Genomic DNA, 54,938 nt, shown 5'->3' with positions numbered 1-54,938 from the left:
GAAGGCAAAGGCGACGAACCGACTCTGGTCAGCGGCCACTTCCTGGCCCTCAGCGAACACCCGCGTGCCGAATGGAACGACCTGTGGCTGCTGCTGGAAATCGTCCATGAAGGCAAACAGCCGCAAGTGCTCGGCGAAAACATCACCAGCGACGTCACCGACAGCAAGGACGATTTCCACCAGGGCTACCGCAACCGCTTCCTCGCCACGCCGTGGGACGCGCATTACCGTCCCGCCCTGGAACACCCGAAACCGCAAGTGCTGGGCAGCCAGACCGCCATCGTCACCGGCCCGCCGGGGGAAGAGATCCACTGCGATGAATACGGCCGGGTCAAGGTGCAATTCTACTGGGACCGCGACGGTCAGGCAGACGACAAGACCAGCTGCTGGCTGCGCGTCGCCAGCGGCTGGGCCGGCAACGCCTACGGCGGCATCGCCATCCCGCGGGTTGGCATGGAAGTGCTCGTCACCTTCCTCGAAGGTGACCCCGACCAACCGCTAATCACCGGCTGCCTGTACCACAAGGAAAACGTCGTCCCCTACGACCTGCCGGCGAACAAGACCCGCAGCACCTTCAAAACCCTCAGCTCGCCGGGCGGCAAGGGCTACAACGAGTTTCGCATCGAAGACAAAAAAGGCGCGGAACAGATCTACCTGCACGCCCAGCGCGACTGGGATGAAAACATCGAGCACGACCAGAAGATTCGCGTCGGCAATGAACGGCATGACACGGTCGAAGCCAACGTGTTCAGCGAGTTCAAGGTGGAAGAGCATCGCCTCACCCATCTGGATCGCAAGACCGAAGCGCGGGCGGATGATCACCTGACCGTGGGCGTGACCCAGCATGTGAAGGTGGGCACGGCGCAGTTTGTCGAGGCGGGTCAGGAGATTCACTACCACGCCGGGGAAAAGGTGGTGGTCGAGGGTGGCATGGAGATCACGGCCAAGGCTGGCGGCAGCTTTGTGAAGATTGATGCGGGGGGTGTGACGATTAGTGGGGCTGAGGTGAAGGTGAATTCCGGTGGCGCTCCTGGTGCTGGTACGGGGATTCAGATTCTCGCCCCATTGATTCCTACACCTGCAAACAGCGATAAATCTGGCAGCCTTCTCGCCCGTAAAGAAATCCCAACGACAATTGAATACGACATGGATTTTCTTATTACTGACCAGAACAGCGGATTGCCTCTGACTAACTTCCCATATGTCATCAAAACTTCTTCAGGAAAGAATCTCATAGGTCGCACTGACGAACAGGGGCGAACCCGAAAAGTCAGTAGTTCCGAGGCTGAAACAGCGGTCATTGAAGTCTACGATGACGTCCCCCGGGATGCTTAACGTGCCGAAAAAAGAGCCGTTGGCCACCAGCCAGAAAACCTTAACACCAACATCGGATAAAACCTCAGCAGTGGTGGTCGTTGATGACAGCCAACGTTTGAAAGAAATTAGAAAGTTGGTAGAGGCTAATAATGAGTCGTCAATCGACACAGACATAATTATTTGTCACATTTACATGGAGTCCCGCTTTGATGCAAATGCAGCGGCATCTGGCAGCTCAGCCCGCGGATTAATGCAGCTACTTAAAGCACCTATACGAGAGTTATATCGAGTTGAGGACTTGCGTAAGCCCAAAGCACAGCGCACTGAGGAAGCGACGTTATACCGTGATGCCGATACGTTTCATGATAGTGCTGGATTTGTGGATGAAAGCACAAATATACGCACTGGCACCCGATACCTTGAAATACTCATACAACGACAAATTCGCAATGGCGCGGCGGAACCAATTGTTGAAGCTTACAAAAAATATCGTGGTCGGCAAGATGGCATTTATTACCGCAAGATCAAGGAATGCTCGACGAAGCTTCATGCTGCTCCCAATTCAATGCAAATATTGAGGGATATGGTCAAATGAAAAACCTTCTATTCAGCATTGGACTTGCAGCATTCAGCATTCAGGCATTTGCAACTCAATCGCAGTTAAACACAGCGATCAACTGCGAACTGGCCGGCCCCGAGCATACTATCTCACTGTTGCGCGGCTCACCCATTGAAGAATCTTACATCTATAAAATCCGCTACGACAAAAAAACGAGATTAATGTATGACAACTCGAACGAATCGCGGGGAAGCGAGGTGCAGTGGCAATGCGCTTCCGACGAGCAATATCTAAATGTACTCGTGATTTCTGGCGAGTTCTCTTCAAACTTTATACAAGGAGTTCTGTTCTATTTCGACTCAGGTGACGGGAAAATAGAACGAATCGATTTCGCTGAAAGGAATCGTCCTCGCTGGGTAAAAATATCTGCAAAGGGTGCTCAAGTCATTTTTGAGAACACAGGCAATGAAAGCTCAAGCAAATATTTGAGCTATGGAAAACATGGAGTCTATCTTGAACTATCCGAGCTTCCCGCGACCTCTGCTGAAGCTGGTGAAAAGCTGATTGACCTGAACAACGCCAAATAGTGAGGCACCCTGTTATTCCAGTTTAATCATTACCGTCGGACATCTAACTTCAAAGCCTACCCCACAGGAGGCAGGCTTGTTTTTGAATCTACGGCGTCAGACCGGCGCTTTCCAGCCCATCATCCGCTGCTGCGCAACTTGCAGCAGGTCATAACCATCCAGAAGCGCATGGGTAATGTGCGGAATGTCCTGCACGTCACCGTGCTTGAAGCATAGGCATTTGCAGCGACGCCAAACATTAAACGCTGGCAGCCGGCCGGCGAAAGACGACAAAGCATCCTCGCTTGTAGGAACGGGCCAAAGCTCCCTCAGTTTTTTTACCTACATGAAACTTCTGACAGAAACCTCCTCACGACAGGCGGCACTCACCCCGGTTAACCATCGCTTAACCCCACGGTCCAAAACTTTACTGGACCGCACTCCCTCAGCACCCTCTGACGCCCAGTGCGGCAGGTTCGACGCTCTTGTGTCGAACTGACTTCCCCTGTGCACTGGAGACCCATCATGAACATGCGAACACTGCTGATGACCACCGCCCTCGCCTGCACCGCGTTCGTCGGTTTCGCTCAGGCCAACGACACGTCGTCCTCCCAGGCCGTGCCTTATCACTACGGAATGCCGTTGCATGTGGGCAAGGTCATTTCCATGACCGAACCGTCGACGCTGGACTGCAAAGTGGTTACAGCGGACATGAAGTACATCGATAGCAGCTCGGGCAAGCCCGCGGAAATCACCTATAGAAAAATGTCTGACGCGTGCAGTTATCAGGGCTGACAGACGATTCTGATTCGGCACTTGGCGGTAGGCCTGCGGGGATTCTGACGCTATGCTTTGGCATCCCCTCTACCGCCGAAAGGATTCGCCATGCCGTTCTCGTTTCGCACGCTGTCGACGTTCACCGCCGCGCTTTGTTTTCTACTGGCACTGGTGTGGGGTTTGATGCCGCAATGGTTGCTGGCGATCTGGAGTATCGAGTATTCGTCCGCGGCGGGTTTTGTGGCCAGGCGCAGTGCAGTGCTGTTCGGTGCGCTGGGGGTGATGTTTTATCTCGTGCGGCAGGCACCGCCCTCGGCGGCGAGAAGTGCGATGTGCAGCGGATTTATCGTTGGCTGTTTCGGCTTGGCAACACTGGGCTTCGGCGAATGGCTCAATGGGCATGCCGGGCCGGGTATCTTGCTGGCGATCCTGGTTGAATCAGCGTTGGGTCTGGGGTTTATCCAGACCCGGCGCGTGTCGCTCGAACTGGGTGAAACGGTCGGCTAATGAGCTTTCGACTTTGGGCTGAGCAAGTGGCTATGGGTGCTGTGCTCAAGGTCGGTGCGTAACTCGGCGATCAGATGATTGATCTCCCGACACCCGTTGAGGCGATGGGCGTCTATGCCAGTGACGCACAGGTCGAGATGGTCAGTCTCGTTGTCCGAATACACCTTGACGGTCATCGACAGGTCCGGCGACAGCGTGCATTGGCAGCGTTTCGGGAGAAAACTGCTTTCAACGATATTGCGTAGTTCCAAGGCAGAAAGAAACATGGCCACCCTCTCGGTATTGTGAGATTGCCAATCAAGAGTCAATGTCGGTCGGAGCTCAGATCGCCCGTTCTTTTCTTCCTTGCGGGCTTCATCGTTCCAACGTCCGACCGTTTTTTTGTTTCAGCGCCGACTCAACGGGACCGTGGTCAGCTCAAGACAGCTTCAGCATAAAACATGCCCGGAATTTCGCCCTGCGGCTCGTCGGCAAATCAAGGGATTGGTGGAGATAGCAACACATCGCGCCATGCAAATTGCAAGAATGGCCTGTTTTCGATACTTGCATTTTGCAACCCATCTCTGATGGCGGGTTTGCATTGACCGAGGACGGCAGTGAGAATGCGGCCATCCGTTCAGTATCCGCTGACCCCACACACACGCAAGGAGGCATTATGGGTGCTTTGCCCTTTAACACGACCGTCGGGCTGATAGTTGCCGTTCTGTCGTCCGTAGCCCAGGCCGCGACACTCGAAGACGTCGCGCCGTATCCCAAGCCGGAGAGCGGTTTTACCCGCCAGGTCATTCATCTCGCCCCGCAAAAACAGGAAGACGCCTACCAGGTCGAAATTCTGGCCGGCAAGACCCTGACCGTCGACTGCAACCGTCAGCGTCTGGGCGGCATGCTTGAGGAAAAGAATCTCGAAGGCTGGGGCTACCCGTTTTACCGGCTGGAAAAAGTCACCGGCCCGATGAGCACCCTGATGGCCTGCCCCGACGGCAAGCGCAAACAGGACTTCGTGCCAGTGGTCGGTGACGGCTTCAGGCTGCGCTACAACAGCAAATTGCCGATCGTGCTCTACGTGCCCAAAGACGTCGAAGTGCGCTACCGGATCTGGTCGGCGTCGAGCCACGTAGAGAAAGCCGTTCAGGAATAACCGGTCCATCACGCCACAGGAGTACTCATCTTGATTACCTGTCATGTCAAATATGTGATCGACCCTTATCAACTGGCCGAATTCGAAGCCTATGCCAAAGCCTGGCTTGGTATCGTCGAACGTTTGGGCGGCACTCACCACGGGTACTTCCTGCCTTCCGAGGGGGCGAGCAATATCGCCTACTGCCTGTTCAGTTTTCCTTCACTGGCGGACTATGAAAGCTATCGGCATATTGCGATGACCGATCCAGAAAGCACGGAACTCGTGGCCTCGTTGCTCGAGAAGAAATTTATTGTCAGCTACGAGCGGACCTTTTTGCGTCCGCTGCTGGCCTGACACCTGACGTCTTAGCCTTCTTACGCCTGGGCGCCGCTCAACGCGGCGCGCTCGGCAACATGGCGCAAACTGTCGAAATTGATATTCGCACCGGAGTCGATGGCCACCAGGGTCTGCCCTCGGGCGCCGGTTTGCGCCACGTACTGTTTGATACCCGCCACGGCCAGGGCGCCGGAAGGTTCGGTGATCGAGCGGGTATCGTCGTAGATATTCTTGATCGCGGCGCAGAGTTCGTCGTTGCTGACGGTCAGCACTTCATCAACGCAAAACCGGCAGACCTCGAAACCATGCGCACCGATCTGAGCAACGGCCACACCATCGGCGAAGGTGCCGACGGTTGGCAGCACAACCCGTTCGCCGGCCTGTAAGGCCGCCCGCAAACAGGCTGAATGTTCCGACTCGACGCCGATGATGCGCACTTCCGGGCGCAGGTATTTGACGTACGCAGCAATACCGGCGATCAAGCCACCACCGCCCACCGGCACAAAGATCGCATCCAGCGCCCCTTGGTGCTGGCGAAGGATTTCCATGCCGACGGTGCCCTGCCCGGCGATCACATCCGGGTCGTCGAAGGGCGAGACAAAGGTACGGCCGGTTTGCTGTGCCAGGTCCAGTGCATAGGCCAGGGCAAACGGAAAACTCTCGCCGTGCAACACCGCATCGGCACCCCGGCTGCGCACACCCAGCACTTTCAATTCCGGCGTCGTGCAGGGCATGACGATGGTGGCGGTAATCCCCAATTCACGGGCCGCCAACGCTACGCCTTGGGCATGATTGCCTGCCGATGCGGTGATCACGCCCCGGGCCTTCTGTTCATCGCTCAGGTTCACCAGCTTGTTGTAAGCACCACGTATCTTGAAGGAAAAAGTCGGTTGCAAGTCTTCGCGTTTGAGCAGGATCCGATTATCCAACGCCTCGGACAAGGCCGGTGCCGCTTGCAACGGCGTGCGCACCGCAAGTTCGTAGACCGGCGCTGCGAGGATTTTTTTCACGTAGTGCTCAAGCAAGCCCTGCTGGGCGGTGGTGCTGCTCATGGTCGTCTCCTTTACGGTATCCGGGTTTACGCGGGCGCGTTGCGTACGCCCGGTAAGCTCAAAACCCAAGAGACAGAAAGTAAAAACCCGCCTCTAGGGCGGGTTGGGTGCTGCAGTCGTGAGCTAGCCCGCCAAATAAGGAATGGCGGTAATAATGCTTGGCTGGCAGCGCAATACGGTGGAAGTCATGGCTGGAAATTAGCCGGACGTTGATGGCAAGTCAATGGCCAAATTTCAACGAGCTCTGTAGGCTGGCGATTCTGCTCATCGTCCCAAGGAAGGAAACCATGAAGTCTGTCGCCCTGCCCCTCATTGCCCTGATCGCCTTCGCCGGCTACACCGTTTCCGTGATGCTGCAGGCCGAACAGTCGTTGCTCGACTTCGGTATCAGCCTGATGTCGCGGCCCGATACCGCGCAGGTGGTCATTGATTTGTACCTGTTGGCAACGCTTGCCGGTATCTGGATGTACCGGGATGCGCGCAAGCGCGGGCAGTCGGGGTTGTCGGTGGTTCCTTATTTGTTGGTGACAGCGATTTTCGTGTCTGTCGGGCCGTTGTTGTATCTGGTGGTGCGGGGGCTTCAGGAACGGAAAAACTCCGTCAGCGCGGCTCAAGAGGTCTGATCCTGGATTTGTGGGAAGACGCAGGACCTGTAGGAGCGAGGCTTGCCCGCGAAGAACGATGACGCTTAGTACCTGAAAAACCGCGGTGCATTCTTCGCGGGCAAGCCTCGCTCCTACAGGTTTTTTTGTTGTTCAAACATTACTTCAACCCAACCTTGTATAACGCGCCATCGTCCTCATCGGTCAGCACATACAGATAACCATCCGGCCCTTGCCGCACATCGCGAATCCGTTTGTTCAGCTCACCCAACAGCCGCTCTTCGTAAACAACCTTGTCGCCGTCGAACTGCAGGCGGATCAGCTCCTGGCCCACCAGCGCGCCGATAAACACGTTGTGCTGCCAGGCCTTGAAGCGATCGCCATCGTAGAACGCCATGCCGCTGAGGCCGGGGGATTTTTCCCAGACATGCTGTGGGCCCACGGTGCCTTCGACGATTTTGCCCTTGGCTTCCGGGATCGGCAGGCCGGAGTAGTTGATGCCGTGGGTTGCTATCGGCCAGCCGTAGTTTTTGCCACGCGCGATGATGTTGACTTCGTCACCGCCCTGGGGGCCGTGCTCGTTTTCCCAGAGTGTGCCGCTCCAGGGGTTGAGCGCCGCGCCTTGCGGGTTGCGATGACCGTAGGACCAGATTTCCGGGCGAACGCCTTTTTGCCCGACGAAGGGGTTGTCCTTCGGCACCTTGCCGTCCGGATAGATCCGCACGACCTTGCCTTGCAGCTTGTCGAGGTCCTGCGCCGTGGGTCGATCGTTGTTCTCGCCCAGAGTGATGAACAGATAACCGTCGCGGTCGAACACCAGACGCGAGCCGAAGTGATTGCCGACCGAAAGCTTGGGCTCCTGGCGGAAGATCACATTGAAATCCTTGAGGGCCGTCAGGTCTTCCGACAACCGTCCGCGACCGACCGCCGTACCCGCCTTGCCGCCCTCACCGCCGCCTTCGGCATAAGACAGATAAACCATGCGGTCTTGCTTGAAGTCGGGCGACAACACCACATCGAGCAACCCGCCCTGCCCCTTGGCCCAGACCTGAGGCACACCGCTGAGCGGACTCGAAAGTTTGCCATCGACACTGACCACCCGCAGGTTGCCCGGCCGTTCGGTCACCAGCATCCCTTGGCGACCGGGTAGAAACGCCAGTGCCCAGGGATGCTCCAGACCTTTAACGATCGGCGTGACCTCGAGGGTGCCATCCTCACTTTTCAGCTCTTGGGCGGGTGCGGCAAACACGGGCGCGGTGCTGATCATTACGCCGGCAAATAGCGTGGTCAGGAGGGTCTTACGCAACATGCACGATTCCTTTTGTCGTCAAAATGGCTGGCAAGACCTCTGTCCTGCCGTTCAACGGTTGCTGGTGTCTGCGTCCCGATGAGGTGGATTGGGTATGAATTTCGGTGGGCTGGCGGGAGCCTGGCGATCCTGCGGGTAACGGTTGCCGATACCGCCGTTCTCCAGGGTCGGTGGTTGCGGCACAGGCGCCGTACTCGGCCCGCGGATCACCGGGATGCCGGGGCGCGTGCCTTGCATGCTGTTGGGATTGGCCCGGCGGATCGGGTTGTTGTAAGGATCGTTATTGGTGCTGCCCGGCAGGTTCTGGGCCAGCAGCAAGGGCGAAGCTGGCGGCGCGGCGTCGGCCAGGGCCAGGCTGCTCAGCACGCCACTCAATGCCAGTGCGATGACGCCGAACACACATCGGTTCATGGAGACCTCTCTAAAAGCGCGTGCAACGCTTCATGGATGAATAGAGCCACGCTACGCCCAGGGTTTGGATTTGTTAACTAAAACCTCCTTCAGAAGATGTAACACCAGTTGACTGCACCGCCGATCGGCCCGCAAAACCGGGTCGCCGCCGACTGAAACTTTCCCCCAGGCAACAGGTCACCTGAACATCAATGGGCCGACGAGAACACGACGATGGCACGGGCAATCTGGAAAGGCGCAATCAGTTTCGGTCTGGTGCACATCCCCGTGGCGCTGATCTCGGCGACGTCTTCCCACGGGATCGATTTCAACTGGCTCGACAGTCGCAGCATGGAGCCGGTGGGCTATAAACGCGTCAATAAGGTCACCGGCAAGGAGGTCACCCAGGCGCACATCGTCAAAGGGGTCGAGTACGAAAAGGGTCGTTACGTGGTGCTCAGCGAAGAAGACATTCGCTCGGCCCATCCACTGTCGACCCAAACCATCGACATTTTTGCCTTTGTCGACAGCAAGCAAATCCCCCTGCAAAACATCGACACACCCTATTACTTGGCGCCGGACAAACGCGGTGGCAAGGTCTATGCGCTATTACGCGAAACCCTCAGCAAAACCGGCAAGGTCGCCCTCGCCCGCGTGGTGTTGCATACACGCCAGCACCTGGCGGCCCTCATGCCACTGGAGTCTGCCCTGGTTCTGGTGATGCTGCGCTGGCCGGCCGAAGTACACAGCCTGGATCAACTGGAGTTGGGCAGTGAAGTGACCAAGCCGGACCTGGCCAAGGGCGAACTGGAGATGGCGAAACGGCTGGTGGAGGACATGAGCGCCGACTGGACGCCCGAGGAGTACCGCGACAGCTTCGAAGACAAGATCATGGCGCTGGTTGAGCAGAAGGCGAATGAAGGCAAGATCGAAATCGTCGAAACCGCTACAGGTGAGGAGGAACGCAGGACCGCGGATGTGATCGATCTGACCGAACTGCTCAAGCGCAGTCTCGGTGCCAGGAGTGCCGGTAAAACGGCAGCAAAAGCCAAAACGAGCACAGATAAAAAAGCCACGAAGCATTCTCGTGGCTGATTGGTTATTGGAGTGCCCATAGGTTATGCGGTGAAAATACTGGCCTGCTCGCAATGACTAAATGCGCCGCAAAGCAAAACTCAGATCAGCACAAAAATCGCCAGCAACCCGCCAAAAATCGCCCACTTCTCCAGGTAATAGCGAGCGCGGTTACGCTTTTTGAGCGCTTTGCCGCGCAAGCGAACCTTGTAGATTTTGGCAAACAAACGGTTGATAGCACCGGTCTTGTCACCTGCATCGTTCGGTGCCCCCGCCGCCGCCATCACTGTGCGGCTGAACCAGCGGTTGAACGCCGCCGCCCAGCGATACTTCATCGGCCGTTCGACGTCGCAGAACAGGATGATGCGGTTCTGCTGGGTGGTGTTTTCAGCGTAATGAATGAACGTCTCATCGAACATCACCGCTTCGCCGTCACGCCAATGGTAGCTCTCACCGTCGACGTTGATATAGCAACCGGCATCGTTCGGCGTTTCCAGCCCCAGGTGATAACGGTACGAGCCGGCATACGGATCGCGGTGGCGGACCAGTTTGGAACCCGGTGGCAGTTCGGCAAACATCGCTGCCTTGATCGAGCCAATGCTTTGCACCAGTTCAGTAGTACGCGGGCAGAGCTTTGCGGCCGACGGGTGACTGTCGCCATACCACTTGAGATAGAAACGCTTCCAGCCACTTTTGAAAAACGAGTTGAAACCGACGTCGTCGTACTGATTCGAGCGTTTGATCTCCCCGGCCTTGAGCAGGTTCTGGCCTTCGGCGCGAATCTCTTCCCAATGAGCCTGCAAAGGGCTCAAGTCAGGAAAGTCCGCCGGATTGAGATAAGGCCGATTGGGGATTTTCGAGAACATATAAAGGAAGCAATTGATCGGCGCCAGAAACGTCGAGTGGTCGCTTAGTTGGCGGCCTGGTTTGTGGCGCACTTTACCGCGCAAGTGGACATACGCGATGGAGATGACATAGATAGCGGCAATAATGAGTTTCACGGAAATCGTCACACGTCTGAAATGAACAAAGTGCGTCCCGATGGCGCGTTCTTGAGCCATGCCGACAATCGACATGGGGGCGAAAGATGTCATTTTAGCCATACTTTGTAACCAATAGTTAACCTTCAACTGTGAAAATGTGTCTACTCATGCCGCCAAAACGCCACGCGGCTTTAACGCCCTATTAGTTCAAAGGATCGTCTAAGCTCAGATGTAAGCATGAGGGCTCAGCCATGTGCGGACGACTTTCGCAGTACCGGGGCATTCACGACTTCGTCAAGGCGCTGAGCATGCCCAACGCTTTGGTCAACAATGCCGGTGATCAGCCATTCGAGCTCTACAACGTCGCGCCGACGACTCAGCTCGCCCTCTTCCACCAGGAAGGCGACGTACTGCACGCCGACAAGGTTCGCTGGGGCTGGCGGCCGCATTGGTCCGAAGAACACCCTATGCCGATCAATGCCAGGGTCGAGAAAGTCAGCCACGGTCCATTCTTCAAAGCGATATGGCCGCACCGGGCGATCGTTGCCATCGATAACTGGTTTGAATGGGTTTACGAGGGCGGCCCGAAGAAGCAGCCCTACCTCATCCGCCGCAAGGATCGCGCACCGATCCTGTGCGCGGCGATCGGTCAATACCCAAGGTACGAACATCAGCCGGACGAACATGACGGCTTCGTGATCATCACCGCCGACAGCAAGGGCGGCATGGTGGATGTTCATGATCGCCAGCCGGTGACGCTGAATGCCGAACTGGCCCGGGAATGGCTGGACCCGGCCACGCCGAAAGAGCGAGCCGAGCAGATAGTACTGTCGCAGGGCGAGCCGGCCGAGACATTCGAGTGGTTCAAGGTTGATCAAGCCGTGAGCAATGTGCACAACGATGACCCTGGACTGATCGACCCCATCTAAAGTTTTTGTCACCAGCAATTACATTGCGCGACACCATTCGTCGCATGGAAAGCGTGGCGCGGAATACGCGTCAATGTCTGGCTTAGGGTTTGCACATGCCGGCGATAGCGGCCCCAGAACGACGTAATTCTGACGCGGCGGCATTCACATTAACGTTTAAGGACTCCAGCGATACGCTTGGTCAGTCACCGGGAGATGTAACGTGTCAACTCTCAACGAAATCGCAGCGAACCACGCGAGAATGGCTAAGGCAAAGGCAGAAGAGTCGACCGGGCTGAGTGAGCGACACCCTCAAATAGTGGGCAGTTTCGAAATCACATGCATTGATGAGCAACAGCACATTCCACTGCACCTGATCACTGGCGTACAGGACAACCACCATCATTACAACGGGCAGATAGCAACAACGTTATAACCACTGTCTGGAGAGGTGATCTGCACAGTCCAGCCTTGCGTAAAAGTCATCTCGTGAAACTCGACGATGGCGCTGATTTCCGGGCAAAGCTTTTTGGCTTCCTCTGGAGAACGGTCTACCGAGATATTGACCGTACGATCCTCGGCCGAGAATTCGGAGGCCTGGGTCAAGGCGTCATTGCCATCAAGGATTTTGCAGAGTAATGAGGCGTTTTCGGCGGACTCATCCGTGGCGCTGGAGTAAGCGTATTGAGCCGTCACAATCATCAGGAAACAGAACATGCCTGCCGCGAATTTGTTTCTCACTTCCATGTTCCTTGGGTGGGGGATGGAATACTAATTCAAGAGTCGATCAATCGTTATCGGTTTTGAGGGCCGGTGTTTTTCTTTACCCGCTCACGGCTTGCAAAGGTTATGTGATTGGGGCTAGATCGTTCTCAAACGCCAGTTCACCCGGGATCTATTTATGCCGCTGAGTTTTCACAAGATGCACGCCAATGGTGATGACTTCGTCATTGTGGACTCGCGAAACTCGGCCAATCCAGTGACAAGTAGTTTGGCTCGGCGAATGGGTGATCGGAGCCGAGGGGTCGGATTCAATCAACTCGCAGCGGTGCTTGATTGCGATGATGCCGACGCGCGCTTGATGTTTTGGAATGCAGATGGCTCCACGCTGGATGTTTGTGGCAGCGCAACGCGGGGTGCCGCGGACATGCTGATGCGCGAATCAAATATGACGTCGATAGCGCTGCGAACCAACCGTGGTCTACTCACTTGCGAACGAACTTCAGCCGGCGCAATTTCGGTCAACATGGGCGAGCCGCTTTTCGGCTGGTCGGATATTCCCTTGGCTCAGGAACTGGATACTGCTTTTTTGCCACTGGCTGGTGGCCCGGCAGCTTGCAGCATGGGCAATCCTCACTGCACCTATTTTGTGGATGATCTGACAGCCATTGATATAGCGACAATCGGACCGACCATTGAAACCAACCCACTGTTTCCCCTCAGGACGAACGTGCATTTCGTCCAGATCATTAACCGACAACGCATTCGGTTGCGCATTTGGGAGCGCTGGGGGGGTATTCCGCTTGGTTCAGGCTCTTGCTCTTGTGGCGCCGCTGTCAGCGGAATTCGTCGAGGTTTATTAGACAATTCCGTTGAGGTTGAATGTGATGGCGGCACCGTAACGGTTCAATGGGATGGCGTGGGCCCGGTCTTTCTCATCGGGCCGGTAGAGACTATTTTTTCGGGAACAATCACGGATAACTTATTACAGGTTTTGTAGCCGTCAGGCTCGTTTATTCCCCTTTGCCCAGCCGACCACCATCAAGCCCAGGCCGGGAATCCACAGGCCAGGCGCGGTGATAGCAAGACCGCAGATAGCCATCGGCAGCCCAGTCAAAAACATCGGGTTTCTAAACGCCTTATCCATGGCACCTTCTCCTTTAAGAATTTCCCGCATTAAACCATCAAGCCTGCCGGTGAACGGCAAAAAAGTCATTGGCACCACTGCGACTCACAGGGCACACCATCGTTGTCACCGTCCATTTTCATTCCCGGACAATTTTGCAGAAAGTTTTTGGCCTCTGCACACGATGTCATCTGCGAGCAATATTTGCGTCCGTCACATTTGAATGGCGCCGAAACAGGCTTCGGCACAGTTGTGACTGTAGGGAGTACTTTCGGATGCGGTAGCTTGGCCTCAACCCAGGGTTGTAACTCAGGGGAGAGCTTCCAGGCTAACAAACCCATGATAAGCACGACCAAAATCAGTTTCATTTGATTCATCCATGACTAGAGGACGCTTATATTCTAGTCGCTGAGAACGAATCATTTGGTGAGGGCAACCAATGCCTCGATGCTCTGGAGAGGGACTACCGCCACACGCGGCATATGAGAGACGAATCTGAATAGGTGCCCACCCTGACCAAGTGCTGGCCATTCAGCAATCCTTCTGAAACACACTTGGCCGGGCAAGCGCTGCCGACTTTACCCAGAGCAGCGCCCGGTGTCCCGAACACAACGCTGAACAAAAATAACATTGGCGTGTAATCAAGGATTTCCACTGCGTTTCGCCACCCACCAGGATGAACAATCCCCTCGGGCAGACCCAAGCAGCGGGGCCAACCTGAAGAAGCTCGCGACACGTTATCGTGCGCCGTACAACTGCCGTCACACTTATGCGACAATATGCAGAATGTCTGGCATGAATCCCGCCTTTATTGCCCAACAGCTTGGACAAGCGTCCAGATGCTGCTCTCGACTTATGCGCGCCGGTTGAAGTCTAGCGGTGACTGGGGAGAGATGGAGAAACTCCAAAACGCCCCAGGTATGGCCCAAGCGCCAAAATGCGCAGCTCGCAACCCATTGATAGGTAAAGTAATTGATCTCCACAGCTAACATCACGATGCAGTTCGGCGCCAAGCCGCTATTCGAAAACGTTTCGGTCAAATTCGGCGCGGGCAACCGCTACGGCCTGATCGGCGCCAACGGTTGCGGCAAGTCGACCTTCATGAAAATCCTCGGTGGCGACCTCGAGCCGTCCGGCGGCCAGGTCATGCTTGAGCCGAACGTGCGTCTGGGTAAATTGCGTCAAGACCAGTTCGCCTACGAAGAATTCACCGTGATCGACACCGTGATCATGGGTCACGAAGAGCTGTGGAAGGTCAAGGCCGAGCGCGATCGCATCTATTCGCTGCCGGAAATGACCGAAGAAGACGGCATGGCCGTGGCCGAGCTGGAAACCGAATTCGCCGAAATGGACGGCTACACCGCCGAGTCCCGTGCCGGCGAGCTGTTGCTGGGCCTGGGTATCGGCATCGAGCAGCACTTCGGCCCGATGAGTGAAGTGTCGCCGGGCTGGAAACTGCGCGTGTTGCTGGCGCAGGCGCTGTTCTCCGATCCGGAAGTGCTGTTGCTCGACGAACCGACCAACCACCTGGACATCAACACCATCCGCTGGCTGGAAAACGTGCTGACCCAGCGCTCCAGCCTGATGATCATCATCTCCCACGACCGTCACTTCCTGAACAGCGTGTGCACCCACATGGCTGACCTGGATTACGGCGAGCTGCGCCTGTTCCCGGGCAACTACGACGAGTACATGACCGTGGCGACCCAGTCCCGCGAGCAACTGCTGTCGGACAACGCCAAGAAGAAAGCGCAGATCTCGGAACTGCAATCGTTCGTCAGCCGCTTCTCGGCCAACGCCTCGAAAGCCAAGCAGGCAACTTCCCGCGCCAAGCAGATCGACAAGATCCAGCTGGCCGAAGTCAAACCTTCGAGCCGTGTCAGCCCGTTCATTCGTTTCGAGCAGACCAAAAAGCTGCACCGTCAGGCGGTCATCGTCGAGCGCATGGCCAAAGGCTTCGACGGCAAGACCCTGTTCAAGGACTTCAGCTTCACCGTTGAAGCCGGCGAGCGCGTGGCAATCATCGGCCCGAACGGTATCGGTAAAACCACCCTGCTGCGCACCCTGGTCAACGAACTGACCCCGGACGCCGGCACCGTGAAATGGACCGACGCTGCCGAGCTGGGCTACTACGCCCAGGACCACGCGCACGACTTCGAAGACGACTGCAACCTGTTCGACTGGATGGGCCAATGGACCCAGGGCGGCGAGCAACTGGTTCGCGGCACCCTCGGCCGCATGCTGTTCTCCAACGACGAGATCCTCAAGTCGGTCAAGGTCATCTCCGGTGGTGAGCAAGGTCGCATGCTGTTCGGCAAGCTGATCCTGCAAAAGCCGAACGTGCTGGTAATGGACGAGCCGACCAACCACTTGGACATGGAATCCATCGAGGCGCTGAACCTGGCGCTGGAGAACTACCCGGGCACGCTGATTTTCGTCAGCCACGACCGTGAGTTCGTATCGTCCCTGGCCACCCGCATCATCGAGTTGAGCGCCGATGGCGTGATCGACTTCAGCGGTACCTATGACGACTACCTGCGTAGTCAGGGTGTGTTGATGTAAGGCGGCTTCTGGCTGCAAGTGGAAAGCCCTGTCCTGGTGACGGGGCTTTTTGCATTTCAGGGCCGAATATTCTTCGGTGCTGAGGGCCTCTTCGCGGGCAAGCCTCGCTCCTACAAGGTATCAATGTCGTTTCGTGATCATGCGAACGACACAAATCCTGTAGGAGCGAGGCTTGCCCGCGAAGAGGCCCTGAAGCGCAACGAATATAGTTAGCCTGCTTCCTTTTATTTCCCGCCCGCGCCATGATGCAGTTCTCCTACCGCCGCCCGCGAACGAGCTCTCATGTCTGTGCAGCAACTGCCACCGCAAAGCTCCATGGCGATCACCCTGCAGATCGTTTCTATCGTTTTCTATACCTTTATTGCCTTCCTCTGCATCGGCCTGCCGATTGCTGTGTTGCCGGGGTATGTCCATGAACAGTTGGGGTTCAGCGCCATCGTTGCGGGGCTGACCATTGGTTCGCAATACCTGGCCACCCTGCTCAGCCGCCCGATGGCTGGGCGCTTGTCGGACAGCGTCGGCACCAAACGGGCGATTGTTTACGGGTTGTCGGGGATTGTGTTGAGCGGCGTGCTGACGCTGCTGTCGACCCTGCTGCAAAGTTTGCCGTTGTTGAGCCTGATCATCCTGATCGCTGGCCGGTTGCTGCTGGGGATTGCTCAAGGGTTGATCGGAGTGGGCACCATCAGTTGGTGCATGGGCCAGGTCGGTGTCGAGCACACGGCGCGTTCGATTTCCTGGAACGGGATCGCCTCATACGGCGCCATTGCCATTGGCGCGCCGCTGGGGGTGCTGATGGTGGCTGATTTGGGCTTCGCCAGCCTCGGGATTGTGCTGTCGTTACTGGCCCTGTTGGCACTGCTGTTGATCCGTAACAAACCCTCGGTGCCAGTGATTCGCGGTGAGCGCCTGCCGTTCTGGGCGGTGTTCGGGCGCATTGCCCCCTTCGGCGCGAGCCTGAGCCTGGCGTCCATCGGGTACGGCACGCTCACCACTTTTATTACCCTGTATTACGCCAGCCTTGGCTGGACCGGCGCAGCGTATTGCCTGACGGTGTTCGGGGTATGTTTCATTCTGTCGCGGCTGTTGTTCATTTCCAGCATCAGCCGTTTCGGCGGCTTCACCTCCGCCATCGCCTGCATGAGCATTGAAACCGTAGGGCTGGTCCTGTTGTGGCTGGCGCCCTCGACCGTTTACGCCTTGATCGGCGCAGGCTTGACCGGGTTCGGTCTGTCGCTGGTCTATCCGGCGCTGGGGGTGGAAGCGATCAAGCAGGTGCCCAACTCCAGTCGCGGGGCGGGTTTGAGTGCTTATGCGGTGTTTTTCGATCTGGCACTGGCGATTGCCGGGCCGCTGATGGGTGCGGTGGCATTGAACCTGGGGTATTCGTGGATTTTCTTTAGTGCGGCGTTGTTGTCCGTGACTGGACTCGGTTTGACCCTGTTACTGAAACACCGCGCCATCGGCCAGGATTGATTTATTGATCCGCGGTTTGCATGCCGGCCCGGCTTGGTTTGCCCAGGGCATGGGAGAAGAAACGTCCGGCTTCGGAGATCAGGTTGCGGTGGATGTCCTTGCGGTCGACGCCGTCGGCATCGGTGCACAGCGCCGGCATGGTGGCGATCTGTTCTTCGTTGCACGGTGCCAGGAACACGAAGTGCCCTGCCCCGGCCAGCAATTTGAAATCCGGAGCGGTCGGCAGTTTGCGCGCCAGGGCTGCGGCGTTTTTGTCGAACGCCACCAGTTTGTCGCCATCGCCGCTGTATAGCAGCACCGGCACATGCACGTCGGCCAGGGTATGACGGCCGAACTTCAGACTCAGCGGCGCCATCAGCAACAAGGCATGTACTCGCGGGTCTGGCACTGGCTGCAAGTCATCGCGGTCGACGATCAGCTCGCCTTGAGTGTTGCAGGCGTCGTGGTCGTCCGGGCGCTCCTGACAATAACGGCGCAGACGGTCCAGGTCCGGAGTGGCGCCGGACAGGATTAACGCGGTCTCGCCACCCGCCGAATAGCCGATTACCCCGACCTGATCGGCATTGACGAAGGGCGCGAGCATCCGGTCGCCCAAGGTTGCGGTAATGGCTTCGGAAATCTGGATTGGCCTGCCGTACAGATTGCTCAAGGTGCCGAGGCGGCTGTGGTCTTTGTAGTTGTCGCCGGGATGGAACACCGCCACCACCACAAACCCCTTGCGGGCCAGCGAGGTGGCCAGATCGTGCAGGGCCAGCGGGGTTCCGGTATTGCCGTGAGACAGCATCAACATCGGGAAGCGTCCGATGGCGACTTTGGTGTCTTCACCGGCTTCAACCGTGTAGCCCTCGAGCTTGCTGGAGTGCTCCCTCTCACTGGACGGATAAAAGGCGATGGCGCGCATCGGCTGCAAGTCCAGCGGGTCGAGGAATGTCATCTCATGGAAACCGACGCTCCAGTGAGGAAACAGCACAGGCGCGGCGTGCACTGAATTCAGGCTGCCGAACAGGCAAATCAGTAGCGTTGCACAAAGACGCACCATGGAATGCCCCCACCTTGTTACCTGACCGCAGATATTAACCCTCGACTGCATAACCTGGGCCAGAAACTGATCACCGGCAGAAATAAAAAAACTCTGTACCTGGCCATCATGATGACCAGAATACAGAGTTTCAGGGGTATTGCGTGCGCTGTTTGACGTCTTTACGCAAGCCTTACGCGGCGGCGAACAATTGCTCGCTGATTTGCGCCTGAGCGTCGCTCATGGCTTTGGTGCGCACTTCATCACCGTAGGCCAGGCCATGGGCGCGGACGAACTCGATGTCGGTGATGCCGAGGAAACCGAACAGAACCTTCAAGTAGTCTTCGTGCGCAGTGCCGGTCGGTTGACCAACGTGCAAACCGCCAGACGTCGAAACGATTACCACTTTCTTGCCGCCGCACAGGCCTTCAGGGCCGGCTTCGGTGTAGCGGAAAGTCTGGCCGGCCACGGCGATGCGGTCGATCCAGGCCTTGAGTTGGGTCGGGACGGTGAAGTTGTACATCGGCGCTGCAATCACGACGGCATCGGCGGCGATGAATTCGGCCAGGGCCTGCGCGCTCAAATCGGCTTCATGCTGTTGCGCGGCGTTGCGCAGCTCAGCGGCGGTGCCAGCGGCGACCAGCGTGGCGGCGGAGAAGTGGCTGATGGCGTCGGCGGCCAGGTCGCGGTAAGTCACCACAACGCCAGGCTCGGCGGCTTGCCAGGCTTTGACGACTTCGCCACTCAACTGACGGGAAGCCGAGTTGTCACCCAGAATGCTCGAATCGATATGCAGTAATTTCATGTGGGATCTCCAAGGTGAGGATCGCCACCCGGCGATCTGATGGAGACAATCCTACCGACGAAACCAATAGCTGATTAGCCGGCAATAATGCGATAGTTCGTCCCACTGATAGAACAGTCGGATTTAAATCATGCAAGACCTCAACGACCTCTACTATTTCGCCAAGGTGGTCGACGCCGGCGGCTTCGCGGCGGCCGGGCGTTTGCTGGGGATTCCCAAGTCCCGGTTGTCGCGACGCATCGCCGAACTGGAAGAACGCCTGGGCGCGCGCCTGCTGCAACGCACCACCCGCCAACTCAACCTGACCGCCGTGGGCGAGCGCTACTTGCGACACTGTCAGGCAATGCTGCTGGAAGCCGAGATGGCCGATGAAGCGGTGGCCAGCATGTCCAGCGAACCCCGCGGCCGACTGCGGGTTTCCTGCCCGGTGGGGTTGGCCCACGACATGTTCCCGTCGGTGATCAGCAGGTTCCTGGAGAAATTCCCGCAGGTTCAGCTGGAGATGCTGCTGCTCAACCGCCGGGTTGATCTAGTGACCGAAGGCGTCGATGTCGCCTTGAGAGTGCGGGAACTGGGTGATGAAGACCCACTGCTGGTCACCCGCCGCTTACGTCAGGCGCAGACTGTCATGGTCGCCAGCCCGGCGTTTCTTCGCGAGCGGCAGATCAAGACCCCGGACGACTTGAAAAACGTGCCGATATTGGGCGCACTGGAAGCCGATCGGCTGGTGCATCTGCGGATGCTCGACCAGCACGGCAAGGCCTGTGAAATGACATTTGAAGCCCGATTGGGCATCGACGATTTTCTCGTGCGCAAGGCGTGTACCCTGTCCGGGCTGGGTTTCACCGTGTTACCGATGATGTATTGCGAGCAGGAACTGGAAAACGGCTCACTGGTGCAGTTGCTGCCTGACTGGTCATTGCCGGGCGGTTGGCTGCAAGCGGTCTACCCTCATCGACGCGGGGTGATGCCGGCGGTGCGCGCCTGGATCGACCATTTGATCGAATCATTCAATGCCTGTGGGGACCGACTGTTATGAAGGCAAGACCAATGAGCGAAGAGGATGTCGCGCAATTCTGCCTGGCGCTGCCCGGCGCGCGGGAGGATTACAAGTGGGGTGGCGTGCGGGTGTTTTCGATTGCCGGGAGCAAGATGTTCGCCTTGCAGAACCTGCGAGGCCAGTCCCTGGCCTTCAAGGTCGACAAGGACCTGTTCCTGGGCCATTGCGACCGACCGGGCATTCACCCGGCGCCGTATCTGGCCCGGGCGCAGTGGATCATCATGGAAACGCCCTACCCGCTGGGCACCGAAGAGCTGCAAGGCTTGCTGCAACGTTCCCACCAACTGGTGGTGAGCAAGTTGCCCAAGCGCACGCAGGTCGGCTTGCTGCTTTAAACGGCTTTAAAACAGCGCGAACAGATGAGCACCCAGAAACAGCTGGTCGATCCAGAACACCTGATGCATCAGCACGATGAGCCAGAACACCAGTTGAAACGAAACCTTGCGGGTCTTGTGCCGAAACACTTGCTGGGCCAGCAAGGCCCCCGGCCAACCGCCCGCCAGTTCCACCGCGTGCAACACGTTCTCCGGCGTGCGCCAGCTGTCGGCGCGGGCCTTGTGCTTATCGCTCCAATACAGCAAAAACGCCAGCACGCTGACGATGCCGTAGGCGGCCAGGGGAATCAGCGACACCCCTCGCAGCCACAGCGACACCGAGCCAAACAACGGCACTGCGCACAGCGCCGCGAACACCAGCAATTTCAACCGCAGGTTCTGAATCGCTCCCCCGGACTTGCGCCCGGGGTTGTTGCGTGCGGCGGAATCGCTCATGGCTTGGCCGCGGTCCAGTCGACCCAACCGAACTGCCAGGTCGCCAGAATCACCAGGCCGAACACAATGCGATACCAGGCGAACGCTGCGTAGCTGTGGCTGGCGATGAACTTGAGCAGGCCCCGGACGGCGATCATTGCGAAGATGAACGCGGTGACGAAGCCGATGGCGAACACCGGGAAATCAGCCGGTACAAACAGATGGCGGTATTTATAGCCCGAGTACACCGCCGCACCGACCATGGTTGGCATGGCGAGGAAGAACGAGAATTCGGTGGCCGTCTTGCGCGACAACCCGAACAGCAAACCGCCAATAATCGTCGAACCGGAACGCGAGGTCCCCGGGATCATCGCCAGGCACTGGGCGAAACCGACTTTCAGGGCTTCTTTCCAGGTGATGTCATCGACGCTTTCGGCATGCACGACATGCTGCCGACGTTCAGCCCACAACATGATGATCCCACCCACGACCAATGCGCTGGCCACAGTGATCGGGTTGAACAGGTATTTGTGGATCAGGTCGGCGAAAATCACCCCCAATACCACGGCCGGCATGAAGGCGATCAACAGGTTCGCGGTAAAGCGTCGAGCGCTGGGCTGCGTCGGCAAACCGATGATCACGTCGAGGATCTTGCGACGAAACTCCCAGACCACCGCCAGAATCGCGCCGAGCTGAATGATGATGTTGAAGGCCATCGCCCGCTCGCCGCCGAAGTTGAGCAGGTCCGCCACAATGATCTGGTGCCCGGTACTGGAAATGGGCAAGAACTCGGTCAGCCCTTCTATAACGCCTAAAATCAATGCCTGAAAGGCTGTCCAAAGATCCATCATTCCCCCAAGAAGCCATGCCCCCAGGCATGCCCCGTTAATAATTTGTAGAGCGTTATTCGCGATCAGCGTCCGCTGAAACCCCGCGCGCACAAGATCCACACAAAACCGTAAAAATTCCGTGAAAAATCGACTTGGACTCAGGTTTTTCCGCGCGGGGCCGAAATCCTATCAGACAAGTCTCATTTACGCTGCCGCGTAATAAGACCTGAGTCGGATAGGCCCCGATCGGCAAAGTGTGGTTCGATGCTGGCGATCGTTTATGACAAGAACAAGAAAACGGAGTAACAGCGTTATGAACAGCTTACGCAGTGTGTCGATCAGCCGACGCTTGTGGCTTATCTTGATCGTGGCCGTGGTGATGCTGTTGACGTTGGGCGCGTTGATGCTCAAGCAGATTCACGACGATCTCTATCAGGCCAAGGCCCAGAAGACCCAGCATGTGGTGCAGACCGCCAGTGGCATCCTGACCTACTACCACGGCCTGGAAACCGCCGGCACCCTCACCCGCGCCGCCGCGCAACAGCAGGCACTGACCGCCGTGCGTGGTTTGCGCTACGACCAGAATGACTATTTCTGGATCAACGACCTGACGCCGGTCATGGTCATGCACCCGACCAATCCAAAACTTGAAGGCCAGAACCTCTCGACGATCCGCGACCCGGACGGTTTTGCGCTGTTCAACGAAATGGTCGCCATTGCCAAGGCCAAGGGCGCCGGCATGGTCGACTATCGCTGGCCGAAACCGGGCGCCAGTGCGCCGGTGGAAAAAACCTCCTACGTCAAACTGTTCGAGCCCTGGGGTTGGGTGATCGGCTCGGGCGTGTACATCGATGACATGCAGGCCGAGTTTAATGCGCAGGTCTGGAAGGCGTCTTTCGTCGGCCTGGTGATTGCCCTGATCATGGCGCTGCTGGTGATCATGATTGCCCGTAGCATCGTGCGCCCGCTGCAGGAAACCGTGAACGCCATGGCCAACATCGCCAGTGGTGAGAGCGACCTGACCCGCAGCCTCGATACCCACGGCCAGGACGAAGTCACGCAACTGGCCCGGCACTTCAACGCCTTTACCGCCAAACTGCGCCTGGTGATCAGTCAGCTGCAAGTGTCCGCCGGTGCGCTGGGCCAGTCTTCCAGCGAACTGGGCAACGACGCCGCGCAAGCCCAGCAACGTAGCCAGCAGCAGTCCCAGCAAATGGAACTGGTGGCGACCGCGATCAACGAAGTGACCTACGGCGTGCAGGACGTGGCGAAAAACGCCGAGCACGCGGCCAGTGAAATGCGCGATGCCGAATCTCAGGCGCAGCAGGGGCAGATCAATATCGATGGCAGCCTGCAGCAGATCGACAAGCTGTCGTCGACCATCGATCAAGCCGTCGAAGTGATTCGTACGCTGGCCGACGAAAGCACGCAAATCGGCAGTGTCCTGGAAGTGATCCGTTCCATCGCCGAGCAAACCAACCTGCTGGCCCTCAACGCTGCCATCGAAGCCGCCCGGGCCGGTGAGCAAGGTCGAGGGTTTGCGGTGGTCGCCGATGAAGTGCGCCTGCTGGCCCAGCGCACCCAGAAGTCGACGGCAGAAATCCAGTCGATGATCGAACGCCTGCAAAGCCATTCCGAGGCGGCGGTCAAGGTCATTGGCGACAGCAGCCGTGCCTCGCAACTGACCATCGAGCAGGCCGGTCTGGCCGGTGCCAGCCTGAATGCCATCGGCCAGGCCTTGCGCAACCTCAACGGTTTGAACGCCTCGATTGCCAGCGCAACCTTGCAGCAGGCGCATGTGGTGGAAGACATCAATCAGAACGTCACCCAGGCCGCCGGGTTGTCCCACAGCACGGCATTGGCGGCCGAGCAGTCGAGCGTGGCCAGCGTTCACCTCAAGGAATTGAGCGAACAGTTGAACGGGTTGCTCAAGCAGTTTCGGGTCTGATCACTTGTAGCAGCTGCCGAGCCTGCGAGGCTGCGTTCGGCAGCTGCTACACCGGACCGCGCAAGCCGGTTCTACTTGGCAGCGCCTGCCGCTACAATCCTCCCCCCCTTTTCGTCTTCCCCAAGGAACCTCCATGTCCGGGCTTGAACTGTTTGCCGCCGCCCTCGGTGTGATTGCCGTCTGGCTGACGGTCAAACAGAACCCCTGGTGCTGGCCGATCGGTCTGGTCATGGTGCTGCTGTATAGCTGGATCTTTTTCGAGGTGAAGCTGTATTCAGACATGCTGCTGCAAGTGATCTACGCCGCGTTGCAGCTTTACGGCTGGTGGCAGTGGACCCGCGCGGGCGCGACGCATGACGGGCGGCACGTCAGCCAGCTCGATGGCCAATCCGTCGCGCTGGGCTTGACCGTCGGCGCGCTCGGCAGTCTGCTGCTGGGGGCCGCCATGGCTCACTGGACCGATGCCGCCCAACCCTGGCTCGATGCCGCGTTGACCGGTTTCAGCCTGGTCGCGCAGTTATGGATGGCGCAAAAACGCCTGCAATGCTGGCCGCTGTGGATCGCGCTGGATGTGATCTTCGTCGGCCTGTTCATCTACAAAGAGCTGTACCTGACCGCCGCCCTCTATGGGGTTTTCGCCCTGCTGGCGGTGCAAGGCTGGCGGACGTGGCGCGCCGACCCGGCGTTGCGCACATGAAAGTGCTGGTGCTCACGGGGCCCGAATCGAGTGGCAAGAGTTGGCTGGCCGCCGAACTGCAACGGCAATTCGGCGGTGTTCTGGTGGGCGAATACGTGCGCTGGTTCATTGAACAGGAGGCACGGGACACCTGCCTGGCGGATATCCCCGAGATCGCCCGCGGCCAGTTGCAATGGGAAGATGATGCCCGCGCCCTTGCGCCACAATTGCTGATTCTCGACACGCACTTGCTGAGCAACATGCTTTGGAGCCAAACCCTGTTCAGCGATTGCCCGGCCTGGCTCGAACAAGCGCTGCTGGCCCGGCATTACGACTTACACTTGCTGTTGTCGCCTGAACTTGTCGACTGGACCGACGATGGCCAGCGGTGTCAGCCGCAGCTGGATCAACGCCGGGCTTTTTTCAACGCGACTCAGGCGTGGCTGGAGCAGCATCGGCAACCTGTTCAAGTGATCCAGGGTGACTGGGCAGAACGCCGAGCCCAAGCGTTGCAGGCCGTCACTCTGCTGCTTGGGCGCTGACCTGTATCCGGCCTTAGCATTTGTTGCGGTAATTTTGCAAATGCGTCCGCTTCTGAAACACACCTTTGCTCTCGAACCACCCGTTTAAGCGTCGTTCATCATCCTGTCATGCCATGTGTTAATGCGCTGATACATCACAGCGCAAACCATGGATCCAGAGCTCTATCCCGCTTTTTCCCCGTTGCAGCTCCAGATTTTGTCTCAGGCCTGAAACAGCTCAACCATCGATCCGTCTTCCTTGCTCGATAACCCGTTGAATCAAAACAGTTATCAAAAACCGGCACGGCTTTCGCTATCACCTTCACAACGCTGATTAGGGCCAGCGCACAACAGAAGGAATCGCCGTCGTGGGGACTTTTCATAAAGGCTTTACACGCTTGTTGCTATTCGGATGTGCCGCCGTCTCGGTACTCAGTTTTGACGTTCAGGCTGAAGGCAATGGCGTCATCGTGCTCACTCGCGATGTGCAACCTCACACCATCGGCAGACCGCCATTCCAGAAAGACCCCTACCCGATCACTGTCAACGCCAACCCTTCGGATCGTGTCAACACGACACTCAGCAACACCGAGTTGAGCGATGGTGAGTTCGCCAGCGTGGCCAGCGGTTCGTCCATCAGCAACAACATCAATCAGAACGGTGCCAGCGTACCCGGCAGCCTCAGTGTCATCACCAACCCCAACGGGATGCCTGGCATGAGCGCCGGTCACGGAGGCGGCAGCGGTGCCGCGATTTCGGGAACCATCAACCATGCCATGACTTCCGGCCTCGCTCCGTTGGGCAGACTGGCGGGAGGTCAATGATATGAGTCGCTCCCCGATCCTGCTCGCCCTGCTCGTCAGTGCCAGCGTCAGTGCAAGCGCCATGGCCGACTCCAGCGTTCCAGTGGTCAACACCGCCAGCATCCTGGATTCCGGCGCCCGGTACAAAGGCAACTTCAACGTCAATCAGGCATCCGGCGATCAACAGCAACAGACCAACACCCGCGCCATCGCCATCGGCACCGATGCCTCGGCGACCACCCGCGTCATCCAGAAACTCGACACGCCCGCCAACCCGTCGATGAACGCGACGGCCACCATTGGCGGCAACTCTTTCAGTCAAGGCAACGGTGCACTGGGTGTCAACCAGGGCGCCGGGGCCAACAACCAGATGGCCAACGCAATGCGCATCAGCATCAGTGCTGCGCCGCAAAGCGTCGACGATAGCGCCCTTTCTCAACAGAACGTGGCGTTGTTACCAAGCTCAGGGGCAACTGACGCTTCAAAAGGCAGTCGCCAGGTCGTGACAAGCGACCAGGCCTTCACCGGCAGCCGAGGAGTGATTCAGGTGAACCAGAGTGCCGGGGTGGGGAACCGAATGGCTAACACCCTGAGCATACGGGTCTCTGACTGACCCGAACGCAGTGCGATTAGAAAGTAACCAACACTTAACCAACTAATAAGCACGGAGAAACACCATGAAACCCACAATGGCTCTCAAACCTCTGGTCTTCGCCCTGGCATCCGTCATGGCGATGGCTGCACAGGCCAGCGACAACGATCGTGGTCACCACCATCATCACGGCCCCAAAGGTCCAACCTGGGAACAACAGCTGTCAATCGACTCCGCCGCCAACGCCTATGTAGGGGACACACAGGACAGCAGCGGCAACTCGGTACTCAACCAGGGCACCAAAAACACTGCCAATGCCGACGACTCACTCAACGGCTCCAATGGCAACATGGGCGCCAACGTGGCTGGCGGCGATGGCAACCAACAAGACAACGCTGCCGCGCTGGCGACCGCCGATGAAAGTTTCATCTTCGGTTCTGCCACTGCAACGTCCTACGCGAATCAGTACAACACCAACAACTACGTCAAAAACCGCTCTACCCAAAGTAACGCCACGCTCGACAACGCTGGCAACAACGGCTCCGGCAACATTGGCATCAACGTGACTGCCGGTAACTTCAACCAACAGAAAAACAACCTGGCGATTGCCGTGTCCGGCGGACGCGTAGCGACAGCTTCGGCTGACGCTTACCAATCCACCACCGGTCTGGATGTCGACAACAAAGCTGACCGGACCCGCGTCACCACCACCCTCACCGACACCACCACCTCTTCAGGCAGCTTCAAGGCCAAAGGTAGCGGTACGATTGAAGACGACAATGGCTGGGATCACAGACGCCACGACGACGACAAGTTCAAGTTCACCGCCGTGGGCACCTTCGATCTGTCTAGCGTCACCACCCATCAAGTGCTGACTCCAGACGGCTGGAAAAACCCTGTAGTGAACAACGCCAGCATGACCGGCTCGATGAACGGCTTCTCCGGCAACGGTGGCGCCAACGTATCGGCGGGTGTGGGCAACCAACAAAGCAACTCGCTGTCCATCGCTGCCGGCTGCAGAGCCTGCATGTAATCGCGATCGAAATGAAAGCCCCGGCAACGGGGCTTTCTTTCCACAGCTCCTCAAGGGCGTATCGATCATGCGTACGACAGCCTTTTTTGCACTGCTGTGCCTGTGTGGCCTGACTCAGGCAGCACAGATGCCAGTCGCCGCCTTGCCTGGCGGCATGCTGGTTTATAAGCAGGTACAAAGTGTGCGTGAGCGCAAGCTCAGCGACATCGTCGAACAAAAAACCGACTTCAGCTGCGGCGCTGCCGCACTGGCCACGGTGTTACGCCAGGCTTACTGGCTCGATGTCGATGAGGAACACATCATCAAAGGCATGCTGGTCAACGCTGACCAGAACCTTGTCCGTACTCAAGGTTTCTCCATGCTGGACATGAAGCGCTACATCGAAGCAATCGGCATGCGCGCGCGTGGCTACCGGATACCGCCCGAGAAACTCGAAGCGGTGACCATTCCGGTGGTGGTGCTGATGGAAATTCGCGGCTACAAGCATTTCGTGGTGATGCAGCGGGCGGACAAGAACTGGGTCTATATCGGCGACCCGGTGCTTGGGCACAAACGCTATTCCCATGATGACTTTGTCAAAGGCTGGAACGGCATTGTCTTCGCTATCGTAGGTCCCGGTTACGACAAAACCAATGCATTGCGCAGCCCTCCGGAACCGCTGACGGCCAAGAACAAACTGGACACTTTCAACCCGGTCAAAGATGCCGAACTGATGGACTTTGGCTTCATTCAGAGCGACTTCTTCTAATCGCCCACTGATGATAGAGAGGGCCGGATGCCCCGGGAGCAGCAAATGAAAACCTCATACTGGCTGGCCGCCGCTTGCCTGGCCGCAAGCGCATCAAGCTATGCCAATGCAGGATTCAAACCCATCGAACTCAAGGACCATGAGCTCGCCGAGCTACGCGGTCGTTACGTCATGCCGGGGCGGATCATCAGCTTCGGCATTGTCATGAGCAGTACCTGGCGCAATGCCAGTGGCGACCTGATTGGCGCGACGACGTTGATGCAGATCCAGGCCTCTACCGTAAAACCCACATTCTATGTGTCGACCATCAAGGAAACCGGTAACGGCAGTACGCCGCCATCGGGCACCGGGAATGTGATCGGTGGCGCAGGACTGACCACCGCCCAGGGTGTCACCCAAACTGTGCGCGCCGCCGGTGACGGCAATACCGCCTACAACAATGTCGCCCTCAACGTCCAGGAGGCCAACCAGGCGCCGGCGCCGAGTCCCGCCCAAGGGCAGGTGCTGACAAGCGGGCAAACCATTACCGACAGCAATGCCGCCGGAAGCGTCGCGGTGTCGGCCACCGGGGGTGGCGTGCAAATGGCTATCCAGGCCAGCAACAACCAAGGCACGGCCATGCAACAGGTGGCTCAGGGTGGTCTGGTGCAGAACACCCGGCTTCTGGGCAACAGCAACAGGGTCAATAACCTGACGCGCCTTAACGTGGTGCTGCACAACAATGGCCGAAATGCCGGAGCAGTCAACTGCAATCTGAATCAACTCAAGGCACTACGCAGCCTGGGATATTGAACTACGCTGATGTTCGATCATTGGGCTTCATGGGGGACGGCTTATCATGTATCGGTCAGTACCACTGCGCGCGATCGTTTGTCTGAGCACTTTGTTCCCGTCGGCGCTGCTGCAAGCAGCGCCCGATGCGGACGTGGCGGCTTTGAAACAGGAGCTCATGGAGCTCAAACAACGTTACGAAGTACAACAAAAGGCCCTGGCGGTACTCGAACAACGGGTCCGCCAGGTGGAGGACCAACCGGCGGCACCGCAGCCTAAACGCCTGGCCAAGTCGCCAGCTGACATGAAAGGCAACCAGCAAGTGGCCACCAGGACGGGAGCGGCCGCGGCTTCAGGAGGCGCCGCAGGCAGCGGCAGTTCCTATGGGCAATCGCTGGCCGATGACTCTCAACCGGCACAGAGTGTTTCCAACCTGTATGACGAGGCCAGCGGATTCTTCGGCGGCGGCAAGTTCAGCCTCGAAACCGGGCTGACCTATTCGCGTTACGACACCCGTCAGCTGATCCTCAACGGCTTCCTCGCACTGGATTCGATCTTTCTGGGCAACATCAACCTGGACCGGATCAAGGCCGACACCTGGACGCTGGACCTCACCGGTCGCTACAACTTCGACAATCGCTGGCAGTTCGACCTGAACGTGCCGGTGGTGTACCGCGAATCGACGTATCAGTCCGGCGGCGCCAACAACGGTGCCGCGGGTGTGACCAGTGAAGAAACCGTCACCCGGGATCCGACGCTGGGCGATGTCAACTTCGGGATCGCCTACAAATTCATGGACGAGTCGGTCAACACCCCGGACGCGGTGGTCACCTTGCGCGTCAAGGCACCGACCGGCAAGGATCCGTTCGGGATCAAACTGCGCCAGAGCGACGCCAATACCAACCTGTTCGTGCCTGACACCCTGCCAACCGGCAACGGCGTCTGGTCGATCAGCCCCGGTATCTCGCTGGTCAAGACCTACGATCCGGCGGTTCTGTTCGGTAGCCTGTCCTACACCCACAACTTCGAAGAGTCCTTCGACGACATCAGCGCCACCGTCAATCAGAAAGTCCCGGGCAAGGTGCGGATCGGCGACAGCTTCCAGATCGGCGCGGGCATTGCGTTCGCGCTGAACGAAAAGATGAGTATGTCGTTCTCGGTGTCTGACCTGGTGCAGCGCAAAAGCAAGCTCAAACAGGATGGCGGGGATTGGGAGTCGGTGGTGTCCAGCGACGCCAACGCCGGTTACTTCAACGTCGGCATGACCATCGCGGCCTCCGACAACCTGACCATCGTTCCCAACCTGTCCATCGGCATGACAGACGATGCCCCGGACTTTTCCTTCAGCCTGAAATTCCCGTACTACTTCTGATCGCTTCACCCCAATGGAAAAGGCCCGCTGCGATGGATGTCGCAGCGGGCCTTTTCGTTTACCCGCCCTAGCGGATCTGGTGCTTGTGCAGCAATCGGTAAAAAGTCGGCCGTGACACGCCCAGGACTCGGGCGGCAACACTCAGGTTGTCGCTGTGCCGGTTCAACACATCGCACAGCGCCTGGCGTTCGGCGCGTGTCTTGTAGTCTTCAAGGGTGCCCATCGGCGTGGCGAAGGCGTGTTGACTGAGCAGCCCCAGGTCTCGCGCCTCGATCTGCCGTCCTTCGGCCAATACCAGCCCACGACGTACCCGATTGGCCAGCTCGCGGACATTGCCCGGCCAGTCGTGCTTGCCCATGGCGACCAATGCATCTTCGCTGAAGCTGCGAGGACGACGGCCGGTCTCACTGCTGTAGAAATGGGAAAAGTGGTTGGCCAGCATCAATAGATCACCATGGCGCTCACGCAGCGGCACGGTGACTACTTGCAGGACGTTCAAACGGTAGTACAAATCTTCGCGAAAGCGTTTGTTCTCGATGGCCTCTTCAAGGTCGACGTGCGTCGCCGCCAATACCCGCACATCCACCGGAATAGGCTGATGGCCGCCAACCCGCTCAATGTGTTTTTCCTGCAGGAAGCGCAGCAGATTGGCTTGCAGCTCCAGGGGAAGATCGCCTATTTCATCGAGAAACAGGGTTCCGCCGTTGGCCGCTTCTATCCGCCCGACCTTGCGCTGATGGGCGCCGGTAAAGGCCCCCTTCTCGTGACCAAACAATTCAGACTGGATCAAGTGCTCGGGAATCGCGCCGCAGTTGATCGCCACGAACGGTTTGCTGTGGCGCTGGGATTGTTGATGCAGGGTGCGGGCGACCATTTCTTTGCCGGTGCCGCTTTCGCCACGGATCAGCACCGGCGATTCGGTGGGCGCCAGTTTGCTCAGCAATTTGCGCAGCTCGCGAATCGGTTTGCTGTCGCCAAGCAGTTCATGTTCAGGCTGATCGATATGAACCGTACCCTGTCCGCGCAGGCGTGCCATGCCGAACGCGCGGCCCAGAGTGACCTGAACCCGTGAGACATCGAACGGCAAGGTATGGAAGTCAAAAAACCATTCGCAGACGAAATCCCCGACATTCTGCATTCGCAGGACATCCTGATCGAGCACGGCGATCCACTCGGTACCGCTGCGGGTGATCAGTTCCTTGACCGCTTCCGGGCGCTCCAGATGAAATGGCTGCAAGCGCAGCAGGCCGACGTCGCAGGTTTGCTCGGCGGCGTTTTCCAGGGTACAGCTGTCGACATCCCAACCTACAGCGCGTAAACCCGGCAGCAAACGGTGGCAGTCATCGCAAGGATCCACTACTAAAAGACGTCGTAAGGCAGGCGCTTCGATCATGACTGTTCCTTGACGCCAAATTAAAGGAAATATTATTAAAAACAGTCATTTGGCGGGCTTCGGTGTAACACTAGCAAAATATTGACGCAGGCTTGTATCGATTGCTTATAGGGACGTTGGCTGATTAGTTATAAGAAACCACTTCAATAGTTGCCTAACGAGTCGAACCTTTCATTCAGCTTTCAGCAACTGCCTGAATCGCCGGCCAATCAAAGAAAGTTGAAATTTCTTTTGATTGTGTGTGACCCAACCCCCGGTTGCGGACATCAGTACAAGTAACCAGCCGAACGGTAAGCCCAACCGACGGCACATCACTTGATTGGGCACACAGAGAGAAGACCCCATGAACGCCCCGCTCCGTATCAACGAAGCTCTTTTGATTGCCGACCGCGCATTCCAACCCTTTCAATGCGTGGCCTGGGCCCCACAAGACGGTAATGGCGAGCTCAGCCTGGCCATCATTGATCGCACTAACACTCGCATCAGCAGCAAACAAATCCCCAGCAGTGCCTATTCCGATCCGGAGCAACTTGCACACTTGCTGGAACAAGCCCGCGCCGAGTTGAGCGAGGAAGGTTACACACTGCAATCGTGGTCCATGCCGCATTAATCTTTTTCGCGGATTACCGCCCGGTAATCCGCGTCCCCGCCTCTCCTTAGTTGACGGTTTTCTACGGTCAGCTGCACAGCACAATTCCCGTTTTTAACTTCTAATCCGCCAGATTACTTGGCAGGCTTGTCAGTGGTTCGAAAAGACACTGTTCTGGCACAAAATGCCCCTCCTCCTGAGCGTAATGGCAGTTGCACATCATCGTATTCAGGGATTGAATGTTCTGCTCAGACAGTCAACCTCCGGGCACCCGGACAAGGACGACTGGCAAGGAGATGCGCGCATGTCACTCCAGACTGCTTTTGCCATATCGGCAACGGTGAAAGACGCCGGGCAACTCGATAGCCATTTCGCCGGCAGCGGCAAGACTCAAGTGTATTTCGCCGGCAGTACCTCCAGCAGGGTCAATGGTGTTGCGATTGACCACACCGGCCGGATACTGGTGGCCGCCAAGGTCGGCACACCAGGTGGCAGCCGCTTTGGCCTGGCCCGCCTGCTGGTGGACGGTTCGGCGGATTTGGCCTTCGGCAAACAAGGCAGCATCATCGGGCAATTCGCCCATGGCTACGAGGCCATGGCGGGCACGATACGGGTGCTGGCCGACGGGCGCATTCTGGTGGCCGGCCTGCACTACGAAAATGCTCACCGTACGCTGCCCGCCCTGGCGATGTTTGATCAACGAGGTTGCCCGATCCAGGGTTTTGGTGAACATGGCCGCTGCGTGGTGCGCCTGCCCGGGAATCTTTCCCAAGGCGCTCGCGACGCCTGGTTACCACCCGGTGTGCCGGGTACCGAGGCCTGTGATATCTGCGTGCAGGACGACGGTCGAATTCTGCTGCTGGCCAATCATCACTTTGAACGGGCCGATCACGTCGGCATGCTGATTCGGCTCAATGCCGACGGCTCGCTGGACAGCACTTTCAACGGACGTGGTTTTGTCATGGTCCGGCACTTATTGATGAACACCTGGCTTAACAGTTTGATGGTGCAATATGACGGCCGAATCCTGGTGGGCGGATCGATCAACTTCCCCGAGGAAGGTTTGCTGGCGCGTTATCACACCGATGGCCAGCTGGATGACGGCTTCGCCGTGGATGGGTTCATGGCCTTCAAGGTCTGGGGTCAGAGTGCCCAGGTCTGCCAGATCGTCCAGCACGAAAATGGTGATTTGCATTGTTTTGGCAGCAGTCGCGACCCGACGCACTGCCTCGCCCTGAACGTTCACAGCAATGGTCGGCCTGATACGCATTGCAATGGCGGCCAGCCACAACTGTTGGAAATCAGCCACAGCGGCTGCCAGTGGACCGCCGCCCAGATACAACCGGACGACTGTGTGCTGACGGTCGGAGCGACGGGCGGCGGACTCGAAGGCGATTTCATTCTCGCTCGGTACTTACCCAATGGGGCGCTGGATCGCAGCTTCGCCAATGGCATGGGCTGGGTCCGCACACGTCTGAGTCGAGGCCCGGACACCGCCACTTCATTGGCCGTGCAGGCCGACGGCTGCATCGTCGTCGGCGGCTATTCACTGGATGGCAACTACCGAGCTGTCGTCGCCCGTTATCAACCCTAGTTTCCTGCACTTGATCTTCCCTTCCGCTTACGGCAAGTTGCGCGCTTCTTTATACAAGGAGTAGCCGATGTCCGGCTCAATGGCCCAGGCCTTCGCACACAATTTTCTTGGGCATTCACCCCGCTGGTACAAAGCAAGCATCATTGGATTCCTGATTCTCAACGCCCTGGTGTTATGGACGATCGGCCCGGTGGCAGCCGGCTGGTTGTTGGTGCTGGAGTTCATCTTCACCCTGGCCATGGCACTCAAGTGTTACCCGCTGATGCCCGGCGGGTTGCTGTTGATCGAAGCGCTGCTGCTGAAAATGACCACGCCCCAGGCGCTCTATGACGAACTGGTGCACAACTTCCCGGTGATCCTGCTGCTGATGTTCATGGTGGCGGGCATCTACTTCATGAAAGACCTGCTGCTGTTTCTGTTCTCGCGCCTGCTACTGGGGGTTCGCTCCAAGGCGTTGCTGGCGTTGATGTTCTGTTTCCTGTCAGCGTTTCTCTCGGCGTTTCTCGATGCATTGACCGTGACCGCAGTAATCATCAGCGCGGCCGTGGGGTTTTATTCGGTGTATCACCGCGTCGCCTCGGGCAACGATCCGCGTCAGGACAGTGAGTTCAGCGATGACCGGCAGTTGCCGACATTGCACCATGCCGACCTCGAACAGTTCCGCGCCTTCCTGCGCAGCCTGCTGATGCACGGCGCGGTCGGCACGGCGTTGGGCGGTGTTTGCACGCTGGTCGGCGAGCCGCAAAACCTGCTGATCGGCCATGAGATGGGCTGGCACTTCGCCGAGTTTTTTCTGAAGATCGCCCCGGTGTCGTTGCCGGTGCTGGCAGCGGGCCTGGTGACCTGCGTACTGCTGGAGAAACTGCGCTGGTTCGGTTATGGCACGCTGCTGCCGGACAACGTGCGTACGGTGCTGGCCAACTACGCCGCTGAAGACAACGCCGAGCGCACTTCGCGTCAGCGCGCCGCGTTGCTGGTTCAAGGGACGGCGGCGCTGATTCTGATTGCCGGGCTGGCGTTTCACATCGCCGAAGTCGGCCTGATCGGCTTGATGGTGATCGTGCTGATCACCGCGTTCACCGGCATCACCGACGAACACCGCCTCGGCACCGCCTTCAAGGACGCCATGCCGTTCACCTCGTTGCTGGTGGTGTTTTTTGCAGTGGTGGCGGTGATTCACGATCAGCAACTGTTCGCGCCGCTGATCCAGTGGGTGTTAACGCTGCCTGCGGATCAACAGCCGGGCATGCTGTTTATTGCCAATGGCTTGCTGTCGGCCATCAGCGACAACGTGTTCGTGGCGACCATTTACATCACCGAAGTGAAACAGGCATTCATCTCCGGCCACATGAGCCGCGAGCATTTTGAAACCCTGGCGATTGCGATCAATACCGGAACGAATCTGCCGAGCGTGGCGACGCCTAATGGCCAGGCGGCGTTCCTGTTCTTGCTGACCTCGGCGATTGCACCGCTGATTCGTCTGTCGTACGGGCGGATGGTGTGGATGGCGCTGCCTTACACCGTAGTGATGGGGGTTCTTGGCTGGTACGCGGTAAGCTACTGGCTTTGAGGTGGCAGGTCTGACGCTTTCGCGGGCAAGCCTCGCTCCTACGGGATGTGTAAAGCCTGTAGGAGCGAGGCTTGCCCGCGAAGAACGATAACGCGGTTCAGACTGAACTCAGGATGTATCGCTCGATCGCCTCGGCCGCGCCGTCTTCGGTATTGGCCCCGGTCACCACGTCGGCCTGACGCTTCACCGCCTCTTCCGCTTGCCCCATGGCGATCGACAACCCGGCACGATGAAACATCGCCGGGTCATTGCCGCCGTCGCCCATGGCGGCGGTCTGTTCCAGCGACACCCCGAGAAACCCGGCCAGTGTCGCCAGTGCCGCGCCCTTGTTAGCCTGCATCGCGGTCACGTCCAGATAGACCGGCTGCGAACGCGACACCTGCGCCTGGCCTTCGACCTTGGCCAGCAACCGCGCTTCCAGCTCGATCAACAGTTCGGTGTTGTTGCTGGCAGCGACGATCTTGTCGATGCGTGCCAGGTAAGGCTCAAAACTCTCGACCACCACCGGCGGATAACCCAGGCCGTGCTGCTCTCGCGGGACCATCGGGCCGTTCGAGTCCTTTAACAGCCAGTCGCCACCGCTGAACACCCAGATTTCAATGTCCGGCCGATCGGCAAACAGCGTCAACGCCGTCAGCGCTGTGGTTGCCGGCAAATAATGCGCAACCAGCAAACTGCCGTCCGGGTTGACGATCGTGCCGCCATTGAACGCCGCCGTCGGCAAAACAACGCCCAGGGCTTCGATCTGCTGCAACATCGCTTTAGGCGGACGCCCGGTGGCCAGGCTGAACAGCACGCCGGCGTCGCGCAAGGCGCGGACCGCCTCGATCGTGCGCTGGCTGAGGCTGTGATCGGGCAGCAACAACGTGCCGTCCATGTCACTGAGCAGAAAACGGATGGGTTGTCGCGTGACGTCACTCATCCGAGGCCGTGCCAGACGCGACCATCGCGGGTCAGCAGATCGTCAGCGGTCTTGGGTCCGTCTTCGCCGGCCGCATAGCTCTCCACGGTTGCGTCCTGCTGCCAGGCGTCGAGGAACGGTTGCACAGCGCGCCAGCCGTTCTCGATGTTGTCGGCACGCTGGAACAGCGTCTGATCGCCGGTCAGGCAATCGTAGATCAAGGTTTCATAGCCAGTGGACGGCTGCATTTCAAAGAAATCCTTGTAGGCAAAGCCCAGCTCGATATTGGCCATGTTCAACGCCGGCCCCGGCCGTTTGGCCAGCAGGTCGAACCACATGCCCTCGTTGGGCTGGATCTGGATTCGCAGGTAGGTCGGCTGCAATTCTTCGACCTCGGTGTCGCGGAACTGCGCATACGGCGCCGGCTTGAAGCAAATGACGATCTCGGTGTCGCGCACGCTCATGCGCTTGCCGGTACGCAGGTAGAACGGCACGCCGACCCAGCGCCAGTTGTCGATCATCACTTTGAGCGCGACATAAGTTTCGGTGGTGCTGTCGGGCGCGACGTTGGTTTCCTGACGATAACCGGGCAGCGGATTGCCATCGATCTCGCCGGCAGTGTATTGGCCGCGCACCGAGTTGGCTCGCGCTTCCTCGGTCGACCAAGGGCGAATCGCGCCGATGACTTTGGCCTTCTCGCCGCGTACCGCATCGGCGCCAAACGCGGCCGGTGGTTCCATGGCCACCATCGCCAACAATTGGAACAGGTGATTGGGCACCATATCCCGCAGGGCGCCGGTGACCTCATAAAAACTGCCACGGGTTTCCACGCCGACGGTTTCGGCGGCGGTGATTTGTACGTGGTCGATGTAATGGTTGTTCCAGAAGGCTTCGAACAGACTGTTGGAGAAACGGCTGACCAGAATGTTCTGCACGGTTTCCTTGCCCAGATAGTGATCGATCCGGTAGATCTGCTTTTCCGTCATCACTTTGAGCAAACACGCGTTCAAGGCTTCGGCGGTGTACAGATCCGAGCCGAAAGGCTTTTCGATCACCACCCTTCTGAACGCTTCGGGGGTTTCTTGCAACAATCCGGCAGCGCCGAGACGCCGCACCACTTCGCTGAAAAAGCGCGGTGCGGTGGCCAGGTAGAAGACGGCGTTGCCGGTGCCGCTGGCGGTGATTTTCTCCGCCAACGCTTGATAGGTGCGTTCGTCCAGGAAGTCGCCCTGGACGTAGCTGATGTGTTTGGCCAGGTTGGCCCACAACGCCGGATCAAGGGCGTGATCGCCCTTGCCGACCTTGGCCGCCACTTCTGCCCGAATGAAATCTTCGAGTTTCTTGGCGAACGCTTCATCACTGATGGCGTTGTGATCAACGCCGATGATCCGCAGTCCATTCCCCAGCAAACCGTCGCGACTCAGGTTGTACAGCGCCGGCATCAGCAGACGCTTGACCAGATCACCATGGGCGCCGAACAGAAACAGCGTGGTGGGCGGCGCGGGTTCTGCCTTGGATTTCCTGCGGATCACATGGGTCATTTTTTCGGGGTCTCCACATGGCCGCCGAAGCCGAAGCGCTGAGCCGAGAGAATCTTGTCGCCAAAGGTGCCTTGCCCGCGCGAACGGTAGCGGGAGAACAGCGAGTTCGACAGCACCGGTACGGGCACCGATTGCTCCATGGCAGCCTCGATGGTCCAGCGACCTTCACCGCTGTCAGCCACCGATCCGGAGTAACCCTCAAGTTTCGGGTCGCTGGCCAGGGCATCGGCCGTCAGGTCGAGCAACCAGGACGAAACCACGCTGCCACGACGCCAGACTTCGGCGATGTCGGCCACGTTCAGGTCGAAACGCTGATCTTCCGGCAGGTTGGTGCTGGCTTTGGTCTTGAGGATGTCGAAGCCTTCGGCGAAGGCCTGCATCATTCCGTATTCGATGCCGTTGTGGATCATTTTGACGAAGTGGCCGGCGCCGGCGGGGCCTGCGTGGATGTAACCGCGCTCGGCGCGATCGTCATCGGACTTGCGATCCTTGGTGCGCGGGATGTCGCCCAGGCCCGGGGCCAGGGACTCGAACAACGGGTCAAGACGCTTAACCGTCTCGGCATCGCCGCCGATCATCATGCAGTAGCCACGTTCCAGGCCCCAGACGCCGCCGGAGGTGCCGACGTCGATGTAATGCAGGCCTTTTTCCGACAAGGTTTTGGCCCGGCGGATATCGTCCTTATAGAAGGTGTTGCCGCCATCGATGATGGTATCGCCCGCTTCAAGCAAGGTGCTCAGGGTGTCGATGGTGTCTTCGGTCGGTGCGCCGGCGGGCAGCATGACCCACACCGCGCGTGGCTTGGCCAGGCCAGCGACCAGCGCCGGCAAGTCGGCAACACCGGTGGCGCCTTCTTCGGCCAGGGTGTCGACAAAGGCGGTATTGCGGTCGTAAACAACGGTGGTGTGCCCGTTGAGCATCAGGCGCCGCGCAATATTACCGCCCATGCGGCCCAGTCCAATAATCCCGAGTTGCATGTACTGATGCTCCCTACTACAAATAAAGTGTGTCTAAGGTTATAGCCCAACGCGACTAGTGAAGGTTAGTCCAGAGCGGCGGGATGAAGTTTCCGGGCATTGTGCCCGATCCAGACTGATAACGTCGGGAATCGTGCCGAAGACACAACGACCATGAAAAATAAAAAAGTTCCCTTCAGGGGCAAAAGAAATCAAAATTGGCGCCGATAGTAAGTGAGCACCCGGTCTCGGGAGCCGACTTACAGTTGATACCGCCATTTGCGAGGTGAGCAATGGGCACCGTACACACAGCACTGCCAGCACAAACCCTTTACGTCACGATCCGTCGCGATGAACTGCGCCAGTTGAAAGACGAGCGCGATCAGTTGAAACGGGAAGTTGCGCAATTGCGCCTGCTGGCCCAAGGCAATCAGGCTCAGCCCTTGCCCGTCACCCAACGTGCTCCTCACGCCTGATCTCCTCGCCTGCTCCTTCGTTTGAGAGAAGGGATCAGCCGCCGCTGTTTCCTTCTCGCTGCAATCCTGTCCGCTGCGACAACTCACAAAGTTTTCACACTTGCTTGGCGATACTCCGGCCCTTTGTGGCTGCTTGCTTTGCGAGCGGCATCCGTTCGTCTGTGACAAGGAGAGTGCCGACGGCCGATCATCAGGCTGGAGTGTTGAATGGCTTTGTTTAAACGCAGCAAAACGTCTGCGAATGGTTTCGACTGGGCAGGATTTCTCTGGCTATTTCTGTTCTTCTGGTATTTTTCCGGCATCACCCAACTACTGATTCAACTGACGGGCACCTCTGGTTTTAGCGGGTTCCGCCAGGCCTTTGTGATGAGCGCCGTCTGGCTCGCGCCGATGCTGTTATTCCCCAAACAAACCCGTGTGATGTCCGCGCTGATCGGCGTGGTGCTGTGGGCCTGTTCGATGGCCAGCCTGGGTTATTTCTTCATCTATCAACAAGAATTCTCCCAGAGCGTCATCTTCATCATGTTCGAATCGAACGTGTCTGAAGCCGGCGAGTACATGACGCAGTATTTTGCCTGGTGGATGCTGCTGGCGTTCCTCGCCCACACCGCGTTCGCGTATTTCCTTTGGACCCGTGTGCGCCCGGTGCACCTGCCACGCGCCCAGGCGCTGATTGCCGCGACGGCGATTGTGCTGGCCGTGATCGGTTACCCGCTGATCAAGCAGACCGCGCACACCGGCAGCCTGGCAGAAGGCTTCGAGAAATTCGAAACCCGCATCGAGCCCGCAGTGCCGTGGCAGATGGCCGTGGCCTATCACCGTTACCTCGGTACCCTGGCCGGCATGCAAGACATGCTCGACAGCGCCAGCAAGATCCCGCCGCTGAAAAACTTCACCGATTCGATGGCCAATCAGCCGGCGACCCTGGTGCTGGTGATCGGCGAGTCCACCAACCGTCAGCGCATGAGCCTGTACGGCTACCCGCGGGAAACCACTCCGGAACTGGACAAGCTCAAGGACCAACTGGCGGTTTTCGATAACGTCATTACCCCACGCCCCTACACAATCGAAGCATTGCAGCAGGTGCTGACGTTCGCCGACGAAGAGAACCCGGACCTCTACCTGACGACGCCGTCATTGGTCAGCATGATGAAACAGGCGGGTTACAAAACCTTCTGGATCACCAACCAGCAGACCATGACCAAGCGCAACACCATGCTCACGACCTTCTCCGAACAGGCCGACGAGCAGGTGTACCTGAACAACAACCGCAACCAGAACGCCGCCCAGTACGATGGCGATGTGATCGAGCCGTTCAGCAAGGCGCTGGCCGATGCGGCGCCACGCAAGCTGATCGTCGTGCATTTGCTCGGCACGCACATGAGCTACCAGTACCGTTACCCGCCGACGTTCAACAAGTTCACCGACCGCAAAGGCGTGCCGGACGGTGTACGTGACGATCAGGTGCCGACGTACAACAGCTATGACAACGCGGTGCTGTACAACGACTTCGTGGTCTCGAGCCTGATCAAGGACTACGCCAAGACCGATCCGAACGGCTTCCTGCTGTACCTCTCCGACCACGGCGAAGACGTGTTCGACTCCGCTGGCCACAACACCCTGGGCCGCAACGAGAACAAACCGACCGCGCCGATGTACACCATTCCATTCATGGCCTGGGCCTCGCCGAAATGGCGCGAAAGCCATGACTGGAGCTTTGCTGCTGATCTGGGTCGGCCGTACAGCAGTTCCCAGCTGATTCACACCTGGGCGGATCTGGCCGGCCTGAGTTTCGATGAACTGGACCGCAGCAAAAGCCTGGTCAGCGACAGCTTCAAGCCTCGGCCATTGATGATCGGCAACCCTTACGAGCGTGAGCAGCGGCCGTTGATCGACTTCAGTTTGATGAAGCCCAAGGTCGCGCCTGTCACTCCGACGGTCGTTAAGCAGTAGTTTTGATGCGCAACCTGTGAGAGCGAGCCTGTGTGGCGAGGGAGCTTGCTCCCGCTCGGCTGCGAAGCAGTCGTAAACCCTTTACATGCGGTTTAACTTTGAAATGCCGGGGTCGCTGCGCGACCCAACGGGAGCAAGCTCCCTCGCCACAGAAGCCCCTCTCCACAACAAACCCGCTCCCACAAAGAGTGCGGACTTATAGCGCTTTGATCCAGAACAGCATCCGGCCGTGCGCCGGGTCGAACATGCCGGGTGAAAAACCGAATTTGCCATACGACGCCTGGGCCACTGGATTGCCTTCCAGTACTTCCAGGGTGATTTTGCAGCAGCCGCGCTGGCGTGCGATGTCCTCGACTTTTTGCAGCATCTTCTGGCTCAGCCCCAACCCGCGAAACTTCGACACCACGACCACATCGTGCACGTTGACCAATGGCCGACAGGCAAAGGTCGAAAAGCCTTCGAAGCAATTGACCAGCCCCGCCGGCTCGCCACCAACAAACGCCAAGACACTGAAAGCATGGGGGCGCTTGGCCAGTTCCCCCGGCAGTTGTTGCAACACATGGGTGGGCAACGACTGACCGCCACCCATCGGGTCTTCGGCGTAGTGGTTCAATACAAGACAAATCGCCTCGGCATGTGTCGGGTTGCTGTAACTGGCCTGAAGCACAAGAATTCCTGCGGATTCCATTTCCACCCTCGATCACACATGAAGTTGCCCCAGTTCGCTTCTTGCGCACTGAAAGGCCCTGCGACCTTATCGCGAGCGCCGGGGTACCGACAACCGGATTCCGTTGTAATTTCGCACTCTCAAGCGCCCCAGATCAGTGCCTCGGTCCATCCCAGCTCGGCAAAGTCCTCGGCCCTCAACCTCGCCTCACCGGCACAGAAGAACTCGTCCAGTTGCGGCGGCTTGACCGAAGTGCCGCTGAGCATCGCGTGAACCTGCCCGCGATGGTGAATCTGGTGCTCGAACAGATGGGACAGCAGGCGTAATCGGCTGTCGTGTTGCGGGGTATCGCGCGCAATGGTCACGATTCGCCCGAGCTCTGTGTCACGCAATTGCTCGCAGTAGGCGATCAGTCGACGGTCGACCAGGGCTTGCTCGCGCTTGAGATCGGCAGCGTCGGTGAACGGCTCGTCCTCGTTGAAAAACACATAGCAATCGGGATGCGGCTCGTCACCGCGCAACTCCCGCTCCAGGGCATCCACATAGAACCAGTCGCACGTCAGAATGTGGTTGAGGGTCGCGCGCAGGCTGGGGAAGAAACTGACTCGCGGCGCCGACAGCTCAGCCGGGCTCAGTTGCATCCAGGCCTTGGCCAGTCGGTGATTGGCCCAGGCATTTTGATAGGCCATGGTCAGCAAATGGTGGGACAAGGGCTGATTCATGTTCACTTCTCCCGAACATCAAGCCTCGGCAAAACGTTTTAGCTGCATCTCCTGCAAACGGCTGAGGGTGCGGCGAAACGGGAACTCCAGATAGCCCTCGGTGTACAACGCCTCCATCGGCACCTGCGCTTCGAGGTACAGCGGCACCTTGCGGTCGTAGCATTCGTCCACCAGAGCAATGAACCGCCGCACACCGTCGTCATGCACCGATAACTGCGGCAACTCTCGATCCCCCGCCGCCACCCGCTCGACACCGTCTTCAGTGCCGCGGGCGATGCGCCCTTCGCGTTTTTGCGCGCTGAGATTGGGCACGTCACTCAACAGAATAGCGCTGAAGGTGTCGCACAGGGCCATGAAGTCCATGGCGGCAAAAGGTTGCTCGCAGACCTCGGCGTAACGACACCAGAGCACAGTTCGACTGGCCTGCATGACATTGACCGAACGGTAGCCGATCTGCACCGGAGCGCTGGACGGCGACTGGCCGACGGTCAAGGCCTTGAACACGTCGCCGAGGGCAGCGGGCTGACCCGGAACGTTAACCCAGTAACGCTGCAGACCGGCGCCGGGGTGCAGCCGATGATCTTCCCCACCATCCACCGCAATCACCTGCATGTGTTGCTTGATCGCGGTAATCGCCGGCACGAAGCGGTCGCGGTTGAAGCCATCGGCGTACAGCTGATCCGGCGGCTGGTTGGAGGTGCAGACCACCACCACGCCCTGCTCGAACATCACCTGAAACAAGCGCCCGAGTATGATCGCGTCACCGATGTCGTTGACGAACAGCTCATCGAAACACAACACCCGCACTTCCTGGCTCAGCTCGCGGGCCAGGGCCTTCAGCGGGTCGGCGGTGCCGGTCAATTGGAAGGAGCGCTGGTGCACCCAGCCCATGAAGTGGTGAAAGTGCTGCCGCCGTGCCGGGACGCGCAGGTTTTGATAGAACTGATCCATCAACCAGGTCTTGCCCCGCCCGACCGGGCCCCAGAGGTACACGCCGGTGATGGGCGCGCGGCCTTCATGCAAGGCTTCGTGGCATTTTTGCAGCGCCCACACGGCATGTTCCTGGGCTTCGTCCTGGACGAAGCCCTTCTGTTCGATGGCGTGTTGCCAGGCGCTTAAGGGAGAGTCGACATTCATGCGCGGCAGTATAGGCAAAGCGCGATTCATGTGGGAGCGCCGGGTTATAGCGAGATGTCCAGCCGGGCGATCTTGCCCTGTTCATTAAGGCGGAACATGTAGCGCAGTTCCAGCGGGCTGCCGGGAAAGGTGCCGGAGATCAGGTTGTGTACCAGCACTTTGCCGGTGCGCTGCTGAACGTCAAGGACCTCGACCCGCGGCTGATAACGTTGCGCGGTGTCTTGCATCCATTGGGCGATGGCTTGCGTACCGACCTGATGCTGCCCTTCCTCGAATACGTTGGCATCCTCAGCGAAAAAACTGGCGACCCTCGAGGTGTCGCGAGCATTGGCGGCAGCAATGTAGGCGGCGATGGCAGGGGCCAGTGAAGAGGCTGGACTGGACATGTTTACGGCTCCTTGTGAGTTGATTCTGGAGCCATGCTAAAACAAGCCAGTGTCAGTTCTTGTCAGGAGTGAAACGCCCTGCTTCGTCAAGTTGCATCTGCTTGCGCCAGGTGCGCAACAGGTCGCTGCGCCGCCCCGGGTAGCGCTCCCCCTGTTCACCGGCTGCCGAGATCCGGTCGGTGCGGAACGTGCGATAGGCACTGCGTAACTCACACCAGGCGACGATGATCCGCACTTCATTGAGAAACCCCAGGGCCAGTGGCCAGATCAACCGTTGGCTGGGCACCTGGTTGGCGTCCGCATAATCGATGTGCAGCTTGGCCTGATCGCGGATGGCCTGGCGAAACACATTCAATGGCACGGCATTTTGCGGATAGCCATATCCCGGCGGGCCCGGCAGCACCGTCGGGTTACGCAAGGCGTCCTGGGCCGTCGGGTCGAGCACCGCGGCGATTTTTGCCAGGGCATCGGCCGCGGCTTTGCTCAAGACCTCATCGCCACGCTGATCCACGTAGCGCAAACCGAGCACGATGGCTTCGGTTTCATCGGCATTGAGCATCAAGGGCGGCAGAAACAGACCGCTGCGCAACACATAGCCGATCCCCGCCTCGCCAAAAATCGGCGCGCCGAGCGCGGTGAGTTCAGCGATGTCGCGATACAGCGTGCGTTCGGAAATCTCCAGCTCGCTGGCCAATGTCGCGGCAGTCACCGGACGTCTTTTGCCCCGCAGCACTTGCAACAAGGTCAGTAAACGAGTGGTTCGCGACACGGTCGGCAGGCTCCTTTCTGGAAGTCGCCGGAGCTTAGCAGAGGCTGCTGTCAGAAAGTGGCAGTAGCGATAAGTCTGACGCAGCCCGCTCCCACATTTTCGCTTGTTACCGATCGACCTTATGCCTGGCCGCATACAAACACAGCATTTCCATGGCCAAGGTTGCCGCGGCCAGTGAGGTAATGTCCGCGTGGTCGTAGGCCGGTGCCACTTCCACCACGTCCATTCCCACCAGGTTGATCCCGCGCAAACCGCCGAGGATCTCCAGCGCCTGCACCGTGCTCAAGCCGCCGCACACCGGCGTTCCGGTGCCCGGCGCGAAGGCCGGGTCGAGGCAGTCGATGTCGAAGGTCAAATACACCGGGTGATCGCCGACCCGCGCACGAATCGCCTCGACGATCGCCTCGCACCCTTGCCGATGCACCTGCCGCGCATCCAGCACCTGAAAGCCCTGATGATCGTCATTGGTGGTGCGCAAGCCGATTTGCACCGAACGCGACGGATCCACCAGCCCTTCCCTGGCCGCATGCCAGAACATCGTGCCGTGATCGACGCGCTTACCCTCTTCATCCGGCCAGGTGTCGCTGTGGGCGTCGAAGTGAATCAATGACAACGCGCCATGCTGGCGGGCGTGGGCCTTGAGCAGCGGATAACTGATGAAGTGATCGCCGCCGAAGGTCAGCATTGCGCAACCGCTGCTGAGGATGTGCCCGGCGTGGGCTTCGATGCTTTCCGGCACTGATTGCGGCGTGCCGTAATCGAAAGCGCAATCGCCGTAGTCGATGACCGCCAAGTGATCGAACGGGTCGAACGTCCACGGCCAATGGCGCTCCCAGGCAATGCCCGTGGACGCCGCCCGAATGCCGCGCGGTCCGAAACGCGCACCGGGGCGGTTGCTGGTGGCGGTGTCGAACGGCACGCCGCTGACCACTACGTCGACGCCACGCAAATCGCGACTGTAACGACGGCGCATGAAACTGGTGATACCGGCGTAGGTGCTTTCGGCGGCAGTCCCGTAAAGACTGTCGCGGGTCATGGCCTGATCGTTCTGTGCAGGGACATCCATGGGTGTGTTCCTTATTGTTGGCTTATTGGCGGCTACGGAAAGTGGTCCACAGACGGGTGCGCTGACGCATGTCCTTGAGGCTCATGCTGCGGTCGGCGTACAGCCGCTCACGCACCTCGCTCTGCGGGTAGATGTCGGGATCGCTGCGCACCGCTTCATCCACCAACGGCGTCGCCGCCTGATTGGCCGTGGCGAAGAACAGCGTATTGGTCAGCGCCGCAACGGATTCGGGGCGCAACATGAACTCGATGAAGGCTCGGGCGGCCTCGGGGTGCGGCGCGTCCTTGGGAATCGCCAGGTTGTCCTGCCACACCAGCGTGCCTTCGCGCGGAATGCGGTACGCCACCTCGAACGGTTTATTGGCCTTGCGCGCCTGATCGGCGGCCATGCTCGCGTCACCGTTGTAGGTCAGCGCCAGGCAAACGCTGCCATTGGCCAGATCGTTGATCTGCCGCCCGGTGGCGACGTACAGCACCGACGGCTGTAGCTGACGCAACAGGGCGTCGGCGGCTGTCAGATCAGCCTTGTCGGTGCTGTAGGGATCTTTACCCAAGTAATGCAGCGCCAGGCCAATCACCTCTTGCGGCGAATCGAGAATCGCGATGCCGCAGTCTTTGAGCTTGCTGGCGTATTCGGGCTTGAACAGCAGGTCCAGGCTGTTGAGCCGGACGTTGGGCAAACGTTGTTTTACCGCCTCGACATTCATCCCAAGCCCGAGCGTACCCCAGGTGTAAGGCACGCCATAGCGATTGCCGGGGTCGACCACCGCCAGTTTTTCCAGCATGTCCGGGTCGAGGTTGGCATAACCCTTGAGACCATCGTGAGGAATTTCCTTCAGCGCTCCCGCCGCCAGGCCGCGCGCCAGGACACTGGACGACGGCACCACCACGTCGTAACCGCTGCCGCCGGTGAGCAGCTTGGTTTCCAGCACTTCCGGCGTATCAAACGTATCGTAGCGAACGTGAATGCCGGTTTCCTTTTCGAAGCGCTGCAAGGTCTCGGGCGCCACGTAATCGGCCCAACTGTAGAGATTGAGGACTTTTTCCTCAGCCTGGGCCGGCACGGCCATGGCGAGGAACAGCGCGGGTAAACACAGCTTGAAGAGCGGAGCCATGACGAACACCTGACCGGAGGAAGTGGTTGCAGGATGCGTCGTCAGTTACATTGGAAAAATACCAAGTTAGTTATCCTGACTTTATTGCGGAGTAATGTTTGATGCTCGGTCAACTGCATGATCTGGACCTGCACCTGCTGCGCCTGTTTGTCAGCGTGGTGGAATGCGGAGGCTTCAGCGCAGCCCAGGGTGACCTGGGGCTGAGCCAGTCGAGCATCAGCCAGCAGATGGCCAAGCTCGAAACCCGGCTCGGTTATCGCCTGTGCAGTCGCGGCAAGGGCGGGTTCAAGATCACGCCCAAGGGCGAACAGTTGCTCCTTGCCACCCGCGCCTTGTTCGAATCAATCGAAGCGTTCCGCCATCAATCCAACGGCGTGGCCGGACGCTTGATTGGCGAAGTGCGCCTGGGTTTGTCCGAAGCACTTGATCAGTCGGTGCTGCAACGGGTGGCCGAGGCGATCCGACGCTTTCGCGAACGGGACGAATCGGTGCGCATCGAGTTGATCAGCGCCATGCCCGGCGAAATGGAGCGGCTGTTGCTGCAACAACGACTGGACTTGGCGATTGGCTATTTCTCACAGGCGCAAAGTGCTTTTGACTACCGCGAACTGTTCACCGAAACCCAGCACCTGTACTGCGCCTCCGGGCATCCGCTGTTCACCGATGACGCCCCTGACGATCAAGCGCTTCAGGCCTGCGACCGGGTCGATCACCCCTACCGCTTCCTGCGCAGCGATGAGCCGTTTCAGGGGAAAATGTGTTCGGCGCGGTCCGAGCAGGTCGAAGGCACCCTCGCCTTCATTCTGTCCGGCAAGCACGTGGGTTACTTGCCCAACCACTTCGCCCGTAGCTGGGAAGAAAAAGGGTTGCTGCGTGCCGTGCGCCAGGGTGATATGAGTTTCGAAGTGGCGTTCCACCTGGCCCGCCATCGCGCTCAGGTGCCGGGGGATGCGCAAAAGGCCTTTGAAGAGGATCTGCTTGCGGCGTTCGCGGCGCCCGTTTGATCTCCTGTGGCGAGGGAGCTTGCTCCCGCTGGGCTGCGAAGCGGCCCCAAAATCGGCCAGTCAAACCGCATATACCGGGTTTGCGACTGCTGCGCAGCCGAACGGGAGCAAGCTCCCTCGCCACAGGTTTTGTGTATGCCCCCTGTACCGTTTAGCGTTGCCCTCGATGCCCACGGCTGGCATCCTGCGCACCCTTTTCCGACCGGCCCGCCTTCTGGCACGCACCTGACCATGACCGCAGCTGAAAAAAACGCTTCCCCACGCCACAACGATCTGATTTACGGCCTCGACGACCGCCCTCACCTGACCGCCACGGTCTTCGCCGCCCTGCAACATGTACTGGCGAGTTTCGTCGGCATCATCACCCCGACGCTGATCATGGGCAGCGCCCTGGGCCTGCAAAGTGAAGTGCCTTATCTGATCAGCATGGCGTTGTTCGTCTCGGGGCTGGGCACGTTTGTGCAGGCGCGGCGGTTCGGTCCGGTCGGCTCCGGCCTGTTGTGCCTGCAAGGCACCAGTTTCTCGTTCATCAGCGTGATCCTCAGCGCCGGGTTCATGGTCAAGGCGCGAGGCGGTGGCACCGATGAAATCCTTTCGACGATTTTCGGCGTGTGCTTTTTCGCCGCGTTCATCGAAGTGGTGTTGAGCCAGTTCATTGGCAAGCTGCGGATGCTGATCACCCCGGTGGTGACCGGCACCATCATCACCCTCATGGGCCTGTCGCTGATCAAGGTCGCCATGACCGACATCGCCGGCGGTTTCGGTGCGACAGATCTCGGCGCGGCCAGCCACTTGGCGCTGGCGGCACTGGTGCTGGGGACCATCGTGGTGTTGAACCGGGTGGACGTGCCGTTCCTGCGCCTGGGAGCAATCGTCATCGGCCTGGCCCTCGGTTATGCGGTCGCGTGGTTCATGGGTCAGGTCGATTTCGCCAGTCTGCCGGCCGTGCCGCTGATGAGCGTGCCTGTGCCATTCAAGTACGGTTTCTCCTTCGATTGGGTGGCGTTTGTGCCAGTGGCGGTGATTTTCCTGGTGTCGCCCCTGGAAGCCGCTGGTGACCTGACGGCCAACTCGATGATTTCCCGGCAGCCGGTCAAAGGACCGGTGTATATCCGTCGGATCAAATCCGGCCTGCTGGCCGACGGCCTCAACTCGGCCATGGCGGCGGTGTTCAACAGCATGCCGATGGTGACCTTCGCCCAGAACAACGGCGTGATCCAGCTCACTGGCGTGGCCAGCCGTTATGTGGCGTTTTTCATTGCCGGTTTGTTGGTGCTGCTGGGCTTGTTCCCGATGATCGGCGCGGTGCTGCAATTGATGCCGAAACCGGTGCTCGGCGGCGCCGAACTGGTGATGTTCGGCACCGTGGCGGTGGCCGGGATCAAGATCCTCGCCGAGGCCGGCCTGCATCGGCGCAACATGCTGATCGTGGCGATTTCCCTCGGTATGGGCCTGGGTGTCGCGGCGGTGCCTGAAGTCTTGCGCGAGCTGCCGAAGGCGCTGCACAACATCTTCGAATCGCCGATCACTGTCGGTGCGTTGTGCGCTATCGTGCTGAATATCTTCCTGCCCGAAGAGTTCATCGAGCTGGAAGAAGACGAGTTCGACCCGGAAGCCTCGGTGCTTCAGGTGATGCAGAACCCGGATGTTCCGGCCAAGGGTGAACCCGCGTCGCCTGTGGTTGTCGCACAGTTGAACCGTCCGTAATGCTCAAAGGCCGAGCTTTGAGCGGTTCGGCCTTTTTCTTTACGAGAATATGTTCATGCGCAGATTGCTAGCCCTGTCCCTATCCCTTCTATTGCTCTCCCTGAGCGCCTGCGCCTTGTTCCCCAGTCGCGACCCGCTGCACATCAATGTGGTCGGTATCGAGCCGCTGCAAAGCCAGGAACTGGAAGTGCGCTTCGCGGTAAAACTGCGCGTGCAAAACCCCAATGAAACCGCGATCGCCTACAACGGCGTGGCGCTGGATCTAGAGGTTAATGGCCGACCACTCGCCTCCGGTGTTAGCGACCAGTCGGGCTCGATCCCGCGATTCTCCGAAGCAGTCATAGTGGTGCCGGTGAGCATTTCGGCGTTCACGGTGCTGCGTCAGACCCTCGGGTTGAGTCAGACGCAGACACTGGACAATCTGCCGTACGTGCTTCGGGGCAAACTGGCGGGCGGCGCGTTCGGCACGATGCGTTTTGTCGATCGCGGCAAGCTCAGCCTGCCGGGTTCGACCTCCGGCACCTGGTAACGCCCCGCTAGGTAACGGGGTCGATCACCTGCGTCACACAATGCTTGAGCCCTTCTACGTGCCAGTTGGCCCACAGTCGGGTTTTGCCGTTGCCGCCTTCATCCGGCTCTATCGCCAGCCAGTTTCGAGCGGCGATCAGGTAACGGCCCCTTGCGCCGACGGGCAACATGGTTCCGGTGATGCCGTAGTCGATCTGTTCCTGGTTGCCACCGATGGACTCCAGAAAGTGCACCGCCAACACCGGCGGCGCAGGATGGACGACGCCGGTGGAAATCAATTGGTAGATTTTCCCTGCGCCATCGATGCCATGCCGGGGCAACTTCGATTCGATCACACAGGCCCCGGCCACATGAACATCGCCAGACACCAGCGTGACCTTGCATGATCGGGCTTTGGCGAAATCCAGCAGCCGCATGATCAACCGCTTGCGTTCACTGCGGTGCGGCAGGCTTCGCCAGTGGTCGCGCAAATCGTCCTCGAGCTCCTGTTGCCCCGACATCAGGTCCAGCGCCTTTTCAGCGGCCTGTAAATCGAGGTAACCCACCGGAATACTCGACATCAGCAACAGGTGCTTGTGCGCAGGGACCTTGTCCAGCCAGGCATAAATCGCATCCCAACTGACCGGGGAAATCACCCGGGTTTGTTGGGCCTGCGGGGTGGTCAAGTCCGGCGCACGTTCGCTGCGCAAATCGGGAACCAGCAATGCCAATTCGCCCAGGCCGGTGAACCCCAGGTGAAAGCCGTCAGCGGTGCCGGGAATCGCGCACGGATGAGTATCAGCAGACGGTTTGAGGTGAGGATGGGTCTGGATCAGTTGCTGCTGGAAAATCCTGAAATAGCGTTTGGCCGTGGCGAACAGCCCCTGGAAAACTGGGCTTGAATGCAATATCTCATCGTAGGAACCCCAGCCATCGATGATGTCATGGTCATCCCACATCATCACCGTCGGAATGGCGCCGAACACCTTGGCCATCTCGGGCTGTTTCCAGCATTCCAGGTAGAGCCTGGTGAAAAACTTGTCCAGATCGGCTTCGATCACCTTGCTGTAGGCTGCCTTTTGACGGTCGGCGAAGGGTTTGGCGAACCATGTTTTCATCGACGGCACACTGCTGCGCATGTCGTCGCTGTAAACCTGATCGCCGCCCATCAACAGCAGATGGTAGGGCTCGCCCTGGTGAGCGCCCCACATGTGCTCCCAACGCTCGTTGTTCCGGTCTACCTTCTCCATTTCCTTAGGGTCGGAGAAACCGTTGCACGACACATACGCAATGCGCGGCGACTGGCCCTTGGCCGGAACGACGAAGTTGGCCTGCGCACCGTCTACGGTAACCGTGTAACTGGTGGCAACGGCCTGATCCTGCGCCGCTTTGAAATCGATGCGCCAGACCCGGAAATTAGGGTTGAGCAGCGGGATATCGGCGATGGCCAAGGGTGTACTGGCAGTGACGCCCTTGGGTACTTTTACTGTGGGTGGTGGCCCGCCCAAGGGTGAAACCACCAGGGCAGATACGTTGTAGACGTTATTGTTGATGCCACGAAACTGCAGAATCGGGCCGAGTAACAAACTCATGGGCAGTCCATCCGTTGACAGGGGTGTGAACACCTGAAGACTAGACGAAGCGCACTCATCAGTCATGCCTACCCTTGTGGCGAGCGAGCTTGCTCGCGCTGGGCTGCGTAGCGGCCCCAAAAATCTGACAACCACTGCGAGTTTTTGTGAGTGCTACGCACTCAAGCGCGAGCAAGCTCCCTCGCCACAGGTTTATGCGTTGAACCGCACGCCCGGTTTGGCTCGCTCATCCACCGTCAACTCAAACACGTCCGGGCGCGCATAGTGGCCGACCACGTCGTAGTCGTAACGGGCGCGGATCAGGTCATCGGTGTCGATTTCCGCAGTCAGCAATCCCGCCTCGTCGCGCAGTGGCCCGGCGAGAATGTCGCCCATTGGCCCGACAATCACGCTGCCGCCGGCAATTAACGGGCGCTCCGCTGGCCAGTTGGCGATGTCCACGCCCAAGGCTTGCGGCGAGTCCTGAACCTGACAGGCGCTGACCACAAAGCAGCGTCCTTCATGGGCGATGTGGCGCATGCTGACCTGCCACATTTCCCGCTCGTCCACGGTCGGCGCGCACCAAACCTCCACGCCTTTGGCGTACATCGCGGTGCGCAGCAACGGCATCATATTTTCCCAGCACACCACCGCGCCGATCCGCCCGACCTGGCTGTCGATCACCGGCAAGGTCGAGCCATCGCCCTTGCCCCAGATCAGTCGCTCGGTGCCGGTGGGCATCAGTTTGCGGTGCTTGGCAACCAGCCCTGCCTGCGGGTCGAAATACAGCGCGGTGCAGTACAAGGTGCTGCCGGCGCGTTCGATCACACCGATCACCAGGTTGGCCTCAGTGCGGGCCGACAAACCGGCCAAGGCATCAGTTTCGGCACCGGGTACGTCGATGGCGTTGGCGAAATACCGGGCAAAGGCTTCTCGACCTTCCGGCAGTCGATAGCCGAGTTGCGTGCCGAAGCTTTCGCCTTTGGGGTAACCACCGAGCAACGCCTCAGGCATGACCACCAGCGCCGCGCCGGATTCGATAATGGCGGTTTCCCAAGAGAGGATTTGATCGAGGGTATCGGCCTTGCCGCCGGGCAAGGCGCCGATTTGCAGGGCAGCAACGATTGACTTGAGCATTACGGTGGCTCCGTCGGTAATGAGGTGTTGCTCATTCTCCGGCGCCACAGGATCATGAATAAAGCCCGATTCACTGCTGAATGATATGAACCAAATGAATATCGCCACCGTCGATCTCAACTTGCTCAAAGTCTTCGAAGCGCTGCATGAGGAGTCCAGCGCCAGCCGTGCCGCGCTGCGTCTTGGTGTGACGCAATCGGCGGTCAGCGCGGCATTGCGCCGGTTGCGCGAGGTGTATGGCGATCAGCTGTTCGTGCGAACCGGCCGGGGTCTTGCGCCGACGCTCAAGGCCAACCAGCTGAAACCGGTGGTCAGCGATGCGCTGAACAAATGCCGGCAGAGCCTGGCGATGGTCGATCCGGCGGCCCATCATTACGACGGACGCTCGGTCACGGTGGGCTTGTCGGATGATTTCGAAATCGCCTATGGGCGACGTTTGATCGAAGAGATCGCTCACCGTGCGCCGAAACTGCGGCTGATCTTTCGTCAGACCCACAGCCAGATCGTCGCCCGGGCCTTGATGGAACGCAGTATCGATCTGGCGATCACCGCAGGCGGGTTTGCCGAGCGGCTGCTCAGCCGTCAGGTGCTGGGTGAAGGGGGTTATCTGTGCCTGGTGGATCCCCTCAGCCTGGCCGAGGGGCAACAAATCCTCAGCCTTGATGAGTTCGTCGCCCGCGAGCACATTCTGGTGTCTTCGGGCGGTTTTATCGGGATTACCGATGAAGGTCTGGCGGCGCTGGGATTGAGTCGGCGGGTATGCGCGTCGACCACCCACTTTGCCGCGTTGCCGTATCTGCTCAAGGGCAGTCAGGCGGTGGCGACCATTCCGGCCCATGCGGCGCAAAGCATTGCGGCGCTCAGTGGACTGGCGTTGCTGCCCTGCCCTTTGGCGCTGCCGCGTTACCCGATCGAACTGGGCTGGCGCACCACTACGCAGCTCGATCCGGTGGTGTTGAAAGTGCGCGAAGCGATTGCCGCGATCTTCTCGTAGCGTGCGGGAACGGGAATGCGTGCGGGAAGAATAGGGTCAGTTTACTTGGCAGCCATCAAGCGATTGACTTCACTGCGCACCATGTTCGCGAATTCCGGCGGCGACATGCCGTCGAGTTCGGAGCGTACCCATTCCGCCCATTTGCCTTTGCGCTTGGCGCGCTCACCGAACAACCGTGCGGCTTCGCCCTTGGCTTTGCCCAGGTTGTTTTGCCAGAGTTCGAACAGACGGGATTTTTCATCTTCAAGCGCCGCGCGCTCGGCAAGGGGTTTGTCGGCCAGATTGAAGCTCATGGGGAATTACCTGCTGCGTAAAATAGGCGACATCTTACACTGTAGGAAGAAATGTCCTGCGCTGGATTTTGCTTCAGGGTTACGCCACCGCGCAAAATAGCTGCAACTTTCTCAATTGCCGCAGACTCCATTGCTCACTGTCCATTCACTGTAAGGAGTACACCAATGGCCCGCAAAACCGCCGATCAAGTCGCCGAGGATCAAATCAAGGATCAGGTCTTCAGCGAGCTTCAGGCCCTGATCGAAGAGTCGGAAAAACTACTGAAAAGCAGTGCCTCACTGGTCGGAGAAGAAGCGGACACCCTTCGTGGGCAAATCGCCCAGAAACTCCAGCAGGCCCGAAGCTCAGTCTCCAGCGTTCGTGACCGGACCAAACCCGCGGTCGACGCCACCGAAACCTACATCGGCGGTCATCCATGGCAAACCGTGGCCATCTCTGCGGGTTTCGGCCTGGTGGTTGGTCTGTTGTTGGGCCGGCGTTAAGCGAGAAACATCGTATCTGTAACTGAACCTGTAGGAGCCAGGGTTGGGGGGGGGGGGGGGGGGGGGGGGGGGGGGGGGGGGGGGGGGGGGGGGGGGGG

General features: G+C 58.9%; 60 protein-coding genes and 2 pseudogenes (1 of these 62 running past the window's edge). 36 read left to right on the top strand and 26 right to left on the bottom strand.

The features are described from left to right. From AC1RO5_RS08855 to AC1RO5_RS08835, 5 genes are all read left to right on the top strand, one after another. Positions 1-1,335 carry the 3' portion of a type VI secretion system Vgr family protein gene (locus tag AC1RO5_RS08855; RefSeq protein WP_493174566.1) on the top strand. It extends 846 nt beyond the left edge of the window, so the window shows 1,335 of its 2,181 coding nt (coding positions 847-2,181); its start codon lies beyond the left edge, outside the window; its stop codon occupies positions 1,333-1,335. Position 1,336: 1 nt separating this feature from the next. Beyond that, positions 1,337-1,912, top strand: coding sequence for a transglycosylase SLT domain-containing protein (locus AC1RO5_RS08850; RefSeq protein ID WP_493174565.1), 576 nt, complete (start codon positions 1,337-1,339; stop codon positions 1,910-1,912). Then, positions 1,909-2,463: a hypothetical protein gene (locus AC1RO5_RS08845; RefSeq protein ID WP_493174564.1), complete on the top strand. Its 555-nt coding sequence runs from the start codon at positions 1,909-1,911 to the stop codon at positions 2,461-2,463. Before AC1RO5_RS08850 ends, AC1RO5_RS08845 begins: the two co-directional genes overlap by 4 nt. Positions 2,464-2,967: 504 nt before the next feature. Next, positions 2,968-3,237 (top strand): DUF2790 domain-containing protein, encoded by a 270-nt coding sequence (locus AC1RO5_RS08840; protein WP_493174563.1) that lies wholly within the window; start codon positions 2,968-2,970, stop codon positions 3,235-3,237. A 90-nt stretch (positions 3,238-3,327) separates the two neighbouring features. Continuing rightward, on the top strand, positions 3,328-3,726 hold the full coding sequence (locus tag AC1RO5_RS08835) for a hypothetical protein (protein ID WP_493174562.1): 399 nt from the start codon (positions 3,328-3,330) through the stop codon (positions 3,724-3,726). Here AC1RO5_RS08835 and AC1RO5_RS08830 read toward each other — a convergent pair. Further along, entirely contained in the window at positions 3,723-3,992 is a 270-nt protein-coding gene (locus tag AC1RO5_RS08830) for a DUF1652 domain-containing protein (RefSeq protein WP_493174561.1), read from the bottom strand. The two genes, AC1RO5_RS08835 and AC1RO5_RS08830, sit on opposite strands and share 4 nt — an antisense overlap. A gap of 389 nt (positions 3,993-4,381) precedes the next feature. Here AC1RO5_RS08830 and eco point away from each other — a divergent pair, with 389 nt between their 5' ends. Continuing rightward, positions 4,382-4,864: a serine protease inhibitor ecotin gene (gene eco / locus AC1RO5_RS08825; protein WP_493174560.1), complete on the top strand. Its 483-nt coding sequence runs from the start codon at positions 4,382-4,384 to the stop codon at positions 4,862-4,864. A gap of 30 nt (positions 4,865-4,894) precedes the next feature. After that, positions 4,895-5,200, top strand: coding sequence for an NIPSNAP family protein (locus AC1RO5_RS08820; RefSeq protein ID WP_493174559.1), 306 nt, complete (start codon positions 4,895-4,897; stop codon positions 5,198-5,200). Positions 5,201-5,238: 38 nt separating this feature from the next. Here the strand turns inward: AC1RO5_RS08820 and ilvA are convergent. After that, a pseudogene (gene ilvA / locus AC1RO5_RS08815) lies at positions 5,239-6,234 on the bottom strand (threonine ammonia-lyase, biosynthetic); the annotation flags it as partial. Positions 6,235-6,521: 287 nt separating this feature from the next. Here ilvA and AC1RO5_RS08810 point away from each other — a divergent pair. Further along, the gene (locus tag AC1RO5_RS08810) at positions 6,522-6,857 is read left to right on the top strand and encodes a DUF2834 domain-containing protein (protein WP_493174558.1); all 336 of its coding nucleotides are present in this window, start codon (positions 6,522-6,524) and stop codon (positions 6,855-6,857) included. A gap of 139 nt (positions 6,858-6,996) precedes the next feature. Here AC1RO5_RS08810 and AC1RO5_RS08805 read toward each other — a convergent pair whose 3' ends face one another. Together AC1RO5_RS08805 and AC1RO5_RS08800 are read right to left on the bottom strand one after the other, a co-directional pair. After that, on the bottom strand, positions 6,997-8,145 hold the full coding sequence (locus AC1RO5_RS08805) for a PQQ-dependent sugar dehydrogenase (RefSeq protein ID WP_493174557.1): 1,149 nt from the start codon (positions 8,143-8,145) through the stop codon (positions 6,997-6,999). Between the two features lie 51 nt (positions 8,146-8,196). Further along, positions 8,197-8,556 carry a hypothetical protein gene (locus AC1RO5_RS08800; protein ID WP_493174556.1) on the bottom strand — a complete coding sequence of 120 codons (360 nt, stop codon included), beginning with the start codon at positions 8,554-8,556 and terminating at the stop codon, positions 8,197-8,199. Between the two features lie 213 nt (positions 8,557-8,769). On the opposite strand from AC1RO5_RS08800, the gene ku reads away from it, so the two are divergent. Next, entirely contained in the window at positions 8,770-9,630 is an 861-nt protein-coding gene (ku, locus tag AC1RO5_RS08795; RefSeq protein WP_493174555.1) for a non-homologous end joining protein Ku, read from the top strand. Between the two features lie 80 nt (positions 9,631-9,710). Here the strand turns inward: ku and lpxO are convergent, their stop codons facing one another. Then, positions 9,711-10,610, bottom strand: a complete 900-nt coding sequence (gene lpxO, locus AC1RO5_RS08790) for a lipid A hydroxylase LpxO (RefSeq protein WP_493174770.1) — start codon at positions 10,608-10,610, stop codon at positions 9,711-9,713. Positions 10,611-10,843: 233 nt separating this feature from the next. Here lpxO and AC1RO5_RS08785 point away from each other — a divergent pair, with 233 nt between their 5' ends. Next, positions 10,844-11,521: an SOS response-associated peptidase family protein gene (locus tag AC1RO5_RS08785; RefSeq protein WP_493174554.1), complete on the top strand. Its 678-nt coding sequence runs from the start codon at positions 10,844-10,846 to the stop codon at positions 11,519-11,521. 202 nt (positions 11,522-11,723) lie between these two features. After that, positions 11,724-11,936 (top strand): hypothetical protein, encoded by a 213-nt coding sequence (locus tag AC1RO5_RS08780; RefSeq protein WP_493174553.1) that lies wholly within the window; start codon positions 11,724-11,726, stop codon positions 11,934-11,936. Here the strand turns inward: AC1RO5_RS08780 and AC1RO5_RS08775 are convergent. Continuing rightward, positions 11,906-12,247, bottom strand: coding sequence for a hypothetical protein (locus tag AC1RO5_RS08775; RefSeq protein ID WP_493174552.1), 342 nt, complete (start codon positions 12,245-12,247; stop codon positions 11,906-11,908). The two genes, AC1RO5_RS08780 and AC1RO5_RS08775, sit on opposite strands and share 31 nt — an antisense overlap. Positions 12,248-12,401: 154 nt before the next feature. On the opposite strand from AC1RO5_RS08775, the gene dapF reads away from it, so the two are divergent. Next, entirely contained in the window at positions 12,402-13,220 is an 819-nt protein-coding gene (gene dapF, locus AC1RO5_RS08770; RefSeq protein ID WP_493174551.1) for a diaminopimelate epimerase, read from the top strand. Between the two features lie 3 nt (positions 13,221-13,223). On the opposite strand, the gene AC1RO5_RS08765 is transcribed toward dapF, so the two are convergent. Both AC1RO5_RS08765 and AC1RO5_RS08760 read right to left on the bottom strand, forming a co-directional pair. Then, complete coding sequence (locus AC1RO5_RS08765; RefSeq protein ID WP_493174550.1) at positions 13,224-13,436, bottom strand: hypothetical protein; 213 nt, start codon at positions 13,434-13,436, stop codon at positions 13,224-13,226. Beyond that, entirely contained in the window at positions 13,433-13,714 is a 282-nt protein-coding gene (locus AC1RO5_RS08760; RefSeq protein ID WP_493174548.1) for an excalibur calcium-binding domain-containing protein, read from the bottom strand. The genes AC1RO5_RS08765 and AC1RO5_RS08760 overlap by 4 nt, the downstream gene beginning before the upstream one ends. A gap of 349 nt (positions 13,715-14,063) precedes the next feature. Here AC1RO5_RS08760 and AC1RO5_RS08755 point away from each other — a divergent pair. The 3 genes and pseudogenes from AC1RO5_RS08755 to AC1RO5_RS08745 form a co-directional block, all read left to right on the top strand. Then, positions 14,064-14,335, top strand: a pseudogene (locus AC1RO5_RS08755) (hypothetical protein); the annotation flags it as partial. Continuing rightward, entirely contained in the window at positions 14,319-15,908 is a 1,590-nt protein-coding gene (locus AC1RO5_RS08750) for an ABC-F family ATPase (protein WP_026286413.1), read from the top strand. The pseudogene AC1RO5_RS08755 and the gene AC1RO5_RS08750, both read left to right, overlap by 17 nt. A gap of 282 nt (positions 15,909-16,190) precedes the next feature. Beyond that, positions 16,191-17,384: an MFS transporter gene (locus AC1RO5_RS08745; RefSeq protein ID WP_493174546.1), complete on the top strand. Its 1,194-nt coding sequence runs from the start codon at positions 16,191-16,193 to the stop codon at positions 17,382-17,384. 1 nt (position 17,385) lies between these two features. Here the strand turns inward: AC1RO5_RS08745 and AC1RO5_RS08740 are convergent, their stop codons facing one another. After that, positions 17,386-18,423, bottom strand: coding sequence for an alpha/beta hydrolase family protein (locus AC1RO5_RS08740; protein ID WP_493174544.1), 1,038 nt, complete (start codon positions 18,421-18,423; stop codon positions 17,386-17,388). 172 nt (positions 18,424-18,595) lie between these two features. After that, entirely contained in the window at positions 18,596-19,207 is a 612-nt protein-coding gene (locus tag AC1RO5_RS08735) for an FMN-dependent NADH-azoreductase (protein ID WP_493174542.1), read from the bottom strand. Between the two features lie 130 nt (positions 19,208-19,337). Between AC1RO5_RS08735 and AC1RO5_RS08730 the strand changes: the two genes are divergently transcribed. Next, entirely contained in the window at positions 19,338-20,246 is a 909-nt protein-coding gene (locus AC1RO5_RS08730; protein WP_493174540.1) for a LysR substrate-binding domain-containing protein, read from the top strand. Further along, entirely contained in the window at positions 20,243-20,602 is a 360-nt protein-coding gene (locus AC1RO5_RS08725) for an MmcQ/YjbR family DNA-binding protein (RefSeq protein ID WP_493174538.1), read from the top strand. The genes AC1RO5_RS08730 and AC1RO5_RS08725 overlap by 4 nt, the downstream gene beginning before the upstream one ends. A gap of 6 nt (positions 20,603-20,608) precedes the next feature. Here AC1RO5_RS08725 and AC1RO5_RS08720 read toward each other — a convergent pair whose 3' ends face one another. Together AC1RO5_RS08720 and AC1RO5_RS08715 are read right to left on the bottom strand one after the other, a co-directional pair. Continuing rightward, on the bottom strand, positions 20,609-21,037 hold the full coding sequence (locus AC1RO5_RS08720) for a DUF1294 domain-containing protein (RefSeq protein ID WP_493174536.1): 429 nt from the start codon (positions 21,035-21,037) through the stop codon (positions 20,609-20,611). Further along, positions 21,034-21,864, bottom strand: a complete 831-nt coding sequence (locus AC1RO5_RS08715; protein WP_477745757.1) for an undecaprenyl-diphosphate phosphatase — start codon at positions 21,862-21,864, stop codon at positions 21,034-21,036. The genes AC1RO5_RS08720 and AC1RO5_RS08715 overlap by 4 nt, the downstream gene beginning before the upstream one ends. A gap of 295 nt (positions 21,865-22,159) precedes the next feature. On the opposite strand from AC1RO5_RS08715, the gene AC1RO5_RS08710 reads away from it, so the two are divergent. The 9 genes from AC1RO5_RS08710 (at position 22,160) to fapF (ending at position 30,310) form a co-directional block, all read left to right on the top strand. Then, positions 22,160-23,794, top strand: coding sequence for a methyl-accepting chemotaxis protein (locus AC1RO5_RS08710; protein WP_493174534.1), 1,635 nt, complete (start codon positions 22,160-22,162; stop codon positions 23,792-23,794). A 133-nt stretch (positions 23,795-23,927) separates the two neighbouring features. Then, complete coding sequence (pnuC, locus tag AC1RO5_RS08705; protein WP_493174532.1) at positions 23,928-24,491, top strand: nicotinamide riboside transporter PnuC; 564 nt, start codon at positions 23,928-23,930, stop codon at positions 24,489-24,491. Further along, complete coding sequence (locus tag AC1RO5_RS08700; RefSeq protein ID WP_493174769.1) at positions 24,488-25,012, top strand: AAA family ATPase; 525 nt, start codon at positions 24,488-24,490, stop codon at positions 25,010-25,012. The genes pnuC and AC1RO5_RS08700 overlap by 4 nt, the downstream gene beginning before the upstream one ends. A 347-nt stretch (positions 25,013-25,359) precedes the next feature. Next, positions 25,360-25,815, top strand: coding sequence for a functional amyloid chaperone FapA (gene fapA, locus AC1RO5_RS08695; RefSeq protein ID WP_493174530.1), 456 nt, complete (start codon positions 25,360-25,362; stop codon positions 25,813-25,815). A 1-nt stretch (position 25,816) separates the two neighbouring features. Next, entirely contained in the window at positions 25,817-26,407 is a 591-nt protein-coding gene (gene fapB, locus AC1RO5_RS08690; RefSeq protein ID WP_493174528.1) for a fibril amyloid subunit FapB, read from the top strand. Between the two features lie 64 nt (positions 26,408-26,471). After that, a complete protein-coding gene (gene fapC / locus AC1RO5_RS08685) occupies positions 26,472-27,419 on the top strand; it encodes an amyloid-like fimbrin subunit FapC (protein WP_493174526.1) in 948 nt (315 codons plus the stop codon). A gap of 67 nt (positions 27,420-27,486) precedes the next feature. Then, the gene (fapD, locus tag AC1RO5_RS08680; RefSeq protein ID WP_493174524.1) at positions 27,487-28,167 is read left to right on the top strand and encodes a fibril amyloid maturation endopeptidase FapD; all 681 of its coding nucleotides are present in this window, start codon (positions 27,487-27,489) and stop codon (positions 28,165-28,167) included. A gap of 45 nt (positions 28,168-28,212) precedes the next feature. Then, a complete protein-coding gene (gene fapE / locus AC1RO5_RS08675) occupies positions 28,213-28,959 on the top strand; it encodes a fibril amyloid subunit FapE (protein ID WP_493174523.1) in 747 nt (248 codons plus the stop codon). 46 nt (positions 28,960-29,005) lie between these two features. Next, entirely contained in the window at positions 29,006-30,310 is a 1,305-nt protein-coding gene (fapF, locus tag AC1RO5_RS08670) for a fibril amyloid transporter FapF (protein ID WP_493174521.1), read from the top strand. 67 nt (positions 30,311-30,377) lie between these two features. Here the strand turns inward: fapF and AC1RO5_RS08665 are convergent, their stop codons facing one another. Next, positions 30,378-31,703, bottom strand: a complete 1,326-nt coding sequence (locus tag AC1RO5_RS08665; protein ID WP_493174519.1) for a sigma-54 dependent transcriptional regulator — start codon at positions 31,701-31,703, stop codon at positions 30,378-30,380. A gap of 343 nt (positions 31,704-32,046) precedes the next feature. Between AC1RO5_RS08665 and AC1RO5_RS08660 the strand changes: the two genes are divergently transcribed. The 3 genes from AC1RO5_RS08660 to nhaB all read left to right on the top strand — a co-directional run bounded on the left by AC1RO5_RS08660 (position 32,047) and on the right by nhaB (position 35,456). Then, the gene (locus AC1RO5_RS08660; protein ID WP_305412632.1) at positions 32,047-32,313 is read left to right on the top strand and encodes a hypothetical protein; all 267 of its coding nucleotides are present in this window, start codon (positions 32,047-32,049) and stop codon (positions 32,311-32,313) included. A 283-nt stretch (positions 32,314-32,596) separates the two neighbouring features. Further along, entirely contained in the window at positions 32,597-33,886 is a 1,290-nt protein-coding gene (locus AC1RO5_RS08655; RefSeq protein WP_493174517.1) for a hypothetical protein, read from the top strand. Positions 33,887-33,953: 67 nt separating this feature from the next. Continuing rightward, positions 33,954-35,456, top strand: a complete 1,503-nt coding sequence (gene nhaB, locus AC1RO5_RS08650) for a sodium/proton antiporter NhaB (RefSeq protein ID WP_493174515.1) — start codon at positions 33,954-33,956, stop codon at positions 35,454-35,456. 97 nt (positions 35,457-35,553) lie between these two features. On the opposite strand, the gene AC1RO5_RS08645 is transcribed toward nhaB, so the two are convergent. Genes AC1RO5_RS08645 through gnd form a run of 3 tightly spaced genes read right to left on the bottom strand, consistent with a single transcriptional unit; the run spans position 35,554 to position 38,875 of the window. Then, positions 35,554-36,378, bottom strand: coding sequence for an HAD family hydrolase (locus AC1RO5_RS08645; protein ID WP_493174513.1), 825 nt, complete (start codon positions 36,376-36,378; stop codon positions 35,554-35,556). Further along, on the bottom strand, positions 36,375-37,898 hold the full coding sequence (zwf, locus tag AC1RO5_RS08640) for a glucose-6-phosphate dehydrogenase (protein ID WP_493174511.1): 1,524 nt from the start codon (positions 37,896-37,898) through the stop codon (positions 36,375-36,377). Before zwf ends, AC1RO5_RS08645 begins: the two co-directional genes overlap by 4 nt. Further along, positions 37,895-38,875: a phosphogluconate dehydrogenase (NAD(+)-dependent, decarboxylating) gene (gene gnd / locus AC1RO5_RS08635; RefSeq protein ID WP_493174509.1), complete on the bottom strand. Its 981-nt coding sequence runs from the start codon at positions 38,873-38,875 to the stop codon at positions 37,895-37,897. The genes zwf and gnd overlap by 4 nt, the downstream gene beginning before the upstream one ends. 272 nt (positions 38,876-39,147) lie before the next feature. Between gnd and AC1RO5_RS08630 the strand changes: the two genes are divergently transcribed. Both AC1RO5_RS08630 and AC1RO5_RS08625 read left to right on the top strand, forming a co-directional pair. After that, positions 39,148-39,330, top strand: a complete 183-nt coding sequence (locus tag AC1RO5_RS08630; protein ID WP_476213779.1) for a DUF6026 family protein — start codon at positions 39,148-39,150, stop codon at positions 39,328-39,330. A gap of 207 nt (positions 39,331-39,537) precedes the next feature. Beyond that, positions 39,538-41,283 carry a phosphoethanolamine transferase CptA gene (locus AC1RO5_RS08625; RefSeq protein ID WP_493174507.1) on the top strand — a complete coding sequence of 582 codons (1,746 nt, stop codon included), beginning with the start codon at positions 39,538-39,540 and terminating at the stop codon, positions 41,281-41,283. Between the two features lie 196 nt (positions 41,284-41,479). On the opposite strand, the gene AC1RO5_RS08620 is transcribed toward AC1RO5_RS08625, so the two are convergent. From AC1RO5_RS08620 to AC1RO5_RS08590, 7 genes are all read right to left on the bottom strand, one after another. Beyond that, positions 41,480-41,971, bottom strand: coding sequence for a GNAT family N-acetyltransferase (locus AC1RO5_RS08620; RefSeq protein ID WP_493174505.1), 492 nt, complete (start codon positions 41,969-41,971; stop codon positions 41,480-41,482). Between the two features lie 119 nt (positions 41,972-42,090). Further along, the gene (locus AC1RO5_RS08615) at positions 42,091-42,672 is read right to left on the bottom strand and encodes a DinB family protein (protein ID WP_493174503.1); all 582 of its coding nucleotides are present in this window, start codon (positions 42,670-42,672) and stop codon (positions 42,091-42,093) included. 18 nt (positions 42,673-42,690) lie between these two features. Further along, positions 42,691-43,809, bottom strand: a complete 1,119-nt coding sequence (gene zapE, locus AC1RO5_RS08610) for a cell division protein ZapE (protein ID WP_493174768.1) — start codon at positions 43,807-43,809, stop codon at positions 42,691-42,693. A 44-nt stretch (positions 43,810-43,853) separates the two neighbouring features. Further along, entirely contained in the window at positions 43,854-44,195 is a 342-nt protein-coding gene (locus AC1RO5_RS08605) for a nuclear transport factor 2 family protein (protein ID WP_493174500.1), read from the bottom strand. A 52-nt stretch (positions 44,196-44,247) separates the two neighbouring features. Beyond that, positions 44,248-44,964, bottom strand: a complete 717-nt coding sequence (locus AC1RO5_RS08600) for a helix-turn-helix transcriptional regulator (protein WP_493174498.1) — start codon at positions 44,962-44,964, stop codon at positions 44,248-44,250. A 106-nt stretch (positions 44,965-45,070) separates the two neighbouring features. After that, positions 45,071-46,030, bottom strand: coding sequence for an agmatinase (gene speB / locus AC1RO5_RS08595; protein ID WP_493174496.1), 960 nt, complete (start codon positions 46,028-46,030; stop codon positions 45,071-45,073). 22 nt (positions 46,031-46,052) lie between these two features. Beyond that, positions 46,053-47,144: a polyamine ABC transporter substrate-binding protein gene (locus AC1RO5_RS08590; RefSeq protein ID WP_493174494.1), complete on the bottom strand. Its 1,092-nt coding sequence runs from the start codon at positions 47,142-47,144 to the stop codon at positions 46,053-46,055. Positions 47,145-47,245: 101 nt separating this feature from the next. On the opposite strand from AC1RO5_RS08590, the gene AC1RO5_RS08585 reads away from it, so the two are divergent. From AC1RO5_RS08585 to AC1RO5_RS08575, 3 genes are all read left to right on the top strand, one after another. Continuing rightward, positions 47,246-48,148, top strand: a complete 903-nt coding sequence (locus AC1RO5_RS08585; protein WP_493174492.1) for a LysR family transcriptional regulator — start codon at positions 47,246-47,248, stop codon at positions 48,146-48,148. Between the two features lie 231 nt (positions 48,149-48,379). Beyond that, a complete protein-coding gene (locus AC1RO5_RS08580) occupies positions 48,380-49,855 on the top strand; it encodes a nucleobase:cation symporter-2 family protein (RefSeq protein ID WP_493174490.1) in 1,476 nt (491 codons plus the stop codon). A gap of 55 nt (positions 49,856-49,910) precedes the next feature. After that, positions 49,911-50,384, top strand: coding sequence for an LEA/WHy family protein (locus tag AC1RO5_RS08575; protein ID WP_258668556.1), 474 nt, complete (start codon positions 49,911-49,913; stop codon positions 50,382-50,384). A gap of 7 nt (positions 50,385-50,391) precedes the next feature. Here AC1RO5_RS08575 and AC1RO5_RS08570 read toward each other — a convergent pair whose 3' ends face one another. Continuing rightward, a complete protein-coding gene (locus AC1RO5_RS08570) occupies positions 50,392-51,954 on the bottom strand; it encodes an alkaline phosphatase D family protein (RefSeq protein WP_493174488.1) in 1,563 nt (520 codons plus the stop codon). A gap of 192 nt (positions 51,955-52,146) precedes the next feature. Further along, the gene (locus AC1RO5_RS08565; RefSeq protein WP_493174486.1) at positions 52,147-53,070 is read right to left on the bottom strand and encodes a carbon-nitrogen hydrolase family protein; all 924 of its coding nucleotides are present in this window, start codon (positions 53,068-53,070) and stop codon (positions 52,147-52,149) included. An 85-nt stretch (positions 53,071-53,155) separates the two neighbouring features. Here AC1RO5_RS08565 and AC1RO5_RS08560 point away from each other — a divergent pair, with 85 nt between their 5' ends. Further along, a complete protein-coding gene (locus AC1RO5_RS08560) occupies positions 53,156-54,064 on the top strand; it encodes a LysR family transcriptional regulator (RefSeq protein ID WP_493174484.1) in 909 nt (302 codons plus the stop codon). 41 nt (positions 54,065-54,105) lie between these two features. Here the strand turns inward: AC1RO5_RS08560 and AC1RO5_RS08555 are convergent, their stop codons facing one another. Then, the gene (locus tag AC1RO5_RS08555) at positions 54,106-54,357 is read right to left on the bottom strand and encodes a hypothetical protein (protein ID WP_007937833.1); all 252 of its coding nucleotides are present in this window, start codon (positions 54,355-54,357) and stop codon (positions 54,106-54,108) included. A gap of 165 nt (positions 54,358-54,522) precedes the next feature. Here AC1RO5_RS08555 and AC1RO5_RS08550 point away from each other — a divergent pair, with 165 nt between their 5' ends. After that, positions 54,523-54,840: an ElaB/YgaM/YqjD family protein gene (locus tag AC1RO5_RS08550; protein ID WP_493174482.1), complete on the top strand. Its 318-nt coding sequence runs from the start codon at positions 54,523-54,525 to the stop codon at positions 54,838-54,840. Positions 54,841-54,938 lie beyond the last annotated feature (98 nt).

Source organism: Pseudomonas sp. GW822-FHT02G04 (assembly GCF_058802085.1).
The sequence above is the reverse complement of the archived record's forward strand: the minus strand, read 5'-3'. Positions and strand labels throughout refer to the sequence as shown.

Excerpts from the sequence above, each read along its gene's own strand:
- AC1RO5_RS08765 (WP_493174550.1), bottom strand. The coding sequence starts at position 13,436 with ATGACTTTTTTGCCGTTCACCGGCAGGCTTGATGGTTTAATGCGGGAA.
- AC1RO5_RS08570 (WP_493174488.1), bottom strand. The coding sequence starts at position 51,954 with ATGAGTTTGTTACTCGGCCCGATTCTGCAGTTTCGTGGCATCAACAAT.
- speB (WP_493174496.1), bottom strand. The coding sequence starts at position 46,030 with ATGGATGTCCCTGCACAGAACGATCAGGCCATGACCCGCGACAGTCTT.
- fapE (WP_493174523.1), top strand. The coding sequence starts at position 28,213 with ATGAAAACCTCATACTGGCTGGCCGCCGCTTGCCTGGCCGCAAGCGCA.
- AC1RO5_RS08655 (WP_493174517.1), top strand. The coding sequence starts at position 32,597 with ATGTCACTCCAGACTGCTTTTGCCATATCGGCAACGGTGAAAGACGCC.
- AC1RO5_RS08580 (WP_493174490.1), top strand. The coding sequence starts at position 48,380 with ATGACCGCAGCTGAAAAAAACGCTTCCCCACGCCACAACGATCTGATT.
- fapB (WP_493174528.1), top strand. The coding sequence starts at position 25,817 with ATGAGTCGCTCCCCGATCCTGCTCGCCCTGCTCGTCAGTGCCAGCGTC.
- AC1RO5_RS08835 (WP_493174562.1), top strand. The coding sequence starts at position 3,328 with ATGCCGTTCTCGTTTCGCACGCTGTCGACGTTCACCGCCGCGCTTTGT.
- AC1RO5_RS08590 (WP_493174494.1), bottom strand. The coding sequence starts at position 47,144 with ATGGCTCCGCTCTTCAAGCTGTGTTTACCCGCGCTGTTCCTCGCCATG.
- AC1RO5_RS08760 (WP_493174548.1), bottom strand. The coding sequence starts at position 13,714 with ATGAAACTGATTTTGGTCGTGCTTATCATGGGTTTGTTAGCCTGGAAG.
- AC1RO5_RS08560 (WP_493174484.1), top strand. The coding sequence starts at position 53,156 with ATGAACCAAATGAATATCGCCACCGTCGATCTCAACTTGCTCAAAGTC.
- AC1RO5_RS08575 (WP_258668556.1), top strand. The coding sequence starts at position 49,911 with ATGCGCAGATTGCTAGCCCTGTCCCTATCCCTTCTATTGCTCTCCCTG.
- AC1RO5_RS08615 (WP_493174503.1), bottom strand. The coding sequence starts at position 42,672 with ATGAATCAGCCCTTGTCCCACCATTTGCTGACCATGGCCTATCAAAAT.
- zwf (WP_493174511.1), bottom strand. The coding sequence starts at position 37,898 with ATGACCCATGTGATCCGCAGGAAATCCAAGGCAGAACCCGCGCCGCCC.
- dapF (WP_493174551.1), top strand. The coding sequence starts at position 12,402 with ATGCCGCTGAGTTTTCACAAGATGCACGCCAATGGTGATGACTTCGTC.
- eco (WP_493174560.1), top strand. The coding sequence starts at position 4,382 with ATGGGTGCTTTGCCCTTTAACACGACCGTCGGGCTGATAGTTGCCGTT.
- AC1RO5_RS08710 (WP_493174534.1), top strand. The coding sequence starts at position 22,160 with ATGAACAGCTTACGCAGTGTGTCGATCAGCCGACGCTTGTGGCTTATC.
- pnuC (WP_493174532.1), top strand. The coding sequence starts at position 23,928 with ATGTCCGGGCTTGAACTGTTTGCCGCCGCCCTCGGTGTGATTGCCGTC.
- AC1RO5_RS08725 (WP_493174538.1), top strand. The coding sequence starts at position 20,243 with ATGAAGGCAAGACCAATGAGCGAAGAGGATGTCGCGCAATTCTGCCTG.
- AC1RO5_RS08730 (WP_493174540.1), top strand. The coding sequence starts at position 19,338 with ATGCAAGACCTCAACGACCTCTACTATTTCGCCAAGGTGGTCGACGCC.
- AC1RO5_RS08785 (WP_493174554.1), top strand. The coding sequence starts at position 10,844 with ATGTGCGGACGACTTTCGCAGTACCGGGGCATTCACGACTTCGTCAAG.
- AC1RO5_RS08775 (WP_493174552.1), bottom strand. The coding sequence starts at position 12,247 with ATGGAAGTGAGAAACAAATTCGCGGCAGGCATGTTCTGTTTCCTGATG.
- fapD (WP_493174524.1), top strand. The coding sequence starts at position 27,487 with ATGCGTACGACAGCCTTTTTTGCACTGCTGTGCCTGTGTGGCCTGACT.
- AC1RO5_RS08740 (WP_493174544.1), bottom strand. The coding sequence starts at position 18,423 with ATGGTGCGTCTTTGTGCAACGCTACTGATTTGCCTGTTCGGCAGCCTG.
- AC1RO5_RS08555 (WP_007937833.1), bottom strand. The coding sequence starts at position 54,357 with ATGAGCTTCAATCTGGCCGACAAACCCCTTGCCGAGCGCGCGGCGCTT.
- AC1RO5_RS08715 (WP_477745757.1), bottom strand. The coding sequence starts at position 21,864 with ATGGATCTTTGGACAGCCTTTCAGGCATTGATTTTAGGCGTTATAGAA.
- AC1RO5_RS08550 (WP_493174482.1), top strand. The coding sequence starts at position 54,523 with ATGGCCCGCAAAACCGCCGATCAAGTCGCCGAGGATCAAATCAAGGAT.
- AC1RO5_RS08660 (WP_305412632.1), top strand. The coding sequence starts at position 32,047 with ATGAACGCCCCGCTCCGTATCAACGAAGCTCTTTTGATTGCCGACCGC.
- AC1RO5_RS08625 (WP_493174507.1), top strand. The coding sequence starts at position 39,538 with ATGGCTTTGTTTAAACGCAGCAAAACGTCTGCGAATGGTTTCGACTGG.
- AC1RO5_RS08605 (WP_493174500.1), bottom strand. The coding sequence starts at position 44,195 with ATGTCCAGTCCAGCCTCTTCACTGGCCCCTGCCATCGCCGCCTACATT.
- AC1RO5_RS08700 (WP_493174769.1), top strand. The coding sequence starts at position 24,488 with ATGAAAGTGCTGGTGCTCACGGGGCCCGAATCGAGTGGCAAGAGTTGG.
- fapF (WP_493174521.1), top strand. The coding sequence starts at position 29,006 with ATGTATCGGTCAGTACCACTGCGCGCGATCGTTTGTCTGAGCACTTTG.
- AC1RO5_RS08585 (WP_493174492.1), top strand. The coding sequence starts at position 47,246 with ATGCTCGGTCAACTGCATGATCTGGACCTGCACCTGCTGCGCCTGTTT.
- AC1RO5_RS08665 (WP_493174519.1), bottom strand. The coding sequence starts at position 31,703 with ATGATCGAAGCGCCTGCCTTACGACGTCTTTTAGTAGTGGATCCTTGC.
- AC1RO5_RS08630 (WP_476213779.1), top strand. The coding sequence starts at position 39,148 with ATGGGCACCGTACACACAGCACTGCCAGCACAAACCCTTTACGTCACG.
- AC1RO5_RS08805 (WP_493174557.1), bottom strand. The coding sequence starts at position 8,145 with ATGTTGCGTAAGACCCTCCTGACCACGCTATTTGCCGGCGTAATGATC.
- nhaB (WP_493174515.1), top strand. The coding sequence starts at position 33,954 with ATGTCCGGCTCAATGGCCCAGGCCTTCGCACACAATTTTCTTGGGCAT.
- AC1RO5_RS08735 (WP_493174542.1), bottom strand. The coding sequence starts at position 19,207 with ATGAAATTACTGCATATCGATTCGAGCATTCTGGGTGACAACTCGGCT.
- AC1RO5_RS08620 (WP_493174505.1), bottom strand. The coding sequence starts at position 41,971 with ATGGAATCCGCAGGAATTCTTGTGCTTCAGGCCAGTTACAGCAACCCG.
- ku (WP_493174555.1), top strand. The coding sequence starts at position 8,770 with ATGGCACGGGCAATCTGGAAAGGCGCAATCAGTTTCGGTCTGGTGCAC.
- AC1RO5_RS08840 (WP_493174563.1), top strand. The coding sequence starts at position 2,968 with ATGAACATGCGAACACTGCTGATGACCACCGCCCTCGCCTGCACCGCG.
- fapC (WP_493174526.1), top strand. The coding sequence starts at position 26,472 with ATGAAACCCACAATGGCTCTCAAACCTCTGGTCTTCGCCCTGGCATCC.
- AC1RO5_RS08745 (WP_493174546.1), top strand. The coding sequence starts at position 16,191 with ATGTCTGTGCAGCAACTGCCACCGCAAAGCTCCATGGCGATCACCCTG.
- AC1RO5_RS08810 (WP_493174558.1), top strand. The coding sequence starts at position 6,522 with ATGAAGTCTGTCGCCCTGCCCCTCATTGCCCTGATCGCCTTCGCCGGC.
- AC1RO5_RS08845 (WP_493174564.1), top strand. The coding sequence starts at position 1,909 with ATGAAAAACCTTCTATTCAGCATTGGACTTGCAGCATTCAGCATTCAG.
- AC1RO5_RS08830 (WP_493174561.1), bottom strand. The coding sequence starts at position 3,992 with ATGTTTCTTTCTGCCTTGGAACTACGCAATATCGTTGAAAGCAGTTTT.
- AC1RO5_RS08645 (WP_493174513.1), bottom strand. The coding sequence starts at position 36,378 with ATGAGTGACGTCACGCGACAACCCATCCGTTTTCTGCTCAGTGACATG.
- AC1RO5_RS08800 (WP_493174556.1), bottom strand. The coding sequence starts at position 8,556 with ATGAACCGATGTGTGTTCGGCGTCATCGCACTGGCATTGAGTGGCGTG.
- gnd (WP_493174509.1), bottom strand. The coding sequence starts at position 38,875 with ATGCAACTCGGGATTATTGGACTGGGCCGCATGGGCGGTAATATTGCG.
- AC1RO5_RS08565 (WP_493174486.1), bottom strand. The coding sequence starts at position 53,070 with ATGCTCAAGTCAATCGTTGCTGCCCTGCAAATCGGCGCCTTGCCCGGC.
- zapE (WP_493174768.1), bottom strand. The coding sequence starts at position 43,809 with ATGAATGTCGACTCTCCCTTAAGCGCCTGGCAACACGCCATCGAACAG.
- AC1RO5_RS08720 (WP_493174536.1), bottom strand. The coding sequence starts at position 21,037 with ATGAGCGATTCCGCCGCACGCAACAACCCCGGGCGCAAGTCCGGGGGA.